Origin of the sequence: Pseudomonas sp. UYIF39, assembly GCF_029963765.1 — a bacterium.
Taxonomy (GTDB): Bacteria; Pseudomonadota; Gammaproteobacteria; order Pseudomonadales; family Pseudomonadaceae; genus Aquipseudomonas.
The window spans coordinates 57672-115342 of the sequence record NZ_JALBYU010000017.1; the positions used below are offsets into that span (position 1 = coordinate 57672).

The 57671-nt window shown below is 58.0% G+C and carries 42 protein-coding genes and 2 pseudogenes (2 of these 44 cut by a window edge); 32 read left to right on the top strand and 12 right to left on the bottom strand.

Annotation, left to right across the window (positions count from 1 at the left end; genetic code table 11):
• Nucleotides 1-200: pseudogene (locus MO767_RS21190) on the top strand (MATE family efflux transporter); it begins 1209 nt to the left of the window's first position.
• On the opposite strand, the gene tusA reads toward MO767_RS21190, so the two are convergent.
• Both tusA and rlmM read right to left on the bottom strand, forming a co-directional pair.
• Nucleotides 197-448 carry a sulfurtransferase TusA gene (gene tusA / locus MO767_RS21195; RefSeq protein WP_007907805.1) on the bottom strand — a complete coding sequence of 84 codons (252 nt, stop codon included), beginning with the start codon at nt 446-448 and terminating at the stop codon, nt 197-199. The pseudogene MO767_RS21190 and the gene tusA overlap by 4 nt on opposite strands.
• A 75-nt stretch (nt 449-523) precedes the next feature.
• Entirely contained in the window at nt 524-1597 is a 1074-nt protein-coding gene (gene rlmM, locus MO767_RS21200) for a 23S rRNA (cytidine(2498)-2'-O)-methyltransferase RlmM (RefSeq protein ID WP_282482092.1), read from the bottom strand.
• A gap of 222 nt (nt 1598-1819) precedes the next feature.
• Between rlmM and acnA the strand changes: the two genes are divergently transcribed.
• The 8 genes from acnA to MO767_RS21240 all read left to right on the top strand — a co-directional run bounded on the left by acnA (nt 1820) and on the right by MO767_RS21240 (nt 14922).
• Nucleotides 1820-4561 (top strand): aconitate hydratase AcnA, encoded by a 2742-nt coding sequence (gene acnA / locus MO767_RS21205; protein ID WP_282482093.1) that lies wholly within the window; start codon nt 1820-1822, stop codon nt 4559-4561.
• 236 nt (nt 4562-4797) lie between these two features.
• Nucleotides 4798-5589, top strand: coding sequence for a CPBP family intramembrane glutamic endopeptidase (locus MO767_RS21210; RefSeq protein ID WP_282482094.1), 792 nt, complete (start codon nt 4798-4800; stop codon nt 5587-5589).
• 390 nt (nt 5590-5979) lie between these two features.
• Nucleotides 5980-6774 (top strand): ABC transporter permease, encoded by a 795-nt coding sequence (locus MO767_RS21215; RefSeq protein ID WP_282482095.1) that lies wholly within the window; start codon nt 5980-5982, stop codon nt 6772-6774.
• Between the two features lie 13 nt (nt 6775-6787).
• Nucleotides 6788-7441 carry an ABC transporter ATP-binding protein gene (locus MO767_RS21220; protein WP_282482096.1) on the top strand — a complete coding sequence of 218 codons (654 nt, stop codon included), beginning with the start codon at nt 6788-6790 and terminating at the stop codon, nt 7439-7441.
• Nucleotides 7442-7489: 48 nt separating this feature from the next.
• Complete coding sequence (locus MO767_RS21225) at nt 7490-8596, top strand: ABC transporter permease (protein WP_282482097.1); 1107 nt, start codon at nt 7490-7492, stop codon at nt 8594-8596.
• A gap of 40 nt (nt 8597-8636) precedes the next feature.
• Nucleotides 8637-9704 carry a polysaccharide biosynthesis/export family protein gene (locus tag MO767_RS21230; protein WP_282482135.1) on the top strand — a complete coding sequence of 356 codons (1068 nt, stop codon included), beginning with the start codon at nt 8637-8639 and terminating at the stop codon, nt 9702-9704.
• A 255-nt stretch (nt 9705-9959) separates the two neighbouring features.
• Entirely contained in the window at nt 9960-13628 is a 3669-nt protein-coding gene (locus tag MO767_RS21235) for an HAD-IA family hydrolase (RefSeq protein ID WP_282482098.1), read from the top strand.
• A gap of 58 nt (nt 13629-13686) precedes the next feature.
• Nucleotides 13687-14922 (top strand): tetratricopeptide repeat protein, encoded by a 1236-nt coding sequence (locus MO767_RS21240; protein WP_282482099.1) that lies wholly within the window; start codon nt 13687-13689, stop codon nt 14920-14922.
• Nucleotides 14923-15052: 130 nt separating this feature from the next.
• Here the strand turns inward: MO767_RS21240 and MO767_RS21245 are convergent, their stop codons facing one another.
• A complete protein-coding gene (locus MO767_RS21245; protein WP_282482100.1) occupies nt 15053-15988 on the bottom strand; it encodes a KpsF/GutQ family sugar-phosphate isomerase in 936 nt (311 codons plus the stop codon).
• A 389-nt stretch (nt 15989-16377) separates the two neighbouring features.
• Between MO767_RS21245 and MO767_RS21250 the strand changes: the two genes are divergently transcribed.
• From MO767_RS21250 to MO767_RS21275, 6 genes are read left to right on the top strand one after another with little or no spacing between them, the layout of a single operon-like run.
• Nucleotides 16378-18411 carry a capsular polysaccharide biosynthesis protein gene (locus tag MO767_RS21250; RefSeq protein ID WP_282482101.1) on the top strand — a complete coding sequence of 678 codons (2034 nt, stop codon included), beginning with the start codon at nt 16378-16380 and terminating at the stop codon, nt 18409-18411.
• Nucleotides 18348-19670, top strand: coding sequence for a capsular biosynthesis protein (locus MO767_RS21255; protein WP_282482102.1), 1323 nt, complete (start codon nt 18348-18350; stop codon nt 19668-19670). The genes MO767_RS21250 and MO767_RS21255 overlap by 64 nt, the downstream gene beginning before the upstream one ends.
• Nucleotides 19667-20443, top strand: a complete 777-nt coding sequence (locus tag MO767_RS21260; RefSeq protein WP_282482103.1) for an SDR family NAD(P)-dependent oxidoreductase — start codon at nt 19667-19669, stop codon at nt 20441-20443. The genes MO767_RS21255 and MO767_RS21260 overlap by 4 nt, the downstream gene beginning before the upstream one ends.
• Nucleotides 20444-20447: 4 nt before the next feature.
• Nucleotides 20448-21998, top strand: a complete 1551-nt coding sequence (locus tag MO767_RS21265; RefSeq protein ID WP_282482104.1) for an LTA synthase family protein — start codon at nt 20448-20450, stop codon at nt 21996-21998.
• On the top strand, nt 21991-22602 hold the full coding sequence (locus MO767_RS21270; protein WP_282482105.1) for a GNAT family N-acetyltransferase: 612 nt from the start codon (nt 21991-21993) through the stop codon (nt 22600-22602). Before MO767_RS21265 ends, MO767_RS21270 begins: the two co-directional genes overlap by 8 nt.
• Nucleotides 22599-24098, top strand: coding sequence for a capsule biosynthesis protein (locus MO767_RS21275; RefSeq protein ID WP_282482106.1), 1500 nt, complete (start codon nt 22599-22601; stop codon nt 24096-24098). Before MO767_RS21270 ends, MO767_RS21275 begins: the two co-directional genes overlap by 4 nt.
• Here the strand turns inward: MO767_RS21275 and MO767_RS21280 are convergent.
• Nucleotides 24093-25442: an aminotransferase class I/II-fold pyridoxal phosphate-dependent enzyme gene (locus MO767_RS21280; RefSeq protein ID WP_282482107.1), complete on the bottom strand. Its 1350-nt coding sequence runs from the start codon at nt 25440-25442 to the stop codon at nt 24093-24095. The two genes, MO767_RS21275 and MO767_RS21280, sit on opposite strands and share 6 nt — an antisense overlap.
• A gap of 8 nt (nt 25443-25450) precedes the next feature.
• The gene (locus MO767_RS21285) at nt 25451-33028 is read right to left on the bottom strand and encodes a type I polyketide synthase (protein WP_282482108.1); all 7578 of its coding nucleotides are present in this window, start codon (nt 33026-33028) and stop codon (nt 25451-25453) included.
• 329 nt (nt 33029-33357) lie between these two features.
• On the opposite strand from MO767_RS21285, the gene MO767_RS21290 reads away from it, so the two are divergent.
• A complete protein-coding gene (locus MO767_RS21290; RefSeq protein ID WP_282482109.1) occupies nt 33358-34923 on the top strand; it encodes a PAS domain-containing methyl-accepting chemotaxis protein in 1566 nt (521 codons plus the stop codon).
• Between the two features lie 133 nt (nt 34924-35056).
• Here the strand turns inward: MO767_RS21290 and MO767_RS21295 are convergent, their stop codons facing one another.
• Nucleotides 35057-35734, bottom strand: a complete 678-nt coding sequence (locus tag MO767_RS21295) for an alpha/beta family hydrolase (RefSeq protein ID WP_282482110.1) — start codon at nt 35732-35734, stop codon at nt 35057-35059.
• Nucleotides 35735-35843: 109 nt separating this feature from the next.
• Between MO767_RS21295 and ccoN (MO767_RS21300) the strand changes: the two genes are divergently transcribed.
• From ccoN (MO767_RS21300) to ccoP (MO767_RS21335), 8 genes are all read left to right on the top strand, one after another.
• The gene (gene ccoN / locus MO767_RS21300) at nt 35844-37268 is read left to right on the top strand and encodes a cytochrome-c oxidase, cbb3-type subunit I (RefSeq protein WP_140679721.1); all 1425 of its coding nucleotides are present in this window, start codon (nt 35844-35846) and stop codon (nt 37266-37268) included.
• 10 nt (nt 37269-37278) lie between these two features.
• Nucleotides 37279-37887, top strand: coding sequence for a cytochrome-c oxidase, cbb3-type subunit II (gene ccoO / locus MO767_RS21305; RefSeq protein ID WP_282482111.1), 609 nt, complete (start codon nt 37279-37281; stop codon nt 37885-37887).
• A gap of 3 nt (nt 37888-37890) precedes the next feature.
• Complete coding sequence (locus MO767_RS21310) at nt 37891-38097, top strand: CcoQ/FixQ family Cbb3-type cytochrome c oxidase assembly chaperone (RefSeq protein ID WP_282482112.1); 207 nt, start codon at nt 37891-37893, stop codon at nt 38095-38097.
• Nucleotides 38094-39047 (top strand): cytochrome-c oxidase, cbb3-type subunit III, encoded by a 954-nt coding sequence (gene ccoP, locus MO767_RS21315; RefSeq protein ID WP_282482113.1) that lies wholly within the window; start codon nt 38094-38096, stop codon nt 39045-39047. Before MO767_RS21310 ends, ccoP (MO767_RS21315) begins: the two co-directional genes overlap by 4 nt.
• A gap of 483 nt (nt 39048-39530) precedes the next feature.
• Nucleotides 39531-40973, top strand: coding sequence for a cytochrome-c oxidase, cbb3-type subunit I (gene ccoN / locus MO767_RS21320; RefSeq protein WP_282482114.1), 1443 nt, complete (start codon nt 39531-39533; stop codon nt 40971-40973).
• Nucleotides 40973-41581, top strand: a complete 609-nt coding sequence (ccoO, locus tag MO767_RS21325; RefSeq protein WP_018925301.1) for a cytochrome-c oxidase, cbb3-type subunit II — start codon at nt 40973-40975, stop codon at nt 41579-41581. Before ccoN (MO767_RS21320) ends, ccoO (MO767_RS21325) begins: the two co-directional genes overlap by 1 nt.
• 5 nt (nt 41582-41586) lie before the next feature.
• Complete coding sequence (locus tag MO767_RS21330) at nt 41587-41772, top strand: CcoQ/FixQ family Cbb3-type cytochrome c oxidase assembly chaperone (protein ID WP_003175465.1); 186 nt, start codon at nt 41587-41589, stop codon at nt 41770-41772.
• Nucleotides 41769-42752, top strand: a complete 984-nt coding sequence (ccoP, locus tag MO767_RS21335; protein WP_129442872.1) for a cytochrome-c oxidase, cbb3-type subunit III — start codon at nt 41769-41771, stop codon at nt 42750-42752. The genes MO767_RS21330 and ccoP (MO767_RS21335) overlap by 4 nt, the downstream gene beginning before the upstream one ends.
• A 55-nt stretch (nt 42753-42807) precedes the next feature.
• Here the strand turns inward: ccoP (MO767_RS21335) and MO767_RS21340 are convergent.
• Nucleotides 42808-43464, bottom strand: a pseudogene (locus tag MO767_RS21340) (metallophosphoesterase); the annotation flags it as partial.
• A gap of 618 nt (nt 43465-44082) precedes the next feature.
• Nucleotides 44083-44472 (bottom strand): metallophosphoesterase, encoded by a 390-nt coding sequence (locus MO767_RS21345; RefSeq protein WP_282482115.1) that lies wholly within the window; start codon nt 44470-44472, stop codon nt 44083-44085.
• Nucleotides 44473-45167: 695 nt separating this feature from the next.
• Here MO767_RS21345 and ccoG point away from each other — a divergent pair.
• The 8 genes from ccoG (at nt 45168) to MO767_RS21385 (ending at nt 53752) form a co-directional block, all read left to right on the top strand.
• A complete protein-coding gene (gene ccoG, locus MO767_RS21350) occupies nt 45168-46580 on the top strand; it encodes a cytochrome c oxidase accessory protein CcoG (protein ID WP_282482116.1) in 1413 nt (470 codons plus the stop codon).
• An 11-nt stretch (nt 46581-46591) separates the two neighbouring features.
• Nucleotides 46592-47131, top strand: coding sequence for a FixH family protein (locus MO767_RS21355; RefSeq protein WP_033055654.1), 540 nt, complete (start codon nt 46592-46594; stop codon nt 47129-47131).
• 123 nt (nt 47132-47254) lie between these two features.
• Nucleotides 47255-49705, top strand: coding sequence for a heavy metal translocating P-type ATPase (locus MO767_RS21360; protein ID WP_282482117.1), 2451 nt, complete (start codon nt 47255-47257; stop codon nt 49703-49705).
• Between the two features lie 22 nt (nt 49706-49727).
• Nucleotides 49728-49946, top strand: a complete 219-nt coding sequence (ccoS, locus tag MO767_RS21365) for a cbb3-type cytochrome oxidase assembly protein CcoS (protein WP_007905420.1) — start codon at nt 49728-49730, stop codon at nt 49944-49946.
• Nucleotides 49939-50622, top strand: coding sequence for a sulfite exporter TauE/SafE family protein (locus tag MO767_RS21370; RefSeq protein ID WP_282482118.1), 684 nt, complete (start codon nt 49939-49941; stop codon nt 50620-50622). Before ccoS ends, MO767_RS21370 begins: the two co-directional genes overlap by 8 nt.
• 254 nt (nt 50623-50876) lie before the next feature.
• Nucleotides 50877-52259: an oxygen-independent coproporphyrinogen III oxidase gene (hemN, locus tag MO767_RS21375; protein ID WP_282482136.1), complete on the top strand. Its 1383-nt coding sequence runs from the start codon at nt 50877-50879 to the stop codon at nt 52257-52259.
• Between the two features lie 130 nt (nt 52260-52389).
• On the top strand, nt 52390-53124 hold the full coding sequence (gene fnr / locus MO767_RS21380; RefSeq protein ID WP_046047868.1) for a fumarate/nitrate reduction transcriptional regulator Fnr: 735 nt from the start codon (nt 52390-52392) through the stop codon (nt 53122-53124).
• 79 nt (nt 53125-53203) lie between these two features.
• Nucleotides 53204-53752: an adenine phosphoribosyltransferase gene (locus MO767_RS21385; RefSeq protein ID WP_282482119.1), complete on the top strand. Its 549-nt coding sequence runs from the start codon at nt 53204-53206 to the stop codon at nt 53750-53752.
• A gap of 57 nt (nt 53753-53809) precedes the next feature.
• Here MO767_RS21385 and recR read toward each other — a convergent pair whose 3' ends face one another.
• From recR to dnaX, 4 genes are all read right to left on the bottom strand, one after another.
• Nucleotides 53810-54412, bottom strand: coding sequence for a recombination mediator RecR (recR, locus tag MO767_RS21390; RefSeq protein ID WP_064676559.1), 603 nt, complete (start codon nt 54410-54412; stop codon nt 53810-53812).
• A 65-nt stretch (nt 54413-54477) separates the two neighbouring features.
• Complete coding sequence (locus MO767_RS21395) at nt 54478-55512, bottom strand: NADP-dependent oxidoreductase (RefSeq protein ID WP_282482120.1); 1035 nt, start codon at nt 55510-55512, stop codon at nt 54478-54480.
• Between the two features lie 183 nt (nt 55513-55695).
• Nucleotides 55696-56034, bottom strand: a complete 339-nt coding sequence (locus MO767_RS21400; protein WP_008028561.1) for a YbaB/EbfC family nucleoid-associated protein — start codon at nt 56032-56034, stop codon at nt 55696-55698.
• A 67-nt stretch (nt 56035-56101) separates the two neighbouring features.
• A protein-coding gene (dnaX, locus tag MO767_RS21405) for a DNA polymerase III subunit gamma/tau (protein ID WP_282482121.1) crosses the window boundary here: on the bottom strand, nt 56102-57671 show its 3' portion. The gene runs 512 nt beyond the window's last position; only the last 1570 of its 2082 coding nucleotides appear in the window; the start codon falls outside the window, past its right edge — the gene reads right to left on this strand; it ends in the stop codon at nt 56102-56104.

The window sequence follows — 57671 nt, forward strand, 5'->3', positions numbered from 1 at the left end:
TGACGCTGTTCGCGTATTGGGGGATCGGTTTGCCGGTGGGTTACGCGTTGGGCATGACCGATTGGTTCGGCGCGCCGAGCGGCCCGAGTGGGCTGTGGCAGGGTTTGATCGTGGGCTTGAGCTGCGCGGCGCTGATGCTGTCGATCCGCCTGACGCGCAGTGCACGCAAGCGGATCCGCATCAGTCAGTCGGCGGGTTAAGCGAGTTTCTTGCGGATCCAGTAGAGGTAGGTGCCTGCCTCTTCGTGCTGCGCCACCAGTTCGTGGTCGAGAAACACGCAGAACTTGGGAATGTCGCGACGGGTCGACGGGTCGGTGGCGATCACCTTGAGCAGGCCGCCAGGCACCAGGTCACGGATGTGCTGGTGCAGCATCATCACCGGTTCCGGGCAGTTGAGGCCGGTGGCGTCGAGGGTGCCGTCAACCGGCGTATCAATCATTTCACTCATGATTCACTCCTGAAACTTGCCGGCATTGTCGCGCATTGCCGGGGGTCTAGTCACTGGCAGCTGATCGGTGCAAAGTCAGCGGGATTTCGGTTTCTTCACATCAATCCGGCGCAAATGACAGGTCACTTCTTCACGGTCGTGGTACAGCTGCTTACAGCCGATCTCGACCCGAATACCGCGTTCCTTGAACCCGTCGGCGATGCGTTCCAGCAAGCGCTTCACTTCGGCGTAACGCTGTTTCATCGGCAGTTTGAGGTTGACCACCGCTTCGCGGCAATGCCCCTCGCCAATCCATTCTTCCAGCATCGCGGCATTGCGCGCCGGTTTCTCGACGATGTCGCAGACCATCCAGTCCACCGGTTGCTTGGGCTTGAAGGTGAAACCGTCAGCCATCAAGTGTTGCACCAGACCGGTGTCCATCAGGCTTTCGGCCATCGGGCCGTTGTCGATTGCGGTCACCAGCATGCCTCGGTTGACCAGTTGCCAGGTCCAGCCGCCGGGTGCGGCGCCCAGATCGACACCGGTCATGTCACTGTGAAGGCGCTCATCCCATTGATCGCGCGGGATGAAGTGGTGCCAGGCCTCTTCCAGCTTCAGCGTCGAACGGCTCGGCGCCTCACGCGGAAACTTCAGCCGCGGAATGCCCATCGGCCACATCGCCGAGTTGTTCGACTCGGCCAGGCCCATGAACACTTCACGGCCACTTTTGAAGGTCAGCAGCAGGCGCGGCTTGTGGGCATCTTCAACCAGCTTGCCAGCCGCCATCAGCGCCTTGCGCAGGTGGCCTTCGAACTTCTTGCAGAAGTTCGACAGTTCCTTGCCATCGTTGGTGTCGACCATTTCCAGCCACAGGCTGCCGCACAGCGGGAAGTCCGCCATGTGCGCGAGGATCACGCTGATGCGGTCGGTTTCCGGCAGATCGATGAAAATCCCTCGAGCCCATTGGCGCGGAAAGATCAGCTCGGCGAAACGCTGGCCACGCATCAGGCGCTCGGCGCCGTCTTCTTCGGTGCAGATGAATTCGGCGCAGGCGCTGGCGGTCTTGGCCTTGGCATAACCGGCCACGTTCAGCCGCGCGGCATGTTCGGAAATCTCGGAGCAGACTTCGCTTTCGAAGCCCGGCCGGCAATGCATAAAGAGGGTGTTCATTCTTACTCCTGGGCAGATGGCGAGAAATTCAACCACTGCGCGATGCCCAGACTTGCGTTGAAGCAAAGCCTGTCACGAAAACCGGCGCATGATAGCCGAGTTCGGAACCTTGGACTTGGCCATAGAGTCCAGTTATTAGCCTTAAGCCCCAAAGAGGACTAGGTTTAAACCTCTGTCCGTCCCGTCAGTCCGTAGCCGTGCGGACCCAAAGGAGTCATTTCAATGCCGTCCCTCGATAGCCTGAAAACGCTTAAAACCTTACAAATCGACGACAAGACCTATCACTATTTCAGCTTGCCTGAGGCTGCCAAAAGCCTGGGCGATCTCGACAAACTGCCGATGTCGTTGAAAGTGCTGCTGGAAAACCTGCTGCGCTGGGAAGATGAAAAAACCGTCACCGGCGCCGACCTCAGGGCGATTGCCGCCTGGCTCAAGGAACGTCGCTCCGACCGTGAAATTCAATACCGTCCCGCGCGGGTATTGATGCAGGACTTTACCGGTGTTCCCGCAGTGGTCGATCTGGCCGCCATGCGCGCCGCGATGGCCAAGGCCGGCGGCGACCCGCAGCGAATCAATCCGCTCTCCCCCGTGGATTTGGTGATCGACCATTCGGTGATGGTCGACAAATTCGGCAGTTCAAGCGCCTTCGAACAGAACGTCGACATCGAAATGCAGCGCAACGGTGAACGTTATGCGTTCCTGCGCTGGGGCCAAAGCGCCTTCGACAACTTCAGCGTGGTGCCGCCGGGCACCGGCATATGTCACCAGGTGAATCTGGAATACCTGGGGCGTACGGTCTGGACCAAGGACGAGGACGGCCGCACCTATGCCTTCCCCGACACCCTGGTCGGCACCGACTCCCACACCACCATGATCAACGGTCTCGGCGTGCTCGGCTGGGGCGTCGGCGGGATCGAAGCGGAAGCGGCGATGCTTGGCCAACCGGTGTCGATGCTGATCCCGGAAGTGATCGGCTTCAAACTCACCGGCAAGCTCAAGGAAGGCATCACCGCCACCGACCTGGTGCTGACCGTCACCCAGATGCTGCGCAAGAAAGGCGTGGTCGGAAAGTTCGTCGAGTTCTACGGTGACGGCCTCGCCGACCTGCCACTGGCCGACCGTGCGACCATCGCCAACATGGCCCCGGAATACGGCGCCACCTGCGGCTTCTTCCCGGTGGATGACATCACCCTGGAATACCTGCGTTTATCCGGTCGCCCCAGCGCTACCGTGAAACTGGTCGAGGCGTACAGCAAAGCCCAGGGCCTGTGGCGCCTGCCGGGCCAGGAACCGGCGTTCACCGACAGCCTGGCTCTGGACATGGGCAGCGTCGAAGCCAGCCTTGCCGGGCCGAAACGCCCACAGGATCGGGTATCGCTGCCGAATGTCGCGCAAGCGTTCAGTGACTTCGTCGACCTGCAATTCAAACCCACCAGCAAGGAAGTCGGTCGCCTGGAAAGTGAAGGCGGCGGTGGCGTCGCGGTGGGCAATGCCGATCTGGCCGGCGAAGCCGACTATGAATACGACGGTCAGACTTATCGTTTGAAAAACGGCGCGGTGGTGATCGCCGCAATCACCTCCTGCACCAACACCTCCAACCCGAGCGTGATGATGGCCGCCGGCCTGGTGGCGAAGAAAGCCGTGGAAAAAGGCCTCAAGCGCAAACCGTGGGTCAAGAGCTCGCTGGCCCCAGGCTCGAAAGTGGTCACCGACTACTACAAGGCTGCCGGCCTGACCCAGTACCTTGATGAATTGGGTTTTGCCCTGGTCGGCTACGGCTGCACCACGTGCATAGGCAACTCCGGGCCATTGCCGGAGCCGATCGAAAAAGCCATTCAGGCCGCCGACCTGACCGTCGCCTCGGTGCTGTCGGGCAACCGCAACTTTGAAGGTCGCGTGCATCCGCTGGTGAAAACCAACTGGCTGGCCTCCCCGCCGCTGGTCGTCGCCTATGCGCTGGCCGGGACGGTGCGCATCGACATCAGCAGCGAACCTTTGGGTACCGACAAAGAGGGCAATCTGGTTTATCTGCGGGACATCTGGCCAAGCACCAAAGAGATCGCCGACGCGGTGAACCAGGTCAACACCGCGATGTTCCACAAGGAGTACGCCGAAGTGTTTGCCGGCGACGAGCAATGGCAAGCGATTGAAGTGCCGCAAGCGGCCACCTATGTCTGGCAGGATGATTCGACTTACATCCAGCATCCACCGTTCTTCGATGACATCGGCGGGCCGCCGCCGGTGGTCAAGGACGTCGCCGGCGCCAGAGTCCTCGCGCTGCTGGGTGACTCGGTGACCACCGATCACATCTCCCCGGCCGGCAACATCAAGGCCGACAGCCCCGCAGGCCACTACCTGCGCGAGAAAGGCGTAGAACCACGGGACTTCAACTCCTACGGCTCACGTCGCGGCAACCACCAAGTGATGATGCGCGGCACCTTTGCCAACATCCGCATTCGCAACGAAATGCTCGGCGGCGAAGAAGGCGGCAATACGATTTACATTCCCACCGGGGAGAGGATGCCGATCTACGATGCGGCGATGCGTTATCAAGCCTCGGGCACGCCGCTGGTGGTGATTGCCGGGCAAGAATACGGCACCGGCTCGAGTCGTGACTGGGCAGCCAAGGGCACCAATCTGCTGGGGGTCAAAGCGGTCATCGCCGAAAGTTTCGAACGGATTCACCGCTCCAATCTGGTGGGCATGGGCGTGTTGCCGTTGCAGTTCAAGCTGGATCAAAACCGCAAGAGCCTGAACCTGAGCGGCAACGAGACGCTGGATATTCTGGGTTTGACCGGCGTCGAGCTGACGCCGCGAATGAACCTGACGCTGGTGATCACCCGTGAAAACGGCAGCCGCGAGAAAGTCGAGGTGTTGTGCCGGATCGATACCCTGAATGAGGTGGAGTACTTCAAATCGGGAGGGATTTTGCATTACGTGTTGCGACAGTTGATTGCCTCGTAACAGCCTGCTGACACAAACACCGCCTTCGGGCGGTGTTTTTGTTTAGGCCGGACGCCCCTATAATCGCGCGCCCATGACACAGCTGTTGTGTACGACAAATAACCACTGTGGGAGCGAGCTTGCTCGCGATAGCGGAGTGTCAGGCAACACGATGCTGGATGTGACGGCCCCATCACGAGCAAGCTCGCACACAAGGGACTGAGTCGCACCGCAGAATCTCGACACAAGGATTTTCAATGATTGCCCTGCCATGGAACTACCTGGCCCTACTCTCCCTCGGCTATGGTCTGGCACTGATCTACGGTCACCTCAGCTGGCTGGCCGGGATATCCGTCGCGCTGCTGCTGGTCGCCGGTTTCGCCGTGCGCCAGCAAAAGGTTCACGCCGGCCACTACCTCGGTCACGGGTTGTTCATTGTCCTGGTCCTGGCACTGGCGATGCACTGGCTTCCCGGTTTCTACAATGGTCGTGGTTTCGCCCCTCAGCGATTCACCGACGATGCCGTGCCGTTTTTCATGTACCTGAATCAGGACAAACCCCTGATCGGGTTCTGGCTTTTGCTGGTCTGCCCGTGGATTGTCGGCCGGCGTTCGCTGCGCCTTTCCATCTATGCCACCGCGCTGGGGCTGACGTTGAGCGCCGCGCTGGCCTTGGGTGGCGCGCTATTGTTGGGCGTGATCAGTTGGGCTCCGAAATGGCCCGATCAAGCCTGGCTGTGGGCGTTTAACAATTTGCTGCTGGTGACGCTGGTAGAGGAAGCGCTGTTTCGCGGCTACATCCAGGGCGGTCTGACCCGGCACTTCAAACACCTGCCCTACGGTGAAAACCTCGCCCTGCTCCTCGCCTCGCTGCTGTTCGGCCTGGTGCATGTGGGCGCCGGCTGGCAATGGGTGTTGCTGGCGAGCCTGGCGGGTGTCGGCTATGGTCTGGCCTACCGTTTTGGTGGCTTGGGTGCGGCCATCGCCACCCATTTCGGCCTGAACCTGCTGCACTTCGGCCTGTTCACCTATCCGATGCTTGCCGGATAACAAACCACGGGATCTAACTGACGCCCAAGCCCCAGCCTCGGTACCAAAAGTTATTCAGGACTCTGAATCACACGGCTGTAATCAGACATATCAGAAACGAAAATAACGTCCTCTGATCGCGACTGGCCGACCTACCCCACAATGGCGAGATCAGCCGTGCCGCCCCCAATGGGCATTGGTTCTTACCGTATTTTTCAAAGCCAGCAGCCAGTCTCGGTAGTTATTTTTGTCAAGCTTCTCAAAGGAACTAAGTGGCTTGACTCCTGTCCGCCCCGACGTTTAACCTCGCGCCCCACTAATGGAAGCAATCCGTCATACATCGACTGATTAGTCCTCTGAAAATGAATTCAAGCAGCGCGTTTATCGCGCTGTTGTGCTGTGCGGTAAAAAATGCTCAAGCCTCGCTCCCCCCTGAAAATCAAAAAATCCGTCATTTTCGCTTTGGTGCTGCGTGAAGCGCGTTCGCGTTTTGGTGATCGCCGTATGGGCGCTACCTGGACGCTGATCGAGCCGATTTGCCACTTGCTGATTCTCAGCGTGCTGTTTGCCCTGATTCGTGGACGCACCGTGGTCGGCATCGACTTCCCGGTCTTTGTATTGGTTGGCCTTGCGCCCTTCCTGCTGTTTCGCAACACCGCCATGCGACTGATGAACAGCCCCAAGGAAAACCGCGCGCTGTTTGCCTATAAACAGATCAAGCCCCTCGACACCTATGTGGCGCGCGTGCTGGTGGAGTTCTGCATCTCGGCAAGCGTGTACGCGATCCTGGTGTTCGGCTTCGCCTGGTACGGCTTCGACATGTCCATCAAGTCGCCCATCGAGTGGATGCTGATCATCCTGCTCGGGGTATTGTTCTCCTTTGGCCTGGGCATGCTGTTGTCGCTGATCGCCCATGCCATGCCCAGCAGCGCGCTATTCCTGCGGATGATGTTCTTCCCGTTGTATTTCATCTCGGGCGTACTTATTCCCGCTGCCTACCTGCCTCACGCCATGCTGCCGCTGCTGCTGCTTAATCCGTTCCTGCACCTGCTTGAACTGATCCGCGCCGAGATTTTCCCGCACTACGTACCGGTCGATGGCGTTTCGCTGTCCTACGTAATCGCCTTCACCCTGGTTTTGCTGTTCGTCTCCCTGGGTACTTATCGGGTTCGTCGACTGCATTTGATCTCCACCAAGAACGGCTAACCGCAGGCTTCCCGTGTTCGAGCTCAGAAATATCACCAAGTCGTACCTGACCCCCAAGGGGCGTCGCCACGTGTTCCGCGACCTGTCGCTGAAAATCCCCGCTGGCAAGAACATCGGCCTGATCGGCCGCAATGGCTCTGGTAAATCAACCTTGATGCGCCTGCTGGGCGGTGCTGATGTGCCGGACTCCGGCACCATTGCCACCGACAAAAGCATCTCCTGGCCCGTAGGCCTGTCCGGCGGCTTTCAGGGCACCATGACCGGACGCGAGAACATCAAGTTCGTCAGCCGCGTCTACGGCGCGGTCGGTGACGCCATGCGCCAGAAGATCGCCTACGTCGAAGACTTCGCCGAGATCGGCAGCTGGATCGACGAACCGGTCAAGACTTACTCCTCCGGCATGCGTTCGCGCCTGGCCTTCGGCCTGAGCATGGCCTTCGACTTCGACTACTACCTGATCGACGAAGTGATGTCAGTGGGTGACGCACACTTCAAGCGCAAATGCGCTGACGTGTTCGAGGAACGCCTGCAGAAATCCAAGGTTGTACTGGTTTCCCACAGCATGCCCGAAATCAAAAAGCTCTGTGACGTCGTGCTGCTGGTGCGCGATGGCGGAGTGCAGATCTATGACGATGTCGATGAAGGCATCAAGGCCTACAACACCTGATCGCCCTGACCGTGGCGTGATTGTTTTATTTCAAGGATGCAAGTGCATATGAGCAGTACGGGTAAATTCAAGGGCTGGCGCCTGACACTGGGACTGATCGTAGTACCAATGGTACTGGCCATCGCCTACTACAGCTTTTTTGCCGCGGACCGCTTTGTCAGCTCCGCGCAAGTGGTGGTTCGCCAGGACGGTAACAACTCGGGCGCACAACTGCCAGGGCTAAGCATGCTGCTGAGCGGAACCAATCCCGCCTCCCGAGAAGAAACCCTGTACCTGCGTGAGTACATCGTGTCGATGGACATGATGCAACTGCTGGAAGATCGCCTGCACTGGGTCGAGCAATACAGCAAGCAACGCAACGACCCGCTCTTCTGGCTGGATAAAGACACCGAGCGCGAGGACCTGCTCAAGTACTACCAGCGCATGGTCTCCGCCCACTATGACGAAACCACCGGCCTGCTGCGCGTTGAAGTACAAGCCTTCAGCCCGGAACTCGCAGAGCAGATGGTCAAGACCATTCTGGACGCCAGCGAGCACTTCGTGAACGAAGTCTCCCACAGCATCGCCCGTGAGCAGATGCGCTTCGCCAAAGGCGAACTGGAAGGCGCGAAGAAGAACTACACCAAACGCAAAGAAGAGCTGCTGCGCTTCCAGAACGTGAACAAGGTACTGGACGGTAAAAGCTCGGCCCAAGGTCGCGCCAGCATCATCGACACCCTCGAAGGCGAACACTCCAAAGAGCGCGCCGTGCTCACCCAGATGCTCTACAAGCTTCGCCCGGATTCACCGCAGGTCAAGCAACAACAGCAGCGTGTGAACGCCATTCGTGAACAGCTGAATGCGGAAAAACGCCTGCTGGTATCCGCCCCGGATGGTGACCAGCTCAACGTGGTGGCCTCGCGCTTCCAGCAATTGACCCTCGACGCCGGCATCGCCGAAGAAACCTACAAGACCGCTGTTGCTGCACTGGACAACGCGCGTATCGAAGCCAGCAAGAAGATTCGTACTCTGGTTACCGTGGTCAGCCCGAACACGCCGCAGATGGCTCTCTACCCAGAGCGTCTCTACAACCTGGCAACCATCTTCCTGGCCCTGCTGTTGCTCTACGGTATTGCCCGCTTCCTTATTGCATCGATCGAGGATCATCGTGATTAAATCCATTTCTGGCCTGCCCCTTCGCCCCCTGAACTTGAGCATGCGAAACAGCGCTGTCGCGGGTTTGATGCTGGTGACTTTGACTTTGTCTGGTTGCAGCGGCGTATTGTCGGGCGCCGGCCCATACAAAGGTGATATCGAAAGCAAAAGCCAAAGCACTGCGTATGACCTGGTGGACATCAACGCCAACACTATCGCTCCGTTCATGCGCCCAGCCACCAAACCGGCCAAAGCCAAAATCACCAGCCCTCTGGCACAAAGCGTGCGCCTGATGGGCGGTGACGTGATCAACGTGCTGATCACCGACAATGCTCCAGAAGGCAGCGGCCTGTTCGCCCCGCTCTCGACGGGTGGCACCCAACTCAAAGTGCGCATCGACGACAAGGGAATGATCTCCCTGCCGTACGTTGGCCATCAGTTCGTTGCCGGCATGACCCTGATTCAGGTCGAAGACATGATTCGGCAGAAGCTCAAGGGCGTGACCACCGACGTGCAAGCGCATGTTGATCTGGTTGGCGATCTGTCCGGCTCAGTGCTGGTAGCGGGCGCGGTGAAAGCCCCCGGCCGCTTCTCCACCCTTCAAGGCCCGCTGACGCTACTTGATGCTGTTAACCAGGCAGGCGGACCGGTGATGGAACCGCATTTGGTCAATGTCACTGTGCGTAATGGTAGTCAGGTCAAAACGTTCAACTACGAAGATATCCTCGCCGGTAACAACTTTGTTCTGAAACCTAACTCGGAAGTCGTTCTGGACCGCGCTCGCCAACGCTTTGTGGCTATGGGCGCTGTAGGCGAACCTGGCCTACACGATTTGCCATCGCAGAACGCAAGCCTGCTCGATGCATTGGGGTCTGTTGGTGGGCTGAAAGAAGTCAGTGCGAATCCGCAGGGTGTATTCGTATTCCGCATGGGTGAAGGCTACCCAGCCAAACCGATCGTTATGCGCATTGATATGCGTGATCCAGCGGCGATCTTCTTCGCCCGCCAAGTTATTCTAAAGCCGGATGACACAATTTACGTCACCAATGCGGCTGTCTATGAATGGCAAAAAATCATTACTCCTATCGTACAAACGATGGTTTTGGGTAGAGCAGTCAGCACTTATTAAGTATCGGCCAAAAAGCCACTACATTTAGATTTGACATTATTGAAATGACTTGACCCCATGCATAGCCATATAGGGTCAAGTCACTAAAAATCCGTACTAATAAAAAGTTAAAATCAATTTACAAAGCGATACGAGCCAATACGTCTAGTGAAGATGCAAAGCTGTCAGGCAAATAAATGACTGGCAACACATATCACCGACAGCTGACCAATACCAAACAGTGGATGATGCTTGTAACGCCCCCCAGGATAAAAAATGAATTTCGAAAAAGCGTTGTTTATGTCAAATTTTGGCGTCGATATGGGAATGCCGGAATTTAGAGTTGGCTCGTTTGCCACCTACCTCCTCCCATTCAGCCAAACGTACAAAAAAGCGTTCGAAGGCGACGTCAAATTCCTGATGGGATCCCACACGCTAGACCTGCTAAACCGAAAGCAAAACATCAAAGAGATAAATCGCGATAACTCATTTATCGTGGAAGGCGCCGACTACGCGCCTATTTTTGGCTATGGGGATGAGTTCATACTTCAAAGCTACAACAATAATTTCGGCAGCAAACTCGAAACTTATCAAAACTATTTCGAACAGCTATTCGCGGGGTGGGTGCCAGACGTAATTTTTTGCTGGGAGTTCCCAACAACACTCTTCAGAAAACTATTCCCAAAAGCACTCGTCCTGGACATCATGCCCGGGGCCTATATGCGGCCTCCTTACCCTAAAACCATCAGCATCGATCCAGTAGGCTTATACAAGAACTCGTTCCTGCAATCATATAATGCTGACGAAAATTACTCTGACCTTGACGACCTCAGCGACTTCTACCAACTCAAGGACATGTATGCAAATTATTTCAATAATGATATTGATGTAAAAAACGTCATTCTTGACTTGGTAGATCCAGATCGAAAATTTGAAAAGTATTGGCTGGTTCCTCTGCAGGTTTCCAACTACTTTGGTTTCTATGCAAACTCAAAATACCGCGACCAATTTGAGTTCCTTACAGATGTCATGGCAAAAGCGCCAAAAAATGTTGGTGTGATTTTCACCCAATATATTGGCGGATTAGTATCAGACAAAGTAATTAGCAACAGAAATCTTGGGTACCTTCGAAACCTACACTCAAACTTTCTTTACAGCACCGAGTTTGAAAAACTCGACAACCTGTCCCAATATATTATCCCTTGGATTGACACCGTTGTAACAGTATCAAGCACACTTGGCTTTCAAGCACTACTGCATGGTAAAAAACTAGTTTCGCCTTCCAACTCACATCTATCGTATGTCTCTTCTACACTCGAAGAAGATAAAGCCGTTTCCGAAGATTTTGTTGCATCGCTCATTTGCAGACAAAATCCGCTTGTAGAAAAACTCCTCAGCGATGTCGATTATTTCAGAAACATGATCATTTCGTTAGCTATGCGCAAGAGTGATTCTGCCGCAGACGTACTAAAGTCTCTACCAAAAACAAAAAACTTATACCAAGAATATTTAGCACTTTCTCCTTTTTCCGCTGCAGACAATCAAATTAAAAAAATGGGCGGAGTTGTAAGCTGCAAGAAAAACTCACTGCGGAGCTTGCTGGACACAATAGATCACTTTGACATCGTATCATTTGACATTTTCGACACACTATTGAAACGAAGCGTTTTCAAACCCGAAGACGTTTTTATTCTAATTCAGAAAAAACTGGAAGAACAATATCATCACTTACTTAACCCTCTAATCCTAAAACGCTTTCCAGAGCTGCGAGTCGGATTCGAGCGTCAACTTAGAAAAGAACTAGACGAAAAAAATGCAACGCTAGACTCGCCCGAAGTAAAAATTGAAGAGTTTTTCATCCACGATGTTTACAAAAAAATGCTCAACGCATTTGGCATCGATATCTCTTTAGCCGAAATACTTTCAAACGTGGAGCAAGAGGTAGAGTTTTCAGTCCTTGCCGCACGGTCTCTTGGGAAAATAATCTATGACTATGCAATCGCCAAGGGTAAAAGAGTCATATTAGTATCCGACTTCATCCATGATAAATTATTCGTCACTAAAGCGCTGACCAATGCAAGCTATGTCGGCTACGAACATTTATACGTATCATCCGAGATCGGACTAAAAAAACACTCCGGCAGTTTGTTCACGCATGTACTTAAAGAACTAAACGTTACCCCAAAACAGATTATTCACATTGGCGATAACTCTACTGGCGATTTTTTGAAGGCAATAGAGTCGGGGATATACCCGACAAAAATCCTATCAACAAGAGAGCGCGTAAACCAAATCTTTAAAAATCGCAACCTGCAACTTCCTGTACTGGACAATAGTTTTTACTTACGCTCAGCGGTAAATTTGTATGCCGAAGAGTATTATGACGCACTGCTAGTCAATGGAGACAAGCCTGTTACCTCCGCAAAAGAAAAGCGAGAAGCCTTTAGCACTCCAGGCGAATTCGGCTTTTTGGTGATGGGCCCTGTTCTTTATGAATTTGCAAAATGGATTTTGGACAAGGCACTTGAACAACAATGTTCGAAAGTTTTGTTTTTCGCACGTGACTGCTCACTGCCTTATCAAATGGCAATTAAGCTCGTTACCAATGTAAAGAAATACGCTGGGCTAGAACCTATTTACTTGGCTGTATCTAGGAAGGCGCTCACTTGCCTTAACGTTAACGAACCCAATGATTGCTTCAAAGTACGAATCGATGATTTCTCCAGAAACAAAACACTTTCAAGCTTGCTAAGCAGCAGATTTAAAATCGACTCCGAAAAAGTTGATGAAAAATACTATAAAAAATGGAACATCCTGAGTCTGGACTGCTATGTCAAAGAATGCACACTCGGAGCAATTTATGGCTTGGTATACGAATACATGTCAGAAAACTGGAACGAGTGGAGCACCGCGATAGAACCAAACAAGGTGGCGTTTAAACTCTACCTTCAATCCAAGAAACTAAACAATCTAGACAACGTTGTCGCGGTAGACTTCGGTTATAAAGGCTCAGCCCATTCAGTTGTCTCTGACTTTTTCGACAATAAGTTTATTCCGCTGTTTTTCATGACTTATGGCGGGGAACTGGGTAACGCTCCCTATCCAAAAGCCGAAGCTTTTGCAAATAACAATCTGAATGTGCAGCACAAGAGGTCAACGCCGCTTATCTCTCACAACTTGATTATCGAAACCATTATTAACGAGCCTATCGGCAGCCTAACGGCTTATGACCTAGTTGATGAGGTACCAGAACTTTCCCGTGAAGAGCTGGAAAGCGACGGCCATCTAACAAAAATCCGTTCAATTCATTGCGGTGCAATGAAGTTTTGCGACCGCTGGATTCATTCCTTTGAAAATCTTGGCTACGAAATAAAACTCGAAAACAACTCTTCAACTTATTTAATGGATCATTTTTTCTCCAGCCCAGTGCAAGCAGATCTAAATATCCTACAGGGATTGATTTTCGACAATTCTTATGCCGGAATTCAAAACATTTACATTCTTTCGCCCACTAGACCAAACGACTCTGATGTCTGGAAAGAGGGCTTGGCGCTCAGAAAAAAACTGACACCATCAAAAAATGTCGTTACAACTACCACTCAGAGCATCAAGGCAATTACAAACGCACTTGTAAAAAGTCAACCAGTAACTGAGAAGCCGCTCAGCCAAAAAAATAAATCAGCAGTTGATTTTTCAGTTCTAAAATCAGCAAACTTAAAACATATCAAAAGTTATCATAGAACAGAATTTTTGTCCGTGCTCTCTAACTTTGCCTTTCCTGGAAAATCTTGCGTAATTGATCCAACCCTTATCGAAATGGTTATAACAAAAGGGAAGAACCATGTCGCACTTGAATTCCTTAAAGCAAACGGTGGACTTTGGCGATCAAAACTTAATCTAAAAGACAAAATCTACTTAACGAAAGCCTCTCTGAGCAGCAAATAAAGGAACTGGTCAGTCTCTTAGAGGCTGGCCAGTTTCCGCTTAGGCAAATGGTTAAAATATGAACAAGAATATTGTAAAAGAGAATAGTCACTTTCAATTTATAGAGTGCGACGCTGCAGATACCGTGACTGTCGTTTTTGCAGCACGAAACGACCGTCCTCCAAAATTTACTTTTTGGAAAGCTGCCAACGCAATGAATTCACATGTGATACTTCTCAATAGTGACGTCCCTGAGTGGTACAGGGCAGGAATACCAGGGATTTCGGGGGGTATAAGAGGAGCTGTCAAAGCAATAACCGACTTCAAAAACACCGTTAAAGCTAGCCGCTTAGTGATGACTGGAAGTAGCATGGGCGGTTATGGTGCGTTATTGTATGGTTCCATGGCAAAAGCCGACCACGTTCTAGCATTCGGCGTTGAACCTTTGCTAGGTATTCCAGGCGGTAAAACCGATATAACACGCAACCATCTTCAGTACATGTACCCAGATCTAACCAGTCTTTCTCTACCTCCCAGCACAGTTTACTACGGAGGCATGGATATTAATGATATTCTCGGCGCCTGGTTGCTTCGCAAACGTAGAAATTCAGAAATTGTTTGCATTCCGGAAGCGCAACACGACACCCCGGACTTTCTAGCCAGACATGGCCTACTGAACTCCGTCTTTGCCGACATCATTACTGGAAAGAAAATCAGCACCTACGAGTACGGCCAAGGTGATGCAGCAAACGATGAAATCGTTGATTTTCTTTGGAAATTAAACAACCAGTTGGTAGAAAAAGACTGGACTGCTATCCGAAAAAAAATCAGTCACTCAGAACATCTAACTAGTAATTCCCCGCTGCTGGAATACCTCTACGGCATCGCTCACTTTAGAAATCATGATTTCAATAATGCTTACAAAGCACTAAACACCCTTACGATGAGAATCCCGGGATACTGGGAGGCTTGGATGAACCTAGGTGCTGTAAACTTAAAGCTTGGGAACATTGATGAAGCGATAAAGTCGTGTAGCAACGCTATAAAACTCAGACCTCATCGATCGATTGCGCACATTCAGCTATCGCATATTTACTCTAAAGCCGGGAGTAACGACCTCGCATTTGAACATGCACAATGGGCCTGCAAACTCAATTATTCTCGACCAGAATATTTTGATGCCTTGGCAAAAACTGCAGCACTAGCGAACAAATCAGTTCCTGATAAAGAAAATTATGCAGTGCAATACAATGAAAATGTGAAAGCAGCTCAGAGTAAATTCTCCGATTACAACTTTTATACCAAAAAGGCATAAGATTACATTAAGGGACTATTTCAAAAAACAAATTACATCAAAAAAATTCCAGCTAATAACCGAAACTAGTCGGTTATTAGCTGGATGCAAACAAGCGATGCGTATACAAGCTCTGCCACGATGCAGATTTTTAATCAAAAATCTCCACAACCCCCACAACCTCATCACTCCCCTCTGCCGTCACCAGCAACGCCCGGATCTTGTGATCCAGCATATAAGCCTCAGCCTCACTCAACTGCGCATTCGCTTTCACGGTATGCGGACTGGCGGTCATGAAGCTGGCGACGCGCTCATTCACTACACCCGGATTACCCAGCAACGCACGACGCAAGTCGCCGTCGGTAACGATGCCGACCAGTTTGTCGTTGTCCATCACCAGTGCCAAGCCCAGACGGCTGGAGGTCATGACCAACAGGCAGTCGTGGAATGAGGTTTCGCGGGTAACCTTGGGGAGGTTGGTGTGCATCACGTCGCTGACGCGGGTCAGCAGTTTGCGGCCGAGGCTACCGCCGGGGTGGTAGCGGGCGAAGTCCATCGGCTTGAAGTCGAGGGCGCTAATCAGAGCAACGGCGAGTGCATCGCCCATGGCCATGGTGGCCAGGGTCGAAGTGGTGGGTGCCAGGTTGTTCGGGCACACTTCGCGCTCGACGGAGATGTCGAGCCAGATGTCGGCGTGTTTGGCCAATGTGGATTGGCCGTTGCCGGTCATGGCGATGATCTTGTTGCCGAAGGATTTCAGGCTCGGAATCAGCTTGATGACTTCTTCGGTTTCGCCGCTGTAGGAAATCAAAATCAGTACATCAATTGGCTTGAGCATGCCGAGGTCGCCGTGGAAGGCTTCGGCCGGATGCAGGAACAGACTTGGGGTGCCGGTAGAGGCGAAGGTGGCGACCATTTTCTGGCCGATCAAACCGGACTTGCCCATGCCGCATACCGCTGCACGGCCTTTGCAACCAAGGATCAGTTCTACGGCGCGCTGAAACTCACCATCCAGGCGCTCTGCGAGTTGACCGATGGCTTGCGCCTGGGCGCAGAGTGCTTCTTTGGCAATTGGAAGGTGATTCATGGGGACGCTATCGTTCCGTGATTTTGAAGACGCGTATGGTAACGGCTCAAGGCCAGCGAGGGAATGTTGATCTCCTTCCGTTATGAGTTGTCGGCCGGTCGTTATAAAACATAATTCGCCATCGCGAAAAACCTAACCGACACCCAATAGTCAAGCGTTAAAAACAAAGCGAATCGCCCGTTCATCGGACTGCGAGGCCGCGCACCTTTATATGTTAAAAATTCATCAAACAGGTGAAAAAATCGCAAAAACTCTTTGTACTTTTATGTATAGCAACGGGCCATTTGTATTATCATTCGCGCCAAATTTGATTGAGCATTTTCTTAAGGCGTGCATTAATTTCGTGCCTGACACAAGAGTGCGCTCGTTATGGAAATCCGCTGTTTTTTATGGACAATGTCGCCCCTCCACGCCGCTCTTTACTGATTCTGTCCAAAGGCGCGCAACAGATCTCTACCCTCCCCACCTTGCTACCCGAATTTCGGCTGCTATTTGGGACGATGCGCGACATTTCCCAGGCCGATGATGTTCTCGCGTGGGGGCGTAAACCCAGCGCATTGCGTGCGCAGGCCGCTGCTAAAGATGCTGGTTTACCACTCCTCACTGTGGAAGACGGTTTTCTGCGTTCCGTGGGGCTGGGGGCCGAAGACCCGCCGCTATCGCTGATTGTCGATCCACTGGGTATCTATTACGACGCCACCGCGCCTTCTCGTCTGGAACAACTGATCCCCGTCCCGCTGATACAAGCGCAGATCCTGCGTGCCCGTGCCTTGCAAGCAAGCTGGCGCGAGGAGCGCGTGTCCAAGTACAACGGCGCCCGGATCGAAGCCTGCGAGCTGCCGCAGCCGTGTGTGCTGGTCGCCGATCAGACCCGCGGTGATGCGTCGCTGCAAGGTGCCACCGCCGCTGATTTCGAGCGCATGCTCGAGGCCGCGCTGACCGAGCATCCGCACAGCACAGTGGTGGTCAAGGTTCATCCGGACGTGGTGGCCGGGCGCAAGCAAGGTCACTTCGACCTGGCGGCGTTGCGCAAACACCCACGGGTTCATCTGATCAGCGAAAACGTTCATCCGTCCGAGCTGATGCCGAACGTTAAGGCTGTCTACGTGATGACCTCACAACTGGGCTTCGATGCACTGTTGTGGGACGTGCCCGTGCACACCTTTGGCACGCCGTTCTATGCCGGCTGGGGTTTGACCATCGATGCCCTGCCCGCCCCTGCGCGGCGCCAACCGGTGAGTCTTGAGCAATTGCTGCATGCCGCGTTGGTGGAGTACCCGCGTTACGTCGACCCGGAGACGGGCGCGCCGTGCGAACCAGAGACCGTGCTGGCGTGGCTGGGACTGCAGCGAAGAATGCGCAGTCGCTTGCCGCATGATTTGCAAATGGTCGGTTTCAGCAAATGGAAACAGCCTTTGGTACTGGACTTTTTCAATGGTTCAGAAACCCGATTTGCACGTCCCTCCAGTCGCTCGAAAACTCCGATAGCGGTGGTGACCTGGGGCTGCCAGCACGACTCGATGCTGGCGCAACAGAAAAACACCAAACACCTCGGCCGCGTCGAAGACGGCTTCCTGCGCTCCGTCGGCCTGGGCGCGAAGAAAACCCGGCCATTGTCGTGGGTGTTCGACGACCTGGGCATTTACTACGATGCCACCCGTCCTTCGCGCCTGGAACACCTCTTGCAGAACGAACCGTGCAACCCGGATTTGCTGCAACGGGCGGCCGCGCTACGCGAAGCGATCTGTGCCGCCGGCGTCACCAAATACAACTTGCCCGGCACTACGTGGAAACGCCCTGCCGGTGTCGAGAAAGTAATTCTGGTTCCGGGCCAGGTCGAGTCCGACGCCTCGATTCGCTACGGCGCGCACCGGATCCGGCGCAATCTTGATTTGCTCAAGGCGGTGCGCGAGCGTCACCCGATGGCGTGGTTGCTGTACAAGCCGCACCCCGAAGTACTGGCCGGCACACGCGAGGCCGGCGAAGACGAAGATCGTACCAGCGAGTGGTGCAATCAGGTGGTAGGCGATGTGCCTTTCCACGAACTGTTGTCCGAGGTCGATGAGGTGCATGTGTTGACCTCGCAATCGGGTTTCGAAGCCTTGTTGCGCGGCGTGCCTGTGACCACCTACGGCCAACCGTTTTACGCCGGCTGGGGGCTGACCCGGGATCAGGATATGAACCCCGACGTACAGGCGCGCCGCACCCGACGCCTGAGCCTGGACGAATTGGTGGCCGCGACCCTGATCCGCTACCCGACCTATGTCAGCCGCATTACCCGAAAATTCACCACCCCCGAACGCACGTTAGTCGAGATTCAAAACTGGGATGAAGTGCCTACACAAGGAAGAGCTCCAACATGGCGAGAGATGATCCAGCGTTTGGTCCTTACGGCTTTGAAACCACGCCCCAGAAACTCGTGATGCCTGTCCAGCATTCCCGCCGTCCGGTATCGGTAAAACCGCGCAACTCGTTCCTGTTTCTGCAGGGTGTCAGTTCGCCGTTTTTCGCACGCCTGGTACAGGCACTGCGCGCCGAGGGACAGTTGGTCAAGTCGGTCAACTTCAACATGGGCGACACCCTGTACGGCGGCGGCGCACGGGTCTTCTATTCGGCGCGCCCCGAGCAGTTGATGGACTTCTATAGCCAATGCTTTAAGGCGGACCATATTACCGACGTGGTGCTGTTCGGCGACTGTCGTCCGGTGCATCAGCCGGCAGTGGAACTGGCCAGGTCGCTGGGCATTCGCGTTCACGTATTCGAAGAAGGCTACTTCCGCCCCTACTGGATCACCCTTGAGCGCAATGGCGTGAACAACCACTCGTTGCTGCCCCGTGATCCGGAGTGGTATCGGGAAGTGGGCAAGTACATCCCGCGCTATCACAACGGCGATTCGTTCCGCCTGTCCTTTGCCTCCCGGGCCTTCCACGATGTGATGTACCACTTCGGTGGTGCACTGAACAAAGTGGTTTTCCCTCACTACAAAACCCACGCGCCATTCAACGCGGCGGTGGAGTATGCCGGCTACATTCGCCAAGGCCTTCGTCTGGTCGCCGCCAAGGGTCGTGATTCCGAAGTGATCAGTGAAGTGGCGCGCAATCGTCATCGCACCTTCCTGTTGCCATTGCAACTGGACAGCGATGCGCAGATCCGCGATCACTCGCCGTTCAAGCACATGAAGGATGTGTTGAAGCACGCAATGGGTTCGTTCGCCCGCCATGCCGGCAGTGACACGCGCCTGGTGGTCAAGAATCATCCCCTGACCCCAGGCATCATCAACTACCACCGGATCACCCGGCGTATTGCCCACAAGCTCGGCATCGCCGATCGTGTGGACTTCCTCGAAAGCGGTCACATGCCGACGCTGCTGTCCCACGTCGCAGGCGTGGTCACGGTCAACAGCACCGTGGGCGGTTCGTCGCTGATGCACAACGTGCCGACCATCGCCCTCAGCGACCCGATCTACAACCTCAAGGGGCTCACCCACCAAGGCAGCCTCGACGATTTCTGGCACACGCCGGAACCACCAGACACCACGCTGTTCCAGCGCTTTCGCAGCACAGTGATTCACACCACCCAGGTCAACGGCGGCTTCTATACGCGCTGTGGTATCGACATGGCCGTGAACAACTCGCTGGAAGTGCTAATGGCCAAAACCTCAAAGATTGAACGGTACCTATGACGCTGCACAAAAACCCACGCTGCATCCTTATCACCGGGGCCACGGGTGGCATCGGCGGCGCGCTGGCACCGGCGTATGCGGCGCCGGGTGTGACTCTGATTCTGCAGGGCCGACGCACCGAGCGCCTGGAAGAAATGGCCGAGCAGTGCCGCGCCGCCGGCGCCCGGGTCATCCTGCACGCGCTCGATGTCCAGGACCTGGTAGCGGTGCGCGAATGGATGACCCGGATCAGCCAAACCGAGCAGCCTGACTTGATCATTGTTGGTGCCGGGCTCAATACCGCTACGGGTCCGAACTCGGAAGATGAAGTCTGGGAGCTGTCCCAGGCCGTGATCGAAGTGAACGTCATGGCGGCCATCGCCACCGTGCAGGCGGCATTGCCGGCGATGCGCGCTCGTAAACACGGCCAGATCGCCCTGTTCAGTTCCCTCGCCGGTTGGCGCGGGCTGCCCGCCACACCCAGCTACAGCGCCAGCAAAGCGGCGATGAAGGCTTACGGTGAAGCCATGCGCGACCTGGTCGCCGCTGACGGCGTGCGGATCAATGTGATCATGCCGGGTTATGTCGAATCGAAAATGTGCTTTGAAATGCCTGGACCGAAACCGCTGCTGTGGAACCCGGACAAAGCCGCACAGCGGATCCGTCGCGGCCTGGCAGCCAACCAGGCTCGAATCAGTTTCCCCTTCCCCTTGAACCTCGGATGCTGGGCCCTGGGCGTGATTCCCCCGCGGATGTCATCTGTCATTTTGCGATGGTTGGACTACGGTGCCTGATTTCTTGAACAGTCCTTTTACCTGGGTCATCGCTGGTGGGTTTGTCCTGACCTGTCTTCTCGAAGCGTTGCTGATTCCCCGCCCGACGCTGCGTCGCCCAATGCGCAGTTGGTTGCTGCATGCCGGTGTGTGGCTGTTCGCGGTGGCAGCGCTGTACACGATCACCGGGCGCCCTTATTTCAGCGCCGTGAATGCTCTCGCCCTGTGGCTGCTGATCGTGATGGTGAGCAACGCAAAATATCACTCGCTGCGTGAACCGTTCGTGTGCGCGGACTTTGAATACTTTAGCGACGCGGTGCGTTTTCCGCGCCTGTACCTGCCCTTCTTCGGCATCGGCAAAACCATCGTGCTGGCCTTGGCGTTTGTCGCCTATCTTGCGTGCGGACTGTATTTCGAGCCGGCCACTGCGCAGGCGTTGCCCGTTGGCCTCGCTACGTTGGCGAGCGCCGTGCTGTTGCTAATTCTCGGCGGCATCAAGCCACTGCAACCGACTTACGATGCCAGCCTGGATTTGACCCGCTGGGGTCTGGCAGCCAGTTTGTGGACCTATTTTCGCGCTGCACGACGCAAGGTCGCTATCGACCAATTGCACTCGCCGTTCGCCCTCGATCCGTATCAGGCGCCCGCCACGATGGGCACCGTGCTGCCGGATCTGGTGTCCGTGCAAAGCGAGTCGTTTTTCGATATTCGCCGGTTGTGGCCGGGCATCCGCGAGCAGGTGTTGAGTCACTACGACGTGTTGCGCGGCGAAGCGCTTGCACACGGTCGGCTGCAAGTCGCAGCCTGGGGCGCCAATACCGTGCGCACCGAGTTCGCCTTTCTTACTGGCATTGCGGGAGACAAGCTCGGCGTGCACCGTTTCAACCCGTATCGCCATCTGGCGCGCCAAGGGTTGCCGAGCATTGCCGCCGAAATGAAACGCAAGGGCTACCGCACCGTGTGCATTCACCCGTACGACGGTAGTTTTTACGGTCGCGACCAGGTGCTGCCGGCGCTGGGTTTTGATGAGTTCATCGACCAGCGCAGCTTCAACGATTCGCAAAAAGCCGGGCCGTTCATTGGCGATTGTGCGGTGGCAGACAAGATCACTGAATTGCTCAACGACAGTACCCGCACTCAGCCGTTGTACATCCACGCCGTGACCATGGAAAACCACGGCCCGCTGCAACTGGAAACCGTCGATGCCGCTGAGTTGCCGACCTGGTTCGACCGCCCGCTGCTGGATGACCTGCGCGATCTGGCGCCGTACCTGCGGCACGTTAGCAACGCCGACCGGATGCTCGGCCAATTGCGCAAGTGTCTGATGTCGCGGCCGACCCCGACCGGGCTGTGTTTTTTTGGCGACCATGTGCCGATTCTGCCCCAGGTGTATGCCGCACTCGGTGCGCCCGATGGCGATACCGACTACTTCATCTGGTCCAACAAAGTGCCCGGCAGCCGCGCGGCCACGTCACTGGCGGTCGAACACCTGGCCAGGACATTCGTCGACCAGCTAAGTCGCACCAAGGCTGTCAGCAAACCGCAGAGCCACGCCCAGACCGCCCTCCATGACTGAGATTGCCCAAGAGCCGCTACGAATCGTCCTCGGCTCCTGTTTGCCGGAGCGCAATGAGGCGATTGCGCGGCTGATCGCCTCGGGGCGTAGTTCGCTGGCCTTTATCCTCGGTGATGAAGCCTGCCGCTATCGGCTGCTGGTCCGGGCGATCAATTGGGACCGAATTCTGATTGCCTATCGCGGCCCCACCGCGCTCGGTTATGTCGCGTTCAAGCACCATCGACGTGGACCGTTCTCACCAGGTTTCAGCCCTTTCCGGGATGAGTTCGGCCGTCTGCGCGGCGGTGTGCGCTATCTGCTGTTTATCATTGCTGAATACCGCGAGTGGTATTACGGGTTCTACCTGTATGGCTTGCACGTGATCAAACCGGCACGCCATCAAGGTGTAGCCACCGCGCTGCTGACAGAGACATTCAGGCAAGCCCGCCAAGCGGGCTACGACAGGGTTGAACTTGAGGTTCAGGTGAAAAATCAGAGCGCCCAACAGCTCTACATCCAGCAAGGTTTCGTCCGGGTGCACACTACACCCATGAATTGGCTCGGCCGGTTGCTGCCCTTCCCTGCGGTGGTGAACATGCGCCGTTCATTGAAGCCACAACCATGAAGCGCGACAAACTGAATCACTCGCTGGTCGAAGGGCCGGGCTGGATCGGTATCATGTCCCAGTGGGTCATGTGGCGGGTGTTTCACCTGACCGAATTTCTCGACCCGGAAGGTAAGCCGTCATGGCTGTGGCGGCGCAGCACGAAAAAGCCCAAGGGTCTCAAGGCGATTTCCGGGATTGGCTACAAGCGCTCCTCGGACCACGCCCGGGTGCTGTGCAAACGCTGGGACATTCCCTACATCGCATTAGAGGACGGTTTTCTGCGCTCCTCCTCCCTCGGCGTCGAGGGCGATACGCCGATGTCGATGGTGGTCGATCCGATTGGCATTCACTACCTGGCGGATCGTCCTTCACTGCTGGAAAACATCCTCCAGCAACCGCAGCAGCTGACGGCCGACGAACTGGCCAGCGCCAACGAGCTGATGACGCTGATGCGCAGCAGTTGCATCGGCAAATACAACAACGCACCGGACCTGAGCGCTGATGACCCATTGGGTCGAGACACGCCGCTGGTGCTGGTGGTGGATCAAACCTACGGCGACTTTTCGATTCCGGGCGGCGGTTTGTGCGAGGCGGATTTCATTCGCATGCTGGATGCAGCGCTGACGGAAAATCCCGGTGCCGACGTTCGCGTACGGATTCATCCGGACTGCATGAGCGGGCACAAGAAAAGCTGCTTGCTCGACGCGGCGAAGGAGCGCGGCGTAACGCTGGAAAGTCGCCCGGTATCTTGGGCTTCCCTGGCACGGCGGGCCGCGCGCGTCTACATCGCCACCAGTCAGGCCGGGCTTGAAGCCCTGATTCAGGGCGTGCCGGTAACGTGCTTCGGGCTGCCGTTTTATGCGGGCTGGGGTTTGACCGATGACCGTCTGGCCATCCCGCGCCGGCAGGCACGACCGACTCTCGAACAACTGGTCGCCGCCGCCTACATTCGCTATTGCCGCTACGTTGATCCATTGACCGATCAGCGCTGCGATGTCATGACCGTGGCCCGTCAATTGGCCCGGCAAAAACAACAGGATGCGCAATTTGCCGGCTCACTGACGGTGCTCGGCGTGCCTCGACGCCAACAACCGGCTATTCGCAGCTTTCTCAACAGCCGCTGGGGCCGGGTGAAGTTCACCCGTGACAACACCGAGCTGATGACACAGGTGGTTCGCGAGGAAGGCAAACTGCTGGTGTGGGTTGCCGGTGAAGCGGTTGATTTGCACCAGCGCGCCGAGGCGCACGGTGTACCGCTGTGGCGCATAAGTCCGGACGTTTTGCAGGCACCGGGACGCCGCGCTCCCGCCTGCCTGGTGGTGGATCGCACACCGCACCATTCAGTAGTCGGGCAGCGGAAAATATTGCTCGACGCAGATGTGCAGCGACTGGTGCAAGTTCGCGGCATGCCCTGCAGCCCGGAACACAGTGCGTGTCCCGAGACTGGCCTGCTCGACAGCTGCGCGCGTTATCAACAGATCCGACGCTACCTCAAGGGCATGCTCGGCCTATAGCTTTTGCAGTTCCTGCGCCACGGCACTGACGGTTTCGGCGATTTGCTCCGGCGTGTGCAGACACGACACGAAGAAGCGGACACGGGCCGCTTTCTCCGCCACGGCCGGGTGCAGGATCGGCTGGGCGTTGATGCCTCGACGCGACAAGGCCCAGGACAATTGCGTGGCTTTGAGCGAGCTGCCGGTAATCACCGGGATCACCGCCAGCCCCGTACTGGTGCCGGTGTCCAGGCCCGCCTCTTTGGCCAACTGTAAAAATTGTTGGCCTCGGGCCTGAAGCGTCGCCACCCGCTCACGGTCTTCGCGCAGGCAACGCAAGGCGGCCAGCGCCGCGGCGGCCACCGGTGCAGGCATGCCGACGCTGTACAAAAAACCCGGAGCAAGAAACTTCAGGTGCTCGACCAGCGCCGCTTCGCCGGCAATGTAGCCGCCACAACTGGCCAGGCTTTTACTTAAGGTGCCCATCCAGATATCCACGTCACCGCCAACCAGGCCGAAGTGTTCGCGGATGCCTTTGCCCGTCGGCCCCATGACACCCAGCGAGTGCGCCTCATCGACCATCAAAAACACTTTGTATTTTTTCTTCAGCTCGACAAAACGCGGCAGGTCCGGGTAATCGCCGTCCATGCTGTAGATGCCTTCCAGCACCACCAGCACCCGTTCGAAATGCTGACGCTGATCGCTCAGCACACGGTCGAGGGCTTCCCAGTCGTTGTGGGCAAAACTCAGGCGTCGCGCGCCGGACAATTGCACACCTTGCAGCACGCTGTTGTGGATCAGTTCGTCATGAAGAATTAAATCCCGCGGGCCGAACAGGTAACCGATAGTCGTCACGTTGGTCGCATGACCGCTGACAAACGTAATGGCGTCCTCCACCTCGTACAGATCGGCGAGCTCGCGCTCCAGCTCACGGTGGATCGGTCGATCGCCTGAGACTGGACGGCTGGCGGACACCGACGTCCCGTAGTGATCGATGGCCGCTTTCGCCGCCTCCGTCACCGCCGGGTGCCCGGAGTAACCCAGGTAGTTGTAGCTGGCGTAATTCACATAACGGGCGCCCTGGATCACCGTTTCCGCGCCCGCCAGGCCTTCATGCAATTTGAAAAACGGATTGGTCAGCCCGAAACGCGCTGCGCCGTCGAGCATGAGCCGCAGCTGCCGATAGCCTGGGTGCTGATCGAAACGATAAAACTGTTCCGGCACGCTATGCACCGCACTGTTCATGCCCTCCAGCGAAGGCCCTGGCGCGACATCAGTCGTCTGGCGCAGACGCCGTTCCAGCGCTTGCTGGATCAGCTTGTCTTTCATCGAGGCGGCAAGCCCGGCGGATGATTTATTGGTCATAGTCCGAATCAGTTAATCAAACGAGTGAGTTTGGAATCCTGGCCATTGAGGCCATCGCTCAATTGCGCAATGTCCTCCTGCGTCAGCTCCGCGCCGTGACGTGATAGCGCATCGGCCGTCCGCGATTGCAGCGTATCGACGTTGTCCTGCAACTCGGCGTGCTCTTGGTTGCCACGCAGCAGTTCGAGAATCCGCCCGGTCAATTTGGCGATGCTGGAGGTTTCGCTCAGTTCCATCACCGGCAGGCGAATCCCGAAACGCTCCTCGACCGCGACTACCAACTCGACACTCATCAGCGAGTCCAGTCCCAACTCCTGCAGCGGACGGTTGATGTCGAGCTTGTTGGCCGGCAAGCGCAGGATTTCGCTGATTTCCTGTTTGAGCATTTCACCGAACAGCTCCGTCAGCTCCTGTTCATTCAGCTCGACCAGCAAACGCTGAATGTCGTCGACGTCGCTTTCTTCGCCCTGTTCGCCGCCATTGAGACGGGCCAGTTCGCTGAACTTCGGCGAGTTCGCCGCCGGCAGGAAACGCGACAGCGCTTTCCAGTCGAGCTCCAGCACGCCGAGCCCGGAACGCTGTTGCATGAGCAGTCGTTCGAGGGTCTCCAGCGCGACTTGCGAGAGCAATGCCGAGCCGCCCATGCGACTTTGCAGGGCGTCTTTAATATCCTCGTTACGCGCGAGGAAACCCGCATCGTCAATGGCGCCCCATAGCACGCTGGTCGCAGGCAGACCGAGAGCCAGGCGATGGCGGGCCAAGGCTTCGAGCCAATGGTTCGCCGCTACATAGTTGGCTTGACCCGGGTTGCCGAACAACGTGGTTGCCGAGGAAAACAGCACGAAGAAGTCCAGCGCCAGATGTGCGGTCATTTCATGCAGGTATTGCGCGCCCTTGGCTTTGGGCTCAAGTACCCGTTGCACTTGTTGTAGGGTCAGGTTGCGAATCAGCCCGTCGTCGAACACCGTGGCCGCGTGCACGACACCGCGCAGCGGGTGGGCACTGGCTTCAATGCCCACCATGACCGACTTCAATTGCGCGGCGTCGGTGATGTCGCACGCCAGCGCTTGAACCTCGATACCCTGCTCGCGCCAGACCGCCAGCATTGGCTGCGCTTCTTCGGTAGCGGCGCCACGGCGACCCAGCAACACCAGATGACGAGCGCCTTTTTCCACCAGCCATTGCGCCGTGCGCAGGCCAAATCCGCTGAGACCGCCGGTGACCAGATAAGCGCCATCGGCTGACAGTTGCAACGTTGGTGGCTGAGCCACCGGTGCGCTGAAGACCTGCTGAATCGGCGTGCGATAGGTGACGACAATTTTGCCGATCTGCCGCGCCTGCTGCATGTAGCGGAACGCCTCGACGACTTCATTGGCATCGAAGGCGCGGTACGGCAGTGGCGTCAGGAAGCCGTCCTGGAACAACCCCATCATTTCGCTGAACAACCGGCGGGTCAGCTGTGGACGCTCGCTCATCAGTTGATCGGCATCGATGCCGAAGTAGCTGATGTTGTTGCGGAACGGCCGCAGGCCAATCTTGGTGTTCTGATAGAAATCGCGCTTGCCGAGCTCAAGGAAACGCCCGAATGGTTTAAGCACGCGCAGGTTGCGGTTGATTGCCTCGCCCGCCAGCGAGTTGAGCACCACGTCCACACCGCGACCATCGGTGATCGCCAGGATGTCGTCGGCATACGCCAGCGAACGGGAGTCAAACACGTGCTGGACACCGAGCAGGCGCAGGAAATCGCGCTTCTCGTCGCTGCCGGCCGTGGCGTAAATTTCGGCGCCGCACCATTTGGCGATCTGGATGGCGGCGATGCCCACACCACCGGCCGCGCCGTGGATCAGGATCTTCTCGCCAGGCTCCAGCCGAGCCAGGTAATGCACCGCGTAATAGACGGTGAAGAACGTACTCGGAATGGTTGCCGCCGCTTCGAACGACATGCCTTCGGGAATGCGCGCGACGGCGTTGGCATTGGTCACCAAACGGTTGGCGAAGCTCGATGGACCGAACCCGACGACGCGGTCGCCCGGCTGGAAATCACCTTCGACCAACGCGCCTTTACCGCGCACCACTCCGGCGAATTCAAAGCCCAAGGTCGGGCCCGAAAAGCCGTTTTCAATGGCCTCGTCGGAGAGCAGACCCAAGGCATACATGACGTCCCGGAAGTTCAAACCGGTGGCCTGGACTTCGATGTCCAGCTCATCACCGGCCGGCACTAGCGGCGCCTGGGTTTCCCAGCGCAGATTGCGCAGCTGCCCCGGCAAATCGAAGCCTAGTTTGACCTGGGAGGGCACATTCTTCAGCGTGTCACCCGGCACGTCATTGGGCTGGATGCGCAAACGGGCGACGTAGCGATCACCGGTGGCGCTGATCGCCAGTTCGGTTTCGCCATCGGCCTGCAACAGCGCGGGCAGCAATGCGTCGACACCGGCATCGATAGCCAGATCGAGCAAGCGCACGCGGCAACCGACCGCCTCGTTCGCCAGGGTCCGACCGAAGCCCCAAAGGGCTGCATCAGCCAGCCCTTGCACGGTGCTTTCGGTTCGAGCGCTGCGGGGCAGCAAATGAACGGCGGCGCCGGATGTCAGCAGCCAGCAATCCGGCGCAATGCCCACCGCCTCACACGCCTGAGTGATCGCGGCGGCCAGCATGCATCGGTCTGCCTGAGCATCCAAACCTTGTGGGGCGAACAGACCGGCCAGCATCACCACGTGGTGAGGCGCCGCGTCGGTCAGACGCAATTGGTCCGCCAATCCGACAGCAGAATCCGGAGCCAGCAGCACTACGTCCTGACCCTGTTCACGCAAGCTCGACGCCAGGGCGCGGGCAAATGGCGCGTCCTCACCCTGTTCGCTGGCCACCAGCAACCAGTTCTGGCGCGCCGGTTCAGCCACAACTTCAAGGGTCTTCGGTGTGTGCGCAGCCGCCACCAACAAATAGCTGCCGGAAGCCGCGTGAGGGATCAACTCCAACGGCTCGGACACGTTGAGGCCATGACGCTGCAATTCCTGCTGCCAGAAACCTGGACGCTGTTGCACCGACAACCGTTGCTGTCCGTGCCTGGCCAGCCACCAGGATGCTTGCGCGCCGAAGATAAAGTCCGCCCAACGCGCGGGGTGTTGCGCCAACAACAGCAGTTCACCGTGGGCGCAAAGGCGTGTGGCTACGTGTTGCAGGGCTTGGCTGACCGCTTCCAGCGGCGCAAGATCCGTGGTGACCAGCGCCAGATCGAAGTCGTTGCCCGGCACCTTCGACAGTTGCGAGAAATCGGCCAGGGTAATGATTTGCAGTTGGGCAAAGTCCGCCTGAAGCATCGATACCTGATCAATGCTTTCGGCGCAGTACTGATAGTCAATGCGGTCGAAGTCCAGCGTCGCAGCTAGGTCAGCGGCCAATGGCACACCGTCAAAACCCAGCTCAACAATACGCAAACGCTGGCCGTCAGGGAGCACGCTCAGGCATTCGGCGATGTGCGCGCGCACGCTGCCGAGCAAGGCGTGATAGCCGGCGATACCGAGCACTTGGCGGGTCAATTGCGCCGCAGAGGTTTCCCTTGGCAACAGTTGCTCGATGCTCACTTGCCCGCTCAATAACGCCAGCAGATGCACGCCTATACGGCCGACCGAATGGATGATCTGGAAGTGTTCGGGATAACTGCGGAACAGTTCCTGCCAAATGTCTTGCGCGCTCGCGCGCTCGCCTTGATCGGCCGCTTGCCAGTTGCCTTCAGCGGTCAGGAGCAGGCTGCCCTCTTCCACCGCCAGGGCCAACAAATGATCGAGATAACCCGATAGTGCCTGCGTCTCCGGGCCCCAGCTCGAACGTTGCTGCCGCGAGAGTTCACCGCCCAGTTGTTCGATGGCTTCCCAGAGGAAACTCCCGCACAGGTTATCGAGCAGCGGATCGATTTCATTGGCATAACGGGCCAGCGCAGGATCGTCCGCAATCGCGGCAATCTGTTGCTGCAAGGTCGCGCCCAGCAGCGAGCCCGTCAACGGCAAACGAGGGCCAGCGACTGGATAGGGTTTGGCAATCCCGACGAAGTCCACCAGTTTCAGGTCGCCGCTGCGATCTTTGTGCAGGCGCACACCGCGGAAACGCGCATCCTTGATGCAGATGACCGCACGGCCTTCGTCGTCGTACAGCGTGAAGTCCGCCAACAGCGAATGTTCTGAACGACGCACCAGCCGGACTTGTGCCAGGCGCGGCGGCCGGCTGCCCACAGCGAACGAGATCCGTCCGAGTTTGACCGGTATGAACGCCAGGCCCTTACGACTCTTGGCGTCGCTGCTTAGCAGCTGGGTGATTAACTGGAAAGCACTGTCGAGCAATGCCGGATGCAAATGCAGGCTCGTGAGTTCCGCCTCGATCAACTGCGGGACGTTGAGTCGCGCCAACACTTGATTATCGTCAATCCAACCGTCCGCTACCGCCTGATAGGCCGGGCCGTAATGGAGACCGACCGCACGGGTCAGCGCCAGATGATCCGCCGAGGTGAAGTCCGGTGCGCGGTTCGGCAAGGCCGGCGCGGTGCTGGCGAGCAAACCACCGCGGGCTTCGCCGGGAATTCTGGCGATCACATGCTGAACCCACGGTTCGGCCTGGGCCGTGCTACGCGAAACGATGGACAGCGCACCGTCGGTGCTGTCGACCACCACTCGGACCTTTTTGGAGGAATCGGCGTGCAACAACAACGGGCTGTGGATTTCCAGCTCTTCGATTTCCACGTACTCGCCCGGCTGATACTTCGATGCAGCGGCCAGCGCAACTTCGGTGAAACCAGCACCTGGGAACAACACTGCGTCGCCGACCATGTGGTCGCCCAGCGTCGGGAACAGCTGGGTGTCCAGCCGATTATCCCAGGTCAGTTCATGCCCGGGCAGCGCGTAGCCCAACAACGGATGAACCCGCTCGCGGTGAAGGTGACCGGAAGACTCAGGTGTCTCCGGGACCCAATGACGCTCGCGTTGCCAGGCGTAATTAGGCAGCTGCACGAATCGACCTGCGTGTGGAAACAGACACTCGCGTTGAATGTCCACGCCGGCGATCAAGACTTTCGCCACGGCGCGATCGATCAGTTGCGGGGTTTCCGCGCCACGCAGATCCGTCGCGATCACGACGGCTTGCCGTTCCTGACGGTTGTGCGCGTCGGCCACGTACGAACGCAGAATCGGATGTGGACCCACCTCCACGAAAACGTTATAGCCCTGCTCGGCGAGTTTTTCGGTGGCGGACTGGAACAGCACTGGCAAGCGGATGTTTTGCCACCAGTACTCGGCGTCCAGTCGTTCACCGGCCAGTTCGTCGCCCGTCACGGTCGAATACATCGGAATGCGCGATGACCCCGGCACCACATCGCTCAGCACGTCGACCAGCGCATCACGTATCACGTCCATGGCCGGCGAATGGAACGCGTAGTCGAGGCCTAGACGCCGAACGAAGATCTGTCGTTCGGTCAGCGCCTGCTCCAGAACATCCAGTGCTGCTTGCGGACCGGCGACTGTAGCGCCTTTGAAACTGTTCTCACCGGCAACCACCAGGTCGTGGTGCAGGTTAAGCGTTTGCAGCAGGCTGGCAGTGTCTTCTCCGGAGAGACCGACCGCCGACATTTGCCCGCTGCCTTTGGTCAATCCTTGCAAACGACTACGGTGATAGATAACCCGCGTGGCGTCCTTCAGCGTCAGCGCACCGCAGGCCCAGGCGGCGGCGACTTCACCCACGCTGTGCCCAGTGACCGCTATCGGCAGAACACCTTTCGCGGCCAGCATCCGCGTGATACCGACCTGCAATGCAAACAGCGCCGGTTGAGCAATCTCGGTCAGTTGATAGCGGTCTTCGCCATTGTCGCCAGCCAGTTCCGCTAGCAGCGAGTAACCCGCCAGCGGTTCGAAAATGGCGTCCACCTCAGCCACGGCACTTTGGAACACCGGGTCGGCGAGCAATGACTTGCCCATACCTTGCCACTGCGAGCCATTGCCGGAATAAACGAACACCGGGCCTTTCGGTTGCTCCAGTGCCATACCGCTTTCGAGCACCGCCGATAGACTTGGCACCCCGGGATCGGTCGCGAAATCAAGCAGAGCCTGAGCACTCTGTTGAGCATCGGTGCTAAACACCACGACACGCTGGGGGTGAATGTCGCGACGCACCAGTGACTGATAGGCAACGTCGTAAAGGCTTGCCTCGGCAGACTCGGACAAAAATTCCGCGAACTGCTCCGACTGAGCAACCAGGCCTGCATGATCCTTGGCGGACACAATCAGCGGTACCTGGTGATCGGTCGAGGCCGGCGGCTCACTGGCCTGCGGCGGGCTTTCCAGAATAACGTGCGCGTTCGCACCGCCGAAACCGAACGAATTGACCCCGACCACCAGTTTGCCGACGGGCTTGAGTGCCTGGGTTTCGGTGACGACCTGCAAGTTGAGGTCGGCGAACGGGATGTTCGGGTTGAGCCTGGTGATGCCGATGGTGGCCGGCACCTGGCGTTCAATCACGCAGAAAAGCGCCTTCATCAAACCGGCAACGCCGGACGCGGCTTCAAGGTGGCCGATGTTGCTTTTGATCGAGCCAATCAGCAGCGGTTGGTCGGCCGGACGTTGCTGCCCGAGCGCTTCGCCAATGGCGCGGCTTTCAATCGGATCGCCGACCGGTGTGCCGGTGCCGTGCGCCTCAAGGTAATCAATCTGCGTGGCGTCGATGCCGGCCGTGGCGTAAGCCTGCGTCATCAGCGCAATCTGCGCCTCGGCACTCGGTACGGTCAGACTCGACTTGCGGCCATCGGTGTTCGCCGCAGTGCCGGCTACAACGGCCAGGATCTGGTTGCCGTCTGCGACTGCTTTGTCGTAATCCTTCAGATAGAACAGGCCCGCCCCTTCGGAGCGGACATAACCGTCGGCGGACTCATCAAACACATGGCATTGGCCTGTGCGCGAGAGCATCGATGCCTTGGAAAAAATCAGGAAGCCGAACGGATGAAGGTGCAGGCTGATACCACCAGCCAGCGCCTGTTCAATATCACCGTTCTGAATCGCCTGGCATGCCTGGTGAAACGCAATCAGAGAAGACGAGCACGCCGTGTCGATGGCCATGCTCGGACCTTGCAGGTCGTAGAAATAAGAGAGCCGGTTGGCCGCAATGCTGAAGGTGTTGCCCGTGGCGGTGGCCGCTTCGATCGCCGACAAGTCATGCGCCAACCTGTAGCTGTAATCGACGCTGGCAATGCCCAGGTAAACGCCACAATCGCTCCCGCGCAGGCTCGAAGGCTTGACACCGGCGTTCTCGAACACTTCCCAGCCGAGCTCCAGCAACAGGCGTTGCTGAGGGTCCATGATCGCGGCTTCGCGCGGAGAAATATTGAAAAAACCTGCGTCGAAGGTGGAGATATCGCCAAGCGAGCCAGACGCGAATGTATAGGACGTCGCCGGGTTGGCCTTGTCCGGGTGCAGGAACTCGTCCTTGGACCAGCGTGAAAAATCTGCTTCGGTGATGAAGCTCTGCCGATCTAACAGGTGCGGCCAAAAAGTTGCAGAAGTAGAGCCTGGAAAACGGAACGACGTCCCTATGATTGCAACTTTTTTACGCATTGCTACAAGCCCTTTTCATACCCGACCTTTTTCCAAAGATTGGGCAACAATCAACTTCCATTAATTAGATGCTGGAAAACTGGCGACGCCGTATAAAAGGTCGTGTCGCTAAAAATCCTGCTTGTGCCCAGCCAACGTCCTACACAAAACAGCGGGGAATCATACGCGCCCAGTCCCCTGAGGGAAACCTGAATAGCTCAACCATTGGGTGAGCCAGCCCCATCAGCGCAATGCAGAAAATTTTGAGCCCCACGTCCGATTAATAAAAAAATTCAATAAATGCGCGCCGCAGCCGACAACTTCTGAAAGCCTTGCGGATTGAACAAGCCATGCGTAACAACCAGCCTATTACACAACGCGAACGGACCTTCCCGGCTCAGCAACGGTTGATTTCCACCACCGATGCCAAGGGCGTGATCACTTACTGCAACGACGCTTTTGTCGAGATCAGTGGGTATTCTCGCGAGGAACTGATCCGTGCGCCGCATAACCTGGTCCGTCACCCTGACGTCCCGGCCGCAGTGTTCGCGCACATGTGGGGCACACTGAAACAAGGCTTGCCATGGATGGGCATTGTCAAGAATCGCTGCAAGGCCGGTGATCACTACTGGGTTAACGCCTATGTCACACCGGTTTTCGAAGGCAATCAGGTGGTCGGTTACGAATCGGTGCGGGTCAAACCCACCGCCGAGCAGATCCGCCGTGCCGAAGCGCTTTACCAACGCATCAACCAGGGCAAGTCGGCCATTCCTTCGTCAGACAAATGGTTGCCGGTGCTGCAGGACTGGCTGCCGTTCATTCTGGTCAGCCAACTGAGTTTCATGATCGGTGCGTCGCTCAACTCCCAATGGGGTTTTGCGTTGGCCGCCGGCCTGTCGGTGCCATTGGGTCTGTTGGGGTTGAGCTGGCAACAGCGCGGCCTCAAGCGTCTGCTGCACCTGGCCGGGCAGACCACCTCCGACCCGCTGATCGCGCAGATGTACACCGACAGTCGCGGCGCTCAAGCCCGTCTGGAGATGTCGATCCTCAGCCAGGAAGCCCGCCTGAAAACCTGCCTGACCCGTCTGCAGGACACCGCCGAGCACCTGAGCGACCAAGCGAAACAGTCCGACACCCTGGCGCATAACAGCTCCAACGGCCTGGAGCGCCAACGTGTCGAAACCGAACAAGTGGCCACCGCCGTCAATCAGATGGCCGCCACCACGCAGGAAGTCGCCAGCCACGTGCAGCGCACCGCCGATGCGACTCAGGAAGCCAATCGCCTGACCGGCCGCGGCCGCGACATCGCCGGGGAAACCCGCGAAGCCATCCAGCGCCTGTCGGTGGTGGTCGGTGAAACCGGTCTGACCGTGACCCAACTGGCCAAGGACAGCGACGAAATCGGCGGCGTGGTCGATGTGATCAAAGGCATCGCCGACCAGACCAACCTGCTGGCGTTGAACGCGGCTATCGAAGCCGCTCGTGCCGGCGAGATGGGTCGTGGCTTTGCGGTAGTCGCCGACGAAGTCCGTCAACTGGCGCAACGGACCAGCGAATCCACCGGGCAGATCCATGCGCTGATCGCCAAGCTCCAGCAAACCGCCAGCACTGCGGTGCAAACCATGGAGGCTGGTCATCGCCAGGCTGAAGAAGGTGTGGCGCGGGTATTGGAAGCGGACCAGGCACTGGTGGGGATCAGCGAAGCGGTGGCCAACATCACCGACATGACCACCCAGATCGCGGCGGCGACCGAAGAGCAAAGCGCTGTCGCTGAAGAGATCAGTCGCAACATCAGCAACATCTCGCACCTGGCGGATCAGACTTCGGAACAGGCGCAACACTCGGCGTTGTTGAGTGAAGAACTGACCAAAACCGCGAATACCCAGTATTCGTTGGTGGAGCGGTTTAACCGCTGATTGCTGCTGTAAAAAACAAAAACCCGGGAGGCGATACTTCCGGGTTTTTTATTCCCAACCTGAAAATGATGGCGCTTGGAGGGGCCTCTTCGCGGCCAAGCCCGCGAAGAGGCCCTGTCTGGCACCGCAAATCTTACTGAAGAAACTCAGCAACCTTCTGCGCCGCAGCCGCCAAATGCTGTTCATGCGTAAACCCGGAAGCCTTCAACGGCTTCAAGTCATGATCTCCCGCGACCAACCAGAACATCTCGATCCCAGGCGCCAACGTGTAAACCTCAACCGCCTCGCGATTACCCAACGCATCCCGTTCGCCCTGAACAATTAACGTCCGCGTCTTTAACCCGGCCAAATGCTCAACCCGAGGTTTCTCCGGTTTCCCCACCGCATAAAACGGATACCCGAGACAAACCAACGCATCGACCTCCAGTTCATCCGCCAAAAGACTGGCCATCCGCCCGCCCATGGACTTGCCGCCAATGGCCAGACGCCCAGCGACATGGCGTCGCACCACCGCATACACCTCACGCCAGCACTCCAGCAATTTGGGGGCCGGGTTCGGTGGGCGCTTACCCCCATCAATGCGTCGTTGCGCCATGTAGGGAAACTCGAAGCGCAGAACATTGACGCCTTGAGCAGCAAGGCGCGCAGCCATGTCGTTCATCCAGCCGCTGTCCATTGGTGCGCCGGCGCCGTGGGCGAGAATCAACGTCGTCGAGGCCGGCTCTGAGGCAGCATTCCACAACCATCCATGATCCTGCACACACCGCGCCCATTGATCCCCGTCAATACTGGCCTTGTGCTCTTTGTCCATGCTTGCCTCGCTTTTAGTCTGCCTATAACTCCAGGCGAAGGAGGCGTCTGCCTTGCGGCTTACTCGCAAAGACGGGCCTTCACTTCGGCTGAACCGTGGATGGGGAACCATGAACACTTCTATCAGTACCGCCTACAACTACAAGGTGGTCCGCCAATTCGCCATTATGACGGTGGTGTGGGGCATCGTCGGCATGGGGCTCGGGGTTTTTCTCGCGGCTCAATTGGTCTGGCCTGAACTCAACTTCAATCTGCCGTGGACCAGCTTCGGGCGCCTGCGCCCGCTGCACACCAACGCAGTGATCTTCGCCTTCGGCGGTTGCGCCCTGTTCGCCAGTTCGTTCTATTCGGTGCAACGCACCTGCCAGACCCAATTGTTCGCACCGAAAATCGCCGCGTTCTGCTTCTGGGGCTGGCAAGTCGTGATTCTGCTGGCGGCCATCAGCTTGCCGCTGGGTTACACCAGTTCCAAGGAATACGCCGAGCTGGAATGGCCGATCGACATCCTGATCACCATCGTCTGGGTCGCCTACGCCATCGTGTTCTTCGGCACGCTGGCCAAGCGCAAGACCAAGCACATCTACGTCGGCAACTGGTTCTTCGGTGCGTTCATCATCACCGTGGCGATTCTGCACATCGTCAACAACCTTGAACTGCCGGTGAGTTTCACCAAGTCCTACTCGGTGTACGCCGGTGCGACCGATGCCATGGTTCAGTGGTGGTACGGCCATAACGCCGTAGGCTTTTTCCTCACCGCCGGTTTCCTCGGGATGATGTACTACTTCGTGCCGAAACAGGCCGAGCGTCCGGTGTATTCCTATCGCTTGTCGATCGTGCACTTCTGGGCGCTGATCACCCTATACATCTGGGCCGGTCCGCACCACTTGCACTACACCGCCCTGCCGGACTGGGCTCAGTCGCTGGGCATGGTGATGTCGCTGATCCTGCTGGCACCGAGCTGGGGCGGGATGATCAACGGGATGATGACGCTCTCGGGGGCCTGGCATAAGTTGCGCAGCGACCCGATCCTGCGCTTCCTTGTGGTGTCGCTGGCGTTCTACGGCATGTCGACCTTCGAAGGACCGATGATGGCCATCAAAACGGTCAACGCCCTCTCCCACTACACCGACTGGACCATCGGCCACGTGCACGCCGGCGCCCTCGGTTGGGTGGCGATGATCTCCATCGGCGCGCTGTACCACATGATCCCGAAAATCTTCGGCCGCACGCAGATGCACAGCATCGGCCTGATCAACGCGCACTTCTGGCTCGCGACCATCGGCACCGTGCTGTACATCGCTTCGATGTGGGTCAACGGCATCGCTCAGGGCCTCATGTGGCGCGCAGTCAATGACGACGGCACGCTGACCTACTCCTTCGTCGAAACCCTGGTGGCTAGCCACCCAGGCTTCGTCGTGCGCCTGGTAGGCGGTGCGATCTTCTTCAGCGGCATGTTGCTGATGGCCTACAACACCTGGCGCACCGTGCGGGCCTCACAGCCTGCCGAAGCCGCCGCTGCCGCGCAGATCGCCTGAGGAGGCCGCCATGAAACACGAAACAATCGAGAAAAACGTCGGCCTGCTGATGTTGCTGATGGTGTTGGCCGTGAGCATCGGCGGTCTGACCCAGATCGTCCCGCTGTTCTTCCGGGACGTGACCAATAAACCGGTGGAAGGCATGAAGCCCTACACCGCGCTGCAACTGGAAGGTCGCGACATCTACATCCGCGAAGGCTGTGTCGGTTGCCATTCGCAGATGATCCGGCCGTTCCGCGCCGAGACCGAACGCTACGGCCACTACTCGGTGGCCGGTGAAAGCGTCTGGGATCACCCGTTCCTGTGGGGCTCGAAACGTACCGGCCCGGACCTGGCCCGGGTCGGCGGTCGCTACTCCGAAGACTGGCACCGCGCGCACTTGTACAACCCGCGCAACGTGGTGCCGGAATCGAAGATGCCCGGCTATCCGTGGCTCGTGGCCAATCAACTCGACAGCAGCCACACCGAAGGCAAGATCAAGGCAATGCGCACCCTTGGCGTGCCGTACACCGACGAGGACATCGCCGGCTCGGTCGCTTCGCTCAAGGGCAAGACCGAAATGGACGCCCTGGTCGCTTACCTGCAAGTGCTCGGCACATCCATCAAGAGCAAGAGGTGAGCCATGGTCTTTGACATAAGCAGTGGAATGATCCGCGGCCTGGGCACGGTCGTGGTGTTCGTGGCCTTCGTCGGCCTGACGCTGTGGGTGTTCAACGGCAAGCGCAGTTCGGAATTCGCCGAAGCGCGCCTGCTGCCGTTCGCCGATGAGCCACAAGTCGATATCGCCAACACCCAAGAACCTGCAACAACAAGGAGTACCCGGCCATGACCACCTTCTGGAGTACGTGGATCTGCGTACTGACCATCGGCAGCCTGATCGGCCTGACCTGGCTGCTGATCGGCACCCGCAAGGGCGAAACCAAGGGCAGCGTCGACCAGACCATGGGCCACAGCTTCGACGGCATCGAGGAGTACGACAATCCGCTGCCGCAGTGGTGGTTCATGCTGTTCGCCGGCACGCTGGTGTTTGCCGTGGGTTACCTAATCCTTTATCCCGGCCTGGGCAACTGGAAAGGCATCCTGCCGGGCTACGAGGACGGCTGGACCGGCGTCCACGAGTGGGAAAAGGAGATGAACAAGGCCGATGCGAAGTTCGGGCCGATCTTCGCCAAATTCGCGGCGATGCCCGTGGAAGAAGTGGCCACAGACCCGCTAGCGTTGAAAATGGGCGGACGTCTGTTCGCCTCCAACTGCGCGGTCTGCCACGGCTCGGATGCCAAGGGCGCCTTTGGTTTCCCGAACCTGGCGGACACCAGCTGGCGCTGGGGCGGCAACGCCGACACCATCAAAACCACGATCATGGGTGGTCGCATGGCGACGATGCCGGCCTGGGGTGAAATCCTTGGTGATGCCGGCGTGAAGAATGTCGCGGCGTATGTGCGCCATGACCTGGCCGGCCTGCCGTTGCCCGCCGACAACGGTGCCGACCTGCATGCCGGACAGCAACTGTTCAGCACCACCTGCGTAGCCTGTCATGGGGCAAACGGCCAGGGCACTGAAGCCATGGGCGCGCCGAATCTGACGCAACCGGCCGGCTTTATTTACGGTACAAGCCTGGCGCAACTGCAACAGACCATTCGTCATGGTCGCCAGGGGCATATGCCGGCGCAGAACGAACTGCTCGGCAACGACAAGGTGCAATTGCTGGCCGCTTACGTTTACAGCTTGTCTCACGGGCTGAATACCGAGCGTTTGCAGGCTGAAGGCAAACACGAATAAATCTCGACCGCTCTGCTGCTGCATTCTCCCGGATGCGGCAGTTCCCTGCTTCTTTGCGACCAAGTGTCGCACCCCTCCGTTAGTCCTCCTTTCGGTTCCCCAGTTTCGGGTCTAAGCTTCCTCCGATGCGGACTGGCATGAGCCGGTTCCAGGTCGACCCAACCCGATGTGTTCGACGAATCTGCTCGATGACAAGCCGCAAAGGCTGGTAGATACCGGCTGTCGTGCCAATTGCCATCTGTCACCCGATCGTTGTGTTTGAACACACCCCGTTACATCCGACCTGACCCCCTCACCATTTTCGTCTGCTGCGACATTTTGCCCTTGGGCAATTTTGTCCTTACGCGGCGCATGGAAAGGCCGCAGAATCAGCTTTTGAAAGCATTGACCCAGGTCATGGCGCGTTGCAATGACCCCCCGCTTTCTCCATACTTGCGACCGATTTTTACTCCTAATAAAACACCCAAACCGTGGAACCTTAGAATGAGCACAGCAATCAGTCCGACTGCTTATAACTATAAGGTAGTCCGCCAGTTCGCCATCATGACGGTGGTCTGGGGGATCCTTGGCATGGGGCTTGGTGTCTTCATCGCCTCACAGCTTGTATGGCCGGAATTGAACCTCGGTCTGCCGTGGACGACTTTTGGACGCTTACGCCCGTTGCACACCAACCTGGTGATTTTCGCCTTCGGTGGTTGTGCACTGTTTGCCACTTCTTATTACGTCGTGCAGCGAACCTGCCAAACGCGACTGATTTCCGACAGCCTCGCCGCCTTCACCTTCTGGGGTTGGCAAGCGGTGATCGTCGGCGCGATCGTGACCTTGCCGCTGGGTTACACCACCACCAAGGAATACGCGGAACTGGAATGGCCCCTGGCTATTCTGCTGGCCATTGTCTGGGTTACTTACGGTCTGGTGTTCTTCGGCACCATTACCAAGCGTAAAACCAAGCACATCTATGTGGGTAACTGGTTCTACGGTGCCTTCATCGTTGTGACGGCGATGCTGCACATCGTCAACCACGCCTCCCTGCCGGTCAGCTTCTTCAAGTCCTATTCGGCCTACGCCGGTGCGACGGACGCGATGATCCAGTGGTGGTACGGCCACAACGCGGTGGGTTTCTTCCTGACCACCGGCTTCCTGGGGATGATGTACTACTTCGTTCCGAAGCAGGCCGAGCGTCCGATCTACTCCTATCGTCTGTCGATCGTGCACTTCTGGGCGCTGATCACCCTGTACATCTGGGCCGGTCCGCACCACCTGCACTACACCGCGCTGCCGGACTGGGCTCAGTCGCTGGGCATGGCGATGTCGATCATCCTGCTGGCACCAAGCTGGGGCGGCATGATCAACGGCATGATGACCCTGTCGGGCGCCTGGCATAAGCTGCGCACCGACCCGATCCTGCGCTTCCTCGTTGTGTCGCTGGCCTTCTACGGCATGTCGACCTTCGAAGGCCCGATGATGGCCATCAAGACCGTCAACTCGCTGTCTCACTACACAGACTGGACCATCGGCCACGTACACGCCGGTGCCTTGGGCTGGGTAGCGATGATCTCGATCGGCGCCATCTACCACATGATCCCGAAACTGTTCGGTCGTGCGCAGATGCACAGCATCGGCCTGATCAACACGCACTTCTGGCTCGCGACCATCGGTACCGTTCTGTACATCGCTTCGATGTGGGTCAACGGCATCACTCAGGGTCTGATGTGGCGTGCAATCAACGACGACGGCACCCTCACCTACTCGTTCGTCGAAGCATTGCAAGCCAGCCATCCTGGTTTCATCGTTCGCGCCCTGGGCGGTGCGTTCTTCGCCAGCGGCATGCTGTTCATGGCCTACAACGTATGGCGTACCGTACGTGCCTCGAACCCGGCTGAAGCCAAAGCTGCTGAACAGATTGCTGTAGTTGGAGCTCACTGATGAAGCATGAAGCAGTCGAGAAGAACATTGGCCTGCTGGCCTTCTTCATGGTTATCGCCGTCAGCATCGGCGGCCTGACCCAGATCGTTCCGCTGTTTTTCCAGGACGTCACCAACAAGCCGGTCGAAGGCATGAAGCCTCGCACCGCCCTTGAACTGGAAGGCCGCGACATCTACATCGCCAACGGTTGTGTCGGCTGCCACTCGCAGATGATCCGCCCGTTCCGCGCCGAAACCGAACGTTACGGCCACTACTCGGTCGCTGGTGAAAGCGTCTGGGACCACCCGTTCCTGTGGGGTTCCAAGCGTACCGGTCCGGACCTGGCCCGTGTTGGCGGTCGTTACTCCGATGACTGGCAGCGTGCGCATTTGTACAACCCGCGCAACGTTGTGCCTGAGTCGAAAATGCCGGCGTACCCGTTCCTCGTGGAAAACAAGCTCGACGGCAAAGACACCGCCAAGAAAATGGAAGTCTTGCGCACGCTCGGCGTCCCTTACACCGACGAAGACATCGCCGGCGCCAAGGATGCTGTGAAGGGCAAAACCGAAATGGACGCGCTGGTGGCCTATCTGCAAGGCCTGGGCACCATCATCAAAAGCAAACGGTGATTTAGATGGATATCGGGATGATTCGTGGCCTGGGCACCGTTGTTGTGATGGTGGCCTTCATCGGTCTGGCGTTGTGGGTATTCAGCCCCAAGCGCAAGTCGGAGTTTGAAGACGCGACCTTGCTGCCTTTCGCGGATGATCCCGAAGCCATCAAGCACGTCGAGCAAGCTTCTAGGAGTAACAAAGAATGACTACGTTCTGGAGTCTGTACGTCACAGTCCTCAGTCTCGGCACGATCTTCGCCCTGACCTGGCTGCTGCTGTCCACCCGCAAGGGCCAGCGCAGCGAAGCCACCGAAGAAACGGTTGGCCACTCCTTCGACGGGATCGAGGAGTACGACAACCCACTGCCTAAATGGTGGTTCATGCTGTTTGTGGGCACCATCATCTTCGCCCTGGGCTACCTGGTGCTGTACCCGGGCCTGGGCAACTGGAAAGGCCTGTTGCCGGGTTATAACTACCTGGACAACGAGAAGCAGACGGCGTTCGCCAACGGCCAGACCGGCTGGACCGGCGTTCACGAGTGGGAAAAGGAAATGGCCAAGTCGGACGCCAAGTTCGGTCCGATCTTCGCCAAGTTCGCTTCCATGCCAATCGAAGAAGTCGCCAAGGACCCGCAAGCCTTGAAGATGGGTGGCCGTCTGTTCGCCTCCAACTGCTCGGTCTGCCACGGTTCCGATGCCAAGGGGGCTTATGGCTTCCCTAACCTGACCGACGCCGACTGGCGCTGGGGCGGCGAAGCACAAACCATCAAGACCACCATCATGGGTGGCCGTCACGCGGTCATGCCGGCGTGGGCAGAAGTGATCGGCGAGCAAGGCGTTGCGAACGTTGCCGCGTTCGTACTGACCAACCTCGATGGCCGCAAACTGCCGGAAGGCACCAAGGCTGACCCGGTAGCCGGCCAGAAGCTGTTCGCCGCCAACTGCGCGGTGTGCCACGGTCCGGAAGGCAAAGGCACGCCAGCGATGGGCGCGCCTAACCTGACTCACCCGGCCGCGTTCATCTACGGTTCGAGCTTCGCTCAACTGCAGCAGACCATCCGTTACGGCCGTCAGGGCCAGATGCCTGCGCAAGAACAACTGCAAGGCAACGACAAGGTTCACCTGCTGGCCGCTTACGTCTACAGCCTGTCTCACGGTGAGAAAGCACCGGTAGCGGATGCCCAGTAAGGCAAACGCTTGAAGCAACAAGAAGGCCCCACCAGTGATCTGGCGGGGCCTTTTTTTATGGACGGTTAGCGAAGATTGATTTCACCGGGATCGTATCGATCAGCGTCTGGTTCTGCCATTGATTGTTCTTCGCCAGATAGATCTGCAATTGCTTGCGATCCTCGGTAAAGCTGGTGATCAGGTAGGTTTGCTGAGAGGTACTGCCGCTCACATACATCGGCACGCCTTCCAGCCAATAGGAATCACCTCCGTCTTTGTGCAAATGACCGGCGAATATTGCTGTCACTTGATACTTGCTGATCATTGCGCGGAAGCGCCTTTGTTGCTCATCGCTCCCCTTCATGTTGAACGGCTTATGCATATTAATGATGATGGCGTAACCCTGGGCCCTGGCCACCTTGAGATCGGTCTCAAGCCAGTCCAAAGCGCTGGTGATGTCGAACGTTGTCGGGTTCAACCCGTGAGAAATTTTTGTCGTGTACGTGGGTTCGTTATTGAGCTGCACCATGTGAACTTCACCGATATTCTTTGAATATGCGAGGCTGCCCGAATAGTGCTTATTAAGGAACCAGCCAGTAACTTTCAAATCAAAGTTATCCACCTTGCCCGCATGATGCTCGTTAAACTCAACTATACTGCCCGCCGCACAATTATTACTAAAGCAATCATCCAAGTTATTTTCATAATCGTGATTGCCCAGGCCGTACAGATATTTAGCCCGTGCCATACAGGGTACTCCTCGACATATGGTGTTTGCATCCGATACGCAATACCCGCAACCGAAGGCAACAAACACACGCCCAGCAAAAACCTTACAACTTTATTAGAAACCATAGCATTAAAAGTCCACTTAAATTAGACATATCCAAGCGATATCAATATCGCGGAACAACAACATATTTGAAAAAACAAAAAACTTCAAAGATGCACTTAAATCAGATTAAATAATCATATTTCAACCCTACAAAAAAAGCCGAAACAACTTCACCATCAGTTAACTCGGACTTATTAAATATTGCATCGCAGCCAACTACGCACACGAAGGTTGAAATCCTGTGCGCCCAAGAGCACCAACAAGTTTCTGCGCAAATTCAGCAAACACACGATTTGGCTGTTGAACGCCTTCGTGACCTTCGTGGGTTACTTCCAACTGCGCGGTATGCCACGGTCCGGAAGGCAAAGGCACGCCAGCGCCGCTTACGTCTACAGCCTCTCTCACGGTGAGAAAGCGCCGGTAACGGATGCCCAGTAGGCAAACGCTTGACTGCAACACCTAACGACCCTGCCAATAACACTGGCGGGGCCGTTTTCATTTCACGATCGGTTCGACTTAGCGCTGGACCGCAATAGTTGCCTCAAGCTGTCGACTAGGCCAGTTATTGCCCGTCACGCGGTAGATCTTCAACTCGTCCCTTTCCTTGGAGAAGCTCGCAATCAGATACGTCCGTTGCGAAGCCGCCCCACTCAGGAACAATGGCACGTCACCAAACTCGCTGGAGACGCTTTTATATTGGCCACTAAACCAGTGGAAGTGCCCGGCAAACACCGCAGTCACCTTGTAATCCTTGATCATCTTACTGAAGCGACTCAATTGCTTAGCACTGCCATCCCACCTGGGCTTATGCATATTCAGGATAATGATCTGGCCTCTTTCCCGAGCGGCCTTCAGATCCTGTTCCAGCCAGTCAAGTGAGTCCCTCAGGTGATAGCTCTTCGGCACAAGCGCCACTTAGAGCGCGAATCCCGATACGAGTCGGTCTGGGTTTCACCGGCATCGGTTTTCTCAGTCCATGGATACTGCGGATCGGAGGTAAACACTATATCCATCGGAGATACAGTTGTTGGTGCCGAATGCGCAAAAGGCGTCATGACAGCAAAGGCCAGACACGCCAGCAAACTGCCAGAATTTGATAAACTCATAGAATTCCATTTCCATCTAACATTAATAATAGAGCGACAGGCAACTTGCCTGAACATGAAAATACAACAGCCCTCGAACACACACAAACAACCAATAGCCGACAATTAATTAACCATATCTCCAATCAACAATTAACGCACCTGCAGAAACACCCATACGCGCACTTATATAAGCACTCCAACAATAATACGAAGATTAAAACAACAAACTCATAACAGTCATTGAATCGCCAGCATGCCCTCCGGCTCGCCGAAACAGGCGGATAGTGTATGAAAGGCAGGACGCGAAAAACCGTCCATACTGAACAAGTCAATTGATCTGCATCACGATTTGTTACATTTGCTACACCATTCAGGTTTTTTCCCCAACGCGACCAAAGGTCGCACCCTTGACCTAGAGCGACAGGCGTATCATTACGCCACTGCAACACCTCTTTTTGACCGCGGTCGGCACGTACTGACCGAGGCATTTTTCCACTGCCGTGGGATGCAATGATGAGCAATCAGATTCCGGTACACGACGTCACCCCTGCCAAGAACGCGAACAACAGCGTCGACCTCTACGCCTCTCGAGAAAAAATCTACACCCGCGCCTTCACCGGCCTGTTCCGCAATCTGCGGATGATGGGCGGTGCCGGGCTGTTTCTGCTGTATTTCGGTACGGTCTGGCTGAGCTGGGGCGGCCATCAGGCCGTCTGGTGGAACCTGCCGGAACGCAAATTCTTCATCTTTGGCGCAACCTTCTGGCCTCAGGACTTCATCCTGCTCTCGGGGATCCTGATCGTCAGCGCCTTCGGCCTGTTCTTCATTACCGTGTACGCCGGGCGGGTCTGGTGCGGCTATACCTGCCCACAGAGTGTCTGGACCTGGATTTTCATGTGGTGCGAGAAGGTCACCGAAGGCGACCGCAACCAGCGCATCAAGCTCGACAAAGCGCCCATGAGCGCCAACAAATTCCTGCGTAAATTCAGCAAACACACAATGTGGTTGTTGATCGGCTTCATCACCGGCATGACCTTCGTGGGTTACTTTTCGCCGATCCGCGAGCTGACCATCGACTTCTTCACCGGCGAAGCCGACGGCTGGTCGTATTTCTGGGTCGGCTTCTTCACCCTCGCCACCTACGGCAATGCCGGCTGGTTGCGCGAGCAGGTGTGCATTTACATGTGCCCGTACGCGCGCTTCCAGAGCGTGATGTTCGACAAAGACACACTGATCGTTTCCTACGACCCGCGTCGTGGCGAAGGCCGCGGCCCGCGCAAGAAAGGCGCCGACTACAAGGCCATGGGCCTGGGTGACTGCATCGACTGCACCATGTGCGTCCAGGTCTGCCCGACCGGTATCGACATCCGCGACGGCCTGCAAGTCGAATGCATCGGCTGTGCGGCCTGCATCGATGCCTGCGACAGCATCATGGACAAGATGGACTACCCACGCGGCCTGATCAGCTACACCACCGAGCACAACCTGTCCGGGCAAAAAACCAATAAACTGCGCCCGCGTCTGATCGGCTATGCCACGGTGCTGCTGGCGATGATCGCCTTGCTGATGACCGCATTCTTCATGCGTTCGCTGGTCGGTTTCGACGTCAGCAAGGACCGCGTGCTGTACCGCGAGAACGCCGAAGGCCGGATCGAAAACGTCTACAGCCTGAAGATCATGAACAAAGACCAACGCGACCACACCTACGTGCTCGAAGCCGCTGGCCTGCCGGACCTCAAGCTGCAAGGCAAGCGCGAGATCAAGGTCGCCGCCGGGGAGATTTTCAGCCAACCGGTCGAACTGTCCAGCGCACCGGAGAAACTGCCATCGAGCACCAACGAGGTGAAATTCATCCTCAAGGATGCCGACGACGACAGCATCCACGTTGAAGCCAAGAGCCGGTTCATCGGCCCACAAATTCGTTGAGAGAAGTGATCATGCCCGCAGCAAATGCCGCAAGCCCTTGGTACAAGCATCTTTGGCCATGGATCATCATCGCCATTCTGGCGTGTTCAGTGACCCTGACCTTGTCCATGGTGACGATCGCGGTGAATAACCCGGACAACCTGGTCAACGACAACTATTACGAGGCCGGCAAAGGCATCAACCGCTCCCTCGACCGTGAGTTGCTGGCGCAGACCCTGCTGCTGCGCGCCAGCGTTCATCTGGACGACGTGACCGGTGAAGTCGACCTGCGCCTGAGCGGCAACAGCCAACCGAAAACCCTGGAGCTGAACCTGATCTCGCCGACCCAGCCGGAGAAAGATCGCAAGATCACCCTGGCACGCAGCGAAACCGAACAGGGCCGCTACATTGGCCAGTTGAACGACAAGGTCGATGGTCGTCGCTTTGTAGAACTGCTGGGCGTACAGGATGACAAGACCTGGCGCATGTTCGAAGAAGAACAGGTCAGCCATGACAAGGATCTGCTGCTGGGTGATGAACCGCTGCAAGGCGCCGAAGACCTGAAGAAGTAAAAGCCTGCGCTTCGCGCATCGCGAGCAAGCTCGCTCCCACATTGGATTTGTGGCGTTCACAAAACCCTGTGGGAGCGAGCTTGCTCGCGATGAGGCCCTTCCGGACGATATAGACTTCACCTCATGACCACTCCACTCCCCTGCTACCACTGCGCCCTGCCCGTCCCGGCCGGCAGCCGCTTCACCGCTGCCGTCCTCGGTGAAACCCGCGAGTTCTGCTGCCCGGGTTGTCAGGCCGTGGCCGAAGCCATTGTGGCCGGTGGACTGGAAACCTATTACCAGCATCGCAGCGAGTCATCGGCCAACCCCGAAGCGCTGCCGGTGCAGTTGGTGGATGAACTGGCGCTGTACGACCGCGCCGACGTGCAAGCCCCCTTCGTCCGCCACGAAGGCGACCTCGCCGAAACCACCCTGTTGATGGAAGGCATCAGTTGCGCCGCCTGCGGCTGGCTGATCGAGAAACACTTGCGCGGCTTGCCGGCGGTGGCCGAAGCACGCCTGAACCTGTCCAACCATCGCCTGCATGTGCGCTGGGCCGATGCGCAACTGCCGCTGAGCCAGGTACTCAGCGAATTGCGCCATATCGGTTACGCCGCGCACCCCTATCAGGCCGACCGCGCCAGCGAACAACTGGCCAGCGAAAACCGTCTGGCCCTGCGCCAACTCGGCGTGGCCGGGCTGCTGTGGTTCCAGGCGATGATGGCGACCATGGCCACCTGGCCGGAATTCAACATCGATCTCAGTCCCGAGCTGCACACCATCCTGCGCTGGGTCGCGCTGTTCCTCACCACCCCGATCGTGTTCTACAGCTGTGCACCATTCTTCAAAGGCGCCATGCGCGACTTGCGCACCCGCCACCTGACCATGGACGTTTCGGTGTCGCTGGCCATTGGCAGCGCCTACATCGCCGGGATCTGGACCTCGATCACCGGCGTCGGTGAACTGTATTTCGATGCGGTCGGCATGTTCGCACTGTTCCTGCTGGCCGGGCGTTATCTCGAACGTCGCGCCCGGGAACGCACCGCCGCCGCCACGGCGCAATTGGTCAATCTATTGCCCGCCTCGTGTCTGCGCCTGAGTGCCGACGGCCAGAGCGAGCGGATCCTGCTCAGCGAACTGCGCGTCGGCGATCAGGTGCTGGTGCACCCAGGCGCGATCCTCCCGGCTGACGGCAAGATCCTCGACGGCCAGTCGAGCATCGACGAATCCCTCCTCACCGGCGAATACCTGCCGCAACCGCGCACGCCGGGCGATGCCGTCACCGCTGGCACCCTGAACGTCGAAGGTGCGCTGACCGTGGAAGTCCTGGCACTGGGTCAAGACACCCGACTGTCCGCCATCGTCCGCCTGCTGGACCGTGCTCAGGCCGAGAAGCCGCGGCTGGCGGAAATGGCCGACCGCGCCGCGCAGTGGTTCCTGCTGCTGTCGCTGATTGCCGCTGCCGTTATCGGCCTGACCTGGTGGGAACTGGATTCGTCGCGGGCCTTCTGGATTGTGTTGGCGATGCTGGTTGCGACGTGCCCGTGCGCCCTGTCCCTGGCCACGCCGACCGCCCTCACCGCCGCCACAGGCACACTGCACAAACTCGGCTTGCTGCTGACTCGCGGCCATGTGCTGGAAGGCCTGAACCAGATCGACACGGTGATTTTCGACAAGACCGGCACGCTGACGGAAGGTCGCCTGGCCTTGCGTTCGATCCGCCCGCTCGGCGCGCTCAACAGCGATCAATGCCTGAGCCTCGCCGCTGCACTGGAAAACCGCTCTGAACATCCGATCGCCCGCGCGTTTGGCCGGGCGCCGCTGGCCGCCGAAGAAGTCCACAGCACGCCGGGGCTTGGCCTCGAAGGGTCGGTCGGTGAGCAACGCCTGCGCATCGGCCAACCGGGTTTTGTCTGTGAACTCAGTGGTGCAGCCGTGCCGTTAATGCCGGACGAAGCCGGCCAATGGTTGCTGCTCGGTAACAGCCAGGGACCGTTGGCATGGTTTGTTCTCGACGACCGTCTGCGTGCCGATGCACCTGCCCTGCTCGCGGCCTGCAAGGCTCGCGGCTGGCGCACGCTGCTGCTGTCCGGCGACAGCTCGCCGATGGTCGCCAGTGTCGCTGCGGAACTGGGCATCGATGAAGCCCGAGGCGGCTTGCGTCCGGACGATAAATTGCAGGTGCTGCAACAGCTGCACAAGGAAGGCCGCAAGGTGTTGATGCTGGGTGACGGGGTCAACGACGTGCCCGTGCTGGCCGCCGCCGACATCAGCGTCGCCATGGGTTCGGCCACCGACCTGGCGAAAACCAGTGCCGACGCGGTATTGCTATCGAACCGCCTCGATGCGCTGGTACAAGCCTTCAGCCTGGCTCGACGCACCCGCCGGGTAATCATCGAGAACCTGCTGTGGGCCGGGCTGTACAATGGCCTCATGTTGCCGTTCGCCGCCCTCGGCTGGATCACTCCGGTATGGGCCGCGGTCGGCATGTCCATCAGTTCGTTGACCGTGGTGCTGAACGCCCTGCGCCTGACTCGCATGCCAAACACGCCTGCGGTCAGCGCCACGCCAGAAACCCGTCCGCTGCCGGCCTGAGCCGCGCGGGCATGGAGTCCAGATGCCAGCTCTCTACGTGATGATCCCGGCCGCGCTGCTGATCGTGGCCATCGCTATTTACATCTTCTTCTGGGCAGTCGACAGCGGTCAGTACGACGACCTCGACGGCCCGGCCCACAGCATCCTGTTCGACGATCAGGACCCGAACCACAAGGCCGCGGTCGATGAAGCCAGCGGTCATCCGGCCAAACCGGACGACAAGGCGCCACCCCATGCTTGAGTTGGCGCCGCTGCTGGTGTCTGCGGTGATTCTCGGTCTGCTCGGTGGCGGGCATTGCCTGGGCATGTGCGGCGGCTTGATGGGCGCGTTGACCCTGGCGATTCCCAAGGAGCAACGCAGCCGTCGTTTTCGACTGCTGCTGGCCTACAACCTGGGGCGAATTCTCAGCTATGCAACGGCCGGCCTGCTGATCGGTCTGGCCGGGTGGGCGGTGGCCAACAGCCCGGCAGCGATGTTCATGCGCGTCATCGCCGGATTGCTGTTGGTCGCCATGGGCCTGTACCTCGCCGGATGGTGGAGCGGCCTGACCCGCATCGAAAGCCTCGGTCGCGGCCTGTGGCGGCACATCCAGCCCGTTGCCAATAAACTGCTGCCGGTGTCGAGCGTCCCCCGCGCGCTACTGCTGGGCGCGCTCTGGGGCTGGCTGCCGTGCGGGCTGGTTTACAGCACCCTGCTGTGGTCGGCGAGTCAGGGTAATGCGCTGGACAGTGCGTTACTGATGCTCGCGTTCGGGCTCGGCACCTGGCCGGTGTTACTCGCCACGGGGTTGGCGGCTGAGCGGGTCACGGCGTTGTTGCGCAAACGTAGCGTGCGGATGACGGGCGGACTGCTGGTGATCCTGTTCGGCCTCTGGACTTTGCCGGGGCCGCATCAGCATTGGCTCATGGGCCATTAGATCGGCGGCGTGTCTCTGTAGCAGCTGCCGAAGGCTGCGTTCGGCGGCGAAGCCGTCGTAAACATCCACCACAGATGCCCGGATCAACCGTGTGCACCGTATTGGCGAGGACTGCATCCTCGAACGCAGCCTTCGGCAGCTGCTACAGGTTCACGCGGCCCATCCGACCAACTTTGACGCAAATCAAGATGCCCCACCGCGCCTCCCCCTAGACTCGCTGACACTGCCAGCCTATCCGGGGGAATGCCCGCATGATGCTCGACGCCATTCGTTGGGACACCGATCTGATCCGCCGTTACGACCTGGCGGGACCGCGCTACACCTCCTACCCGACCGCGGTGCAATTCGACAGTCAGGTCGGCACGTTTGACCTGTTCCACGCCCTGCGCGACAGCCGTAAAGCCCTGCGCCCGTTATCGCTGTATGTACACGTGCCGTTCTGCGCGAATGTTTGCTACTACTGCGCCTGCAATAAAGTCATCACCAAGGATCGCGGCCGGGCCCTGCCTTATTTGCAGCGCCTTGAGCAGGAAATCCAGCTGATCGCCTGCCACCTCGACCCCGCGCAGAAAGTCGAGCAACTGCATTTCGGCGGCGGCACCCCGACCTTCCTCAGTCACGTTGAACTGCGCCAGTTGATGGCCCAGCTGCGTAAAAGCTTCAACTTGCTGGACGACGATTCCGGCGACTACGGCATCGAAATCGACCCTCGCGAAGCCGACTGGGCGACCATGGGCCTGCTCCGTGAACTGGGTTTCAACCGGGTCAGTATCGGCCTGCAAGACCTCGACCCGGCGGTGCAACGGGCAGTCAATCGCCTGCAAAGCCTGGAAGAAACCCGCGCGGTGATCGACGCCGCTCGCACCCTGCAATTTCGCTCGATCAACATTGACCTGATCTACGGCTTGCCGAGGCAGACACCCGAGAATTTCGCCCGCACGGTTGATGAAGTGATCAACCTGCAACCGGACCGCCTCTCGGTGTTCAACTACGCGCACCTGCCGGAACGCTTCATGCCGCAACGGCGAATCAACAGCGACGAGCTGCCGACACCGGCGCAAAAACTGGAAATGCTCCAGGGCACCATCGAGCAGTTGACCAAGGCCGGTTATCGCTACATCGGCATGGACCACTTCGCGCTGCCCGACGATGAACTGGCGATTGCCCAGGAAGAATCGACCCTGCAACGCAACTTCCAGGGCTACACCACCCACGGTCATTGCGACCTGATTGGCCTGGGCGTGTCAGCCATCAGCCAGATCGGCGACTTGTATTGCCAGAACAGCAGCGACCTGAATCAGTATCAGAACACGCTGGCCAGCGCGCAGCTGGCCACCAGCCGTGGCCTGCTGTGCAACGCCGATGACCGCCTGCGACGTGCTGTCATCCAGCAACTGATCTGCACTTTCAGCCTGGAGTTTGCGCAGATCGAACAAGCCTTCAACATCGACTTTCAGGGCTACTTCGGCGAACTTTGGCCGCAATTGCAGAGAATGGCCGACGACGGACTGATCAAACTTGATAACGAGCGCATCACCGTATTGCCCGCCGGACGATTGCTGGTGCGTTCGGTGTGCATGGTGTTCGACGCGTACCTGGAACAGCAAAATCGCCAGCGGTTTTCGCGGGTGATCTAGCCATTCCCTACTGGCCGGTCTATGAATCGCTGACTTTACGACCCTGCGACAAAATCGCCGCGTGCCTGAATGTCCTCCCGTGGGTTACCCTTACGGCTTATGTGTGTTTTTTCCCACAAGGATTGAAGAAATGTCCGAGCCAGTAAAGCTGCGCGCTCATAGTCAGGCCCATTGCAAGGATTGCAGCCTGGCCCCCCTCTGCTTGCCACTTTCTTTGAATCTGGAAGACATGGATGCGCTGGACGAAATCGTTAAACGTGGCCGCCCGCTGAAAAAGGGTGAGTTCCTGTTCCGCCAGGGCGACACCTTCGATTCCGTTTATGCAGTGCGCTCGGGCGCCCTGAAGACCTTCAGCCTGAGCGATGGCGGCGAAGAACAACTCACCGGTTTCCACCTGCCGAGCGAACTGGTCGGCCTCTCAGGCATGGACACCGAAAAACACCCGGTCTCGGCGCAAGCCATGGAAACCACATCGGTGTGTGAAATCCCTTTCGAACGCCTCGACGAACTGGCACTGCAATTGCCGCAACTGCGCCGTCAGTTGATGCGCGTGATGAGTCGCGAGATTCGCGACGATCAGCAAATGATGTTGCTGCTGTCGAAGAAAACCGCCGACGAGCGCATCGCCACGTTCCTGGTCAACCTGTCGGCCCGTTTCCGCGCTCGGGGGTTCTCGGCCAACCAGTTCCGCCTGAGCATGTCGCGCAACGAAATCGGCAATTACCTGGGCCTGGCGGTGGAAACCGTGTCCCGGGTGTTCACGCGCTTCCAGCAAAACGAACTGATTGCGGCTGAAGGCAAGGAAATCCATATCCTCGACCCGATCCAGCTCTGCGCCCTGGCCGGCGGTTCGCTAGACGGCTGATTTCGGCGATGGCGGCTGAGCGAAACGGTTCAGCCGCCGGTATACTGCGTCGTTTGCAGCCTGCCAGGATTCTTCGACTATGGCCTTCGACTCCTTCGACATCAAATCCCTCATCCGCCCTGTGATCGACTTTCCCAAGCCGGGCGTGATCTTTCGCGACATTACCCCATTGTTCCAGTCGCCCAAGGCCCTGCGCCTGGTGATGGACAGCTTCGCCCACCGTTATGTCGAGGCCGACTTTACCCACATCGGTGCGATGGACGCGCGTGGTTTTCTGATCGGTTCAGTCCTGGCCTATCAGCTGAACAAGCCGCTGGTGCTGTTCCGCAAGCAAGGCAAGCTGCCGGCCGACGTGCTGGCCGAGGGTTATGCGACCGAATACGGCGAAGCCTTCCTCGAAGTCCATGCCGACAGCCTGTGCGAGGGCGATTCGGTGGTGATGTTCGATGACCTGATCGCCACGGGCGGGACGCTGATTGCGGCGGCAAACCTGATTCGACGCATGGGCGCGCGGGTTCATGAAGCGGCGGCGATCATTGATTTGCCAGAGTTGGGCGGGTCGCAGCGTCTGGAAGACATGGGGATTCCCACCTTTTGCCTTACGCAGTTTGCGTTGAGCGAACAGTAAGGCGGCGCCTTCACCGACGCCTTCGCTAGCAGGCTCGCGATGGCCTCGGTCCAAACACTACAAGGTAATCGGCTTACGCCCGGCAAACGAATGCGCCAGCGTCCCTCCATCCACCAATTCCAGTTCGCCGCCCAATGGCACGCCGTGGGCAATGCGCGAGGCGATCAAGCCTTTGTTGCTGAGCAATTGAGCAATGTAATGCGCCGTCGCCTCACCTTCCACGGTCGGGTTGGTCGCGAGAATGACTTCAGTGAACGTGCCCGCCTCTTCGATCCGCGCCAGCAGTTGCGGAATACCGATGGCTTCCGGCCCGAGTCCGTCAAGTGGCGACAGATGTCCCTTGAGCACGAAGTAGCGACCACGGAAACCGGTCTGCTCCACCGCGTAGACGTCCATCGGCCCTTCCACCACGCACAGTAAGGTGTCGTCGCGACGGGTATCGGCGCATTGCGGGCAGAGGTCATCTTCGGTCAGCGTGCGACACAACCGGCAGTGCCCCACCCCTTCCATGGCCTGGCTCAGTGCCAGGGCCAATCGCGAGCCGCCGCTGCGATCACGCTCGAGCAGCTGCAACGCCATGCGTTGGGCAGTTTTCTGACCCACACCTGGCAAAATTCGCAGGGCGTCGATCAGTTGGCGAATCAAAGGGCTGAAGCTCATGGGGGAAAGTCCGACAAAACAACGAGACGCGGTTTATACCCGCGCCTCTGTTTAGCGTCAATTACTCAGTCCTGGGCGACCCGCACAACCAGTTTGCCGAAGTTGCGTCCTTCCAGCAGACCGATGAACGCTTCAGGTGCCTGCTCCAGGCCATCGACCACGTCTTCGCGGAACTTCACCTTACCGTCGCGCACCCACGGCGCCATGGCGCTGACGAATTCCGGCTGACGATCACCGTAGTCGTCGAACACGATGAAGCCCTGAATTCGCACACGTTTGGTCAGCAGCGTGCGTTGCAATTGCGGCAGACGATCCGGGCCGGTCGGTGCTTCGTGAGCGTTGTAGGACGCGATCAGACCGCAGAGTGGAATTCGCGCCTTCGGCTTGAGCAACGGCAGCACGGCATCGAACACCTCGCCACCGACGTTTTCGTAATAGATGTCGATACCTTCGGAGCACGCCTTGGCCAATTCATCGGCAAAGTTCGGGCTCTTGTGGTCGATGCAGGCATCAAAACCCAGCTCATCGACCACATAACGACACTTGTCCGCGCCACCGGCCACGCCGACCACGCGCAGGCCCTTGATCTTCGCCACCTGACCGACCACCGAACCCACGGCGCCAGATGCAGCCGCAACCACCAGGGTTTCGCCGGCCTTCGGCTGGCCGATGTCCATCAGGCCCATATACGCAGTCATGCCGGGCATGCCCAACACGCCCAACGCCATTGACGGACTCGGCAGCCCGGACGGCACCGGAATGATGTTGTGGCCGTCGCTGAGGCTGTGGCTCTGCCAACCGGTAGAACCGACCACCAAATCACCTTCGTGGAATTTCGGATTCAGCGAGCGCTCGACCCGGCTGACAGCGCCACCGGTCATCACCTCGCCGATTTCAACCGGTGCGGCGTAGGACGGCGCGTCGCTCATGCGTCCGCGCATGTAGGGATCAAGAGACAGGTAAAGGGTCTTGAGCAGCACCTGACCGTCGGCCAGGTCCGGCAGCGCAACGCGCTCCAGGCGGAAATTCTCCGGCGTCGGCGCGCCTACCGGGCGGGACGCCAGGACGATACGTTGGTTGAGGGTCAATGCTTGTGGCATGTGAGCTTCTCCTTTTGATCGATGAATTCGGCGGTATAGGGAGCAGACCTTTATGCAGGTGTCGCGTTCGATGTTTCTACTGATCGTTCCCACGCGTGGGAACGATCAGTGTGTGGCACAAACAAAAATGCCAGGCGCGATGCCTGGCATTTTTTTGTAGCCCATCCGACGCGCTTTGGCGAATCAGAATGGCAGTTTCATACCCGGTGGCAGTTGCATGCCAGCGGTCATGCCGGACATTTTGTCCTGGCTGTTGGCTTCGATCTTGCGCACGGCATCGTTGACGGCGGCGGCGAACACAGCCTCCAGCATCTCTTTGTCGTCTTCGCTCAAGCCTTCGACCAGGCTTGGATCGATGGTCACGCGCTTGACGTCGTGACGACCGGTCATCACCACGGTGACCATATCGCCACCGGCTTTACCGGTGACTTCGGCGTTGGCCAGCTCTTCCTGCATCTTGGCCATTTTTTCCTGCATCTGCTGTGCCTGCTTCATCAGGCCGGCCATGCCACCTTTCATCATGGGAATCACCTCAAAAGTACTTGGATAAAAACAGCGCCCGGCCCTTTCGGCCGACCGCCTTCAGTTATTAGCCCTGAGTAACCAGGGTCTCGACAGGTTCAATAGTATCGTTACGGACCACCGCACCGAACTGCTGCATCATTTGCTGGATGAACGGATCACCGTGAATCGACTCTTCGGCCTCGCGCTGACGGTTCGCACGGCGGCGGGACGCAGCCTGGGCCGGGGTTTCCTGCTCGGGCTTGATCAGCTCCATGCTCAGGGTCAGCGTACGCCCGTGAAACTGGTTCAACGCATCGTTCAGCCGACGCTGTTGAGTCGAGTTGAACAGCGCGCTGTGGGCCGGGTCCAGGTGCATCAGCCAGTGGTCACCCTCGACGGAGATCAGCGTGCAGTTGGCGGCGATGCTGCCGGTCATGCCGGAGATCGGCAGTTTCGGGAACAACTCCAGCCATTGCAGCGCCAGCCCGGTGGCCGGCATGGCGGCCGGTTCAGGCTCGGCTTCCGGCGCTGGCTCGGCGGTGTGTTCGCTGGCCAGTTCATCGAGGTAACTGTAGGCCGATTCGATGTCCGGCTCGATGTAGTCCTCGTCCAACGGCGGCTCGTCGTCCAGGTCCATGCCCGGCGTCGCGGCATCGACGTCGGCTACCGACGGCTCCGGAATCGGCGCAGCGGCCCACTCCGGTGCGTCCGGCACCGCGCTGTCAGGCGTCGGCAACGGCATGGGCGGCAGATCGGGTTGTTCGCTGGCGGTTTCCAGGACCGGCTCGACGGCGGGTTGCTGGACGGGTTCGGGCTCGACCGGGTCATTCCACGGCAAGTCGACCACCGCCTCGACCGCGACAAGCTCAACCACAGGCTCGGCCACGACAACGGGCGCAACCGGTTCAGGCGCTGGAGCAGGAACCGCCGCCGCGACGGGTTCAGGCGCAGGCGCGACAGGTGCAACTGCCGCAGTGACTACCGGTGCCACAACCGGCACGGCAGCCACTGAATTTACGGAATCAACTGTGGCCTGGCTGATCCCCACTGGCTTTAGCGGTTGCCTCGGGACGTCCTCGGTGTCTGCCGGCCGGAACGCGAGCATTCGCAGCAGGACCATTTCGAAGCCACCGCGCGGGTCCGGTGCCAGCGGCAAGTCGCGGCGACCGATCAGGCCCATCTGGTAATAGAACTGCACATCTTCTGCCGGCAAGGCCTGGGCCAGCGCCAGCACCCGATCACGGTCGCCATGACCGTTGTCGACGCCTTCAGGCAGGGCCTGGGCGATGGCGACACGGTGTAGCACGTTGAGAATTTCCGAGAGCACGCCGTTCCAGTCTGGGCCTTGTTCAGCCAAATGACGGACGGCTTCGAGCAGGGCCTTGGCGTCGCCTTCAATCAGCGAATGCAGCACGTCGTAGACCTGACCGTGATCGAGCGTGCCGAGCATCGCCCGTACGTCGGCGGCCATGACCTTGCCTTCACCGAAGGCGATGGCCTGGTCGGTCAGGCTCATGGCGTCGCGCATCGAACCGTCGGCAGCACGGCCCAGCAGCCACAGCGCATCGTCTTCGAACGGCACGTTCTCGACGCCCAGCACGTGGGTCAAATGCTCGACCACACGCTCCGGTGTCATGTTCTTCAGAGAGAACTGC

What these genes read in the sequence shown, in the direction of transcription:
- ccoO (WP_018925301.1), top strand. Translation starts at nt 40,973, where the DNA reads ATGAAGCATGAAGCAGTCGAGAAGAACATTGGCCTGCTGGCCTTCTTC.
- MO767_RS21285 (WP_282482108.1), bottom strand. Translation starts at nt 33,028, where the DNA reads ATGCGTAAAAAAGTTGCAATCATAGGGACGTCGTTCCGTTTTCCAGGC.
- MO767_RS21225 (WP_282482097.1), top strand. Translation starts at nt 7,490, where the DNA reads ATGAGCAGTACGGGTAAATTCAAGGGCTGGCGCCTGACACTGGGACTG.
- MO767_RS21245 (WP_282482100.1), bottom strand. Translation starts at nt 15,988, where the DNA reads ATGAATCACCTTCCAATTGCCAAAGAAGCACTCTGCGCCCAGGCGCAA.
- MO767_RS21250 (WP_282482101.1), top strand. Translation starts at nt 16,378, where the DNA reads ATGGACAATGTCGCCCCTCCACGCCGCTCTTTACTGATTCTGTCCAAA.
- MO767_RS21210 (WP_282482094.1), top strand. Translation starts at nt 4,798, where the DNA reads ATGATTGCCCTGCCATGGAACTACCTGGCCCTACTCTCCCTCGGCTAT.
- MO767_RS21395 (WP_282482120.1), bottom strand. Translation starts at nt 55,512, where the DNA reads ATGCCACAAGCATTGACCCTCAACCAACGTATCGTCCTGGCGTCCCGC.
- recR (WP_064676559.1), bottom strand. Translation starts at nt 54,412, where the DNA reads ATGAGCTTCAGCCCTTTGATTCGCCAACTGATCGACGCCCTGCGAATT.
- MO767_RS21385 (WP_282482119.1), top strand. Translation starts at nt 53,204, where the DNA reads ATGGCCTTCGACTCCTTCGACATCAAATCCCTCATCCGCCCTGTGATC.
- MO767_RS21215 (WP_282482095.1), top strand. Translation starts at nt 5,980, where the DNA reads ATGCTCAAGCCTCGCTCCCCCCTGAAAATCAAAAAATCCGTCATTTTC.
- ccoP (WP_129442872.1), top strand. Translation starts at nt 41,769, where the DNA reads ATGACTACGTTCTGGAGTCTGTACGTCACAGTCCTCAGTCTCGGCACG.
- ccoN (WP_140679721.1), top strand. Translation starts at nt 35,844, where the DNA reads ATGAACACTTCTATCAGTACCGCCTACAACTACAAGGTGGTCCGCCAA.
- MO767_RS21360 (WP_282482117.1), top strand. Translation starts at nt 47,255, where the DNA reads ATGACCACTCCACTCCCCTGCTACCACTGCGCCCTGCCCGTCCCGGCC.
- MO767_RS21280 (WP_282482107.1), bottom strand. Translation starts at nt 25,442, where the DNA reads ATGACCAATAAATCATCCGCCGGGCTTGCCGCCTCGATGAAAGACAAG.
- acnA (WP_282482093.1), top strand. Translation starts at nt 1,820, where the DNA reads ATGCCGTCCCTCGATAGCCTGAAAACGCTTAAAACCTTACAAATCGAC.
- tusA (WP_007907805.1), bottom strand. Translation starts at nt 448, where the DNA reads ATGAGTGAAATGATTGATACGCCGGTTGACGGCACCCTCGACGCCACC.
- MO767_RS21235 (WP_282482098.1), top strand. Translation starts at nt 9,960, where the DNA reads ATGAATTTCGAAAAAGCGTTGTTTATGTCAAATTTTGGCGTCGATATG.
- MO767_RS21310 (WP_282482112.1), top strand. Translation starts at nt 37,891, where the DNA reads ATGGTCTTTGACATAAGCAGTGGAATGATCCGCGGCCTGGGCACGGTC.
- MO767_RS21270 (WP_282482105.1), top strand. Translation starts at nt 21,991, where the DNA reads ATGACTGAGATTGCCCAAGAGCCGCTACGAATCGTCCTCGGCTCCTGT.
- ccoG (WP_282482116.1), top strand. Translation starts at nt 45,168, where the DNA reads ATGAGCAATCAGATTCCGGTACACGACGTCACCCCTGCCAAGAACGCG.
- ccoP (WP_282482113.1), top strand. Translation starts at nt 38,094, where the DNA reads ATGACCACCTTCTGGAGTACGTGGATCTGCGTACTGACCATCGGCAGC.
- rlmM (WP_282482092.1), bottom strand. Translation starts at nt 1,597, where the DNA reads ATGAACACCCTCTTTATGCATTGCCGGCCGGGCTTCGAAAGCGAAGTC.
- MO767_RS21400 (WP_008028561.1), bottom strand. Translation starts at nt 56,034, where the DNA reads ATGATGAAAGGTGGCATGGCCGGCCTGATGAAGCAGGCACAGCAGATG.
- MO767_RS21355 (WP_033055654.1), top strand. Translation starts at nt 46,592, where the DNA reads ATGCCCGCAGCAAATGCCGCAAGCCCTTGGTACAAGCATCTTTGGCCA.
- ccoN (WP_282482114.1), top strand. Translation starts at nt 39,531, where the DNA reads ATGAGCACAGCAATCAGTCCGACTGCTTATAACTATAAGGTAGTCCGC.
- MO767_RS21295 (WP_282482110.1), bottom strand. Translation starts at nt 35,734, where the DNA reads ATGGACAAAGAGCACAAGGCCAGTATTGACGGGGATCAATGGGCGCGG.
- MO767_RS21290 (WP_282482109.1), top strand. Translation starts at nt 33,358, where the DNA reads ATGCGTAACAACCAGCCTATTACACAACGCGAACGGACCTTCCCGGCT.
- ccoS (WP_007905420.1), top strand. Translation starts at nt 49,728, where the DNA reads ATGCCAGCTCTCTACGTGATGATCCCGGCCGCGCTGCTGATCGTGGCC.
- hemN (WP_282482136.1), top strand. Translation starts at nt 50,877, where the DNA reads ATGCTCGACGCCATTCGTTGGGACACCGATCTGATCCGCCGTTACGAC.
- MO767_RS21240 (WP_282482099.1), top strand. Translation starts at nt 13,687, where the DNA reads ATGAACAAGAATATTGTAAAAGAGAATAGTCACTTTCAATTTATAGAG.
- ccoO (WP_282482111.1), top strand. Translation starts at nt 37,279, where the DNA reads ATGAAACACGAAACAATCGAGAAAAACGTCGGCCTGCTGATGTTGCTG.
- MO767_RS21370 (WP_282482118.1), top strand. Translation starts at nt 49,939, where the DNA reads ATGCTTGAGTTGGCGCCGCTGCTGGTGTCTGCGGTGATTCTCGGTCTG.
- MO767_RS21230 (WP_282482135.1), top strand. Translation starts at nt 8,637, where the DNA reads ATGCGAAACAGCGCTGTCGCGGGTTTGATGCTGGTGACTTTGACTTTG.
- fnr (WP_046047868.1), top strand. Translation starts at nt 52,390, where the DNA reads ATGTCCGAGCCAGTAAAGCTGCGCGCTCATAGTCAGGCCCATTGCAAG.
- MO767_RS21275 (WP_282482106.1), top strand. Translation starts at nt 22,599, where the DNA reads ATGAAGCGCGACAAACTGAATCACTCGCTGGTCGAAGGGCCGGGCTGG.
- MO767_RS21255 (WP_282482102.1), top strand. Translation starts at nt 18,348, where the DNA reads ATGGCGAGAGATGATCCAGCGTTTGGTCCTTACGGCTTTGAAACCACG.
- MO767_RS21260 (WP_282482103.1), top strand. Translation starts at nt 19,667, where the DNA reads ATGACGCTGCACAAAAACCCACGCTGCATCCTTATCACCGGGGCCACG.
- MO767_RS21330 (WP_003175465.1), top strand. Translation starts at nt 41,587, where the DNA reads ATGGATATCGGGATGATTCGTGGCCTGGGCACCGTTGTTGTGATGGTG.